The 57,671-nt window shown below is 37.2% G+C and carries 48 protein-coding genes, 2 tRNA genes, 1 other RNA gene and 1 riboswitch (1 of these 52 running past the window's edge); of the genes, 20 read left to right on the top strand and 31 right to left on the bottom strand.

From position 1 onward, the window contains the following. From M9949_06800 to M9949_06785, 4 genes are all read left to right on the top strand, one after another. Positions 1–396: the 3' portion of an ABC transporter permease gene (locus M9949_06800; protein ID MCO5251113.1), read on the top strand. The gene continues 858 nt to the left of window position 1, outside the view; 396 of the gene's 1,254 nt are visible here — the last part of the coding sequence; its start codon lies off the left edge, out of view; it ends in the stop codon at positions 394–396. Beyond that, entirely contained in the window at positions 396–1,628 is a 1,233-nt protein-coding gene (locus M9949_06795; protein ID MCO5251112.1) for an ABC transporter permease, read from the top strand. Before M9949_06800 ends, M9949_06795 begins: the two co-directional genes overlap by 1 nt. 65 nt (positions 1,629–1,693) lie before the next feature. Further along, the gene (locus tag M9949_06790; protein MCO5251111.1) at positions 1,694–3,025 is read left to right on the top strand and encodes an MFS transporter; all 1,332 of its coding nucleotides are present in this window, start codon (positions 1,694–1,696) and stop codon (positions 3,023–3,025) included. After that, positions 3,025–4,332, top strand: a complete 1,308-nt coding sequence (locus M9949_06785; GenBank protein ID MCO5251110.1) for an oligosaccharide flippase family protein — start codon at positions 3,025–3,027, stop codon at positions 4,330–4,332. Before M9949_06790 ends, M9949_06785 begins: the two co-directional genes overlap by 1 nt. 10 nt (positions 4,333–4,342) lie before the next feature. Here the strand turns inward: M9949_06785 and M9949_06780 are convergent, their stop codons facing one another. From M9949_06780 to ffs, 8 genes are all read right to left on the bottom strand, one after another. Continuing rightward, positions 4,343–6,106 carry a PAS domain-containing sensor histidine kinase gene (locus M9949_06780; GenBank protein ID MCO5251109.1) on the bottom strand — a complete coding sequence of 588 codons (1,764 nt, stop codon included), beginning with the start codon at positions 6,104–6,106 and terminating at the stop codon, positions 4,343–4,345. Continuing rightward, positions 6,103–6,975, bottom strand: a complete 873-nt coding sequence (locus tag M9949_06775; GenBank protein ID MCO5251108.1) for an HDOD domain-containing protein — start codon at positions 6,973–6,975, stop codon at positions 6,103–6,105. Before M9949_06775 ends, M9949_06780 begins: the two co-directional genes overlap by 4 nt. Before the next feature lie 2 nt (positions 6,976–6,977). After that, the gene (locus M9949_06770) at positions 6,978–7,298 is read right to left on the bottom strand and encodes a hypothetical protein (protein MCO5251107.1); all 321 of its coding nucleotides are present in this window, start codon (positions 7,296–7,298) and stop codon (positions 6,978–6,980) included. A 2-nt stretch (positions 7,299–7,300) separates the two neighbouring features. Next, a complete protein-coding gene (surE, locus tag M9949_06765) occupies positions 7,301–8,074 on the bottom strand; it encodes a 5'/3'-nucleotidase SurE (GenBank protein MCO5251106.1) in 774 nt (257 codons plus the stop codon). A gap of 7 nt (positions 8,075–8,081) precedes the next feature. Further along, positions 8,082–9,449 carry an RIP metalloprotease RseP gene (gene rseP / locus M9949_06760; GenBank protein ID MCO5251105.1) on the bottom strand — a complete coding sequence of 456 codons (1,368 nt, stop codon included), beginning with the start codon at positions 9,447–9,449 and terminating at the stop codon, positions 8,082–8,084. Position 9,450: 1 nt separating this feature from the next. After that, positions 9,451–10,617 (bottom strand): 1-deoxy-D-xylulose-5-phosphate reductoisomerase, encoded by a 1,167-nt coding sequence (locus M9949_06755; protein ID MCO5251104.1) that lies wholly within the window; start codon positions 10,615–10,617, stop codon positions 9,451–9,453. 2 nt (positions 10,618–10,619) lie between these two features. Next, on the bottom strand, positions 10,620–12,269 hold the full coding sequence (locus M9949_06750) for an Rne/Rng family ribonuclease (GenBank protein ID MCO5251103.1): 1,650 nt from the start codon (positions 12,267–12,269) through the stop codon (positions 10,620–10,622). A gap of 58 nt (positions 12,270–12,327) precedes the next feature. Continuing rightward, an RNA gene (gene ffs / locus M9949_06745) (signal recognition particle sRNA small type) lies at positions 12,328–12,424 on the bottom strand. Positions 12,425–12,511: 87 nt separating this feature from the next. Here ffs and M9949_06740 point away from each other — a divergent pair. From M9949_06740 to M9949_06715, 6 genes are all read left to right on the top strand, one after another. Next, positions 12,512–12,585 (top strand) — tRNA-Arg (locus M9949_06740). A gap of 189 nt (positions 12,586–12,774) precedes the next feature. Beyond that, positions 12,775–14,541 carry a HAMP domain-containing histidine kinase gene (locus M9949_06735; GenBank protein ID MCO5251102.1) on the top strand — a complete coding sequence of 589 codons (1,767 nt, stop codon included), beginning with the start codon at positions 12,775–12,777 and terminating at the stop codon, positions 14,539–14,541. Then, complete coding sequence (locus M9949_06730) at positions 14,531–15,682, top strand: HAMP domain-containing histidine kinase (GenBank protein MCO5251101.1); 1,152 nt, start codon at positions 14,531–14,533, stop codon at positions 15,680–15,682. The genes M9949_06735 and M9949_06730 overlap by 11 nt, the downstream gene beginning before the upstream one ends. Positions 15,683–16,079: 397 nt before the next feature. Continuing rightward, a complete protein-coding gene (locus tag M9949_06725; protein ID MCO5251100.1) occupies positions 16,080–16,844 on the top strand; it encodes an ion transporter in 765 nt (254 codons plus the stop codon). Positions 16,845–17,387: 543 nt separating this feature from the next. After that, complete coding sequence (locus tag M9949_06720) at positions 17,388–18,704, top strand: T9SS type A sorting domain-containing protein (GenBank protein MCO5251099.1); 1,317 nt, start codon at positions 17,388–17,390, stop codon at positions 18,702–18,704. Position 18,705: 1 nt separating this feature from the next. Then, positions 18,706–19,980: a hypothetical protein gene (locus M9949_06715; protein ID MCO5251098.1), complete on the top strand. Its 1,275-nt coding sequence runs from the start codon at positions 18,706–18,708 to the stop codon at positions 19,978–19,980. Between the two features lie 171 nt (positions 19,981–20,151). On the opposite strand, the gene M9949_06710 is transcribed toward M9949_06715, so the two are convergent. After that, positions 20,152–20,225 (bottom strand) — tRNA-Arg (locus tag M9949_06710). 12 nt (positions 20,226–20,237) lie between these two features. Next, a complete protein-coding gene (gene rpsT / locus M9949_06705; GenBank protein ID MCO5251097.1) occupies positions 20,238–20,504 on the bottom strand; it encodes a 30S ribosomal protein S20 in 267 nt (88 codons plus the stop codon). Positions 20,505–20,671: 167 nt separating this feature from the next. On the opposite strand from rpsT, the gene mgtE reads away from it, so the two are divergent. The 6 genes from mgtE to M9949_06675 all read left to right on the top strand — a co-directional run bounded on the left by mgtE (position 20,672) and on the right by M9949_06675 (position 29,375). After that, on the top strand, positions 20,672–22,027 hold the full coding sequence (gene mgtE / locus M9949_06700) for a magnesium transporter (protein MCO5251096.1): 1,356 nt from the start codon (positions 20,672–20,674) through the stop codon (positions 22,025–22,027). A gap of 38 nt (positions 22,028–22,065) precedes the next feature. Beyond that, on the top strand, positions 22,066–23,868 hold the full coding sequence (locus tag M9949_06695) for a long-chain fatty acid--CoA ligase (GenBank protein MCO5251095.1): 1,803 nt from the start codon (positions 22,066–22,068) through the stop codon (positions 23,866–23,868). A gap of 103 nt (positions 23,869–23,971) precedes the next feature. After that, positions 23,972–25,498: an aromatic amino acid ammonia-lyase gene (locus M9949_06690; GenBank protein MCO5251094.1), complete on the top strand. Its 1,527-nt coding sequence runs from the start codon at positions 23,972–23,974 to the stop codon at positions 25,496–25,498. A 224-nt stretch (positions 25,499–25,722) separates the two neighbouring features. Then, positions 25,723–26,790 (top strand): hypothetical protein, encoded by a 1,068-nt coding sequence (locus M9949_06685; GenBank protein ID MCO5251093.1) that lies wholly within the window; start codon positions 25,723–25,725, stop codon positions 26,788–26,790. 12 nt (positions 26,791–26,802) lie between these two features. Then, positions 26,803–28,563 carry a hypothetical protein gene (locus M9949_06680; protein ID MCO5251092.1) on the top strand — a complete coding sequence of 587 codons (1,761 nt, stop codon included), beginning with the start codon at positions 26,803–26,805 and terminating at the stop codon, positions 28,561–28,563. A gap of 98 nt (positions 28,564–28,661) precedes the next feature. Then, positions 28,662–29,375 (top strand): pirin family protein, encoded by a 714-nt coding sequence (locus M9949_06675; protein ID MCO5251091.1) that lies wholly within the window; start codon positions 28,662–28,664, stop codon positions 29,373–29,375. 66 nt (positions 29,376–29,441) lie between these two features. On the opposite strand, the gene M9949_06670 is transcribed toward M9949_06675, so the two are convergent. The 3 genes from M9949_06670 to M9949_06660 all read right to left on the bottom strand — a co-directional run bounded on the left by M9949_06670 (position 29,442) and on the right by M9949_06660 (position 33,592). Beyond that, positions 29,442–30,632 (bottom strand): homoserine dehydrogenase, encoded by a 1,191-nt coding sequence (locus tag M9949_06670; GenBank protein ID MCO5251090.1) that lies wholly within the window; start codon positions 30,630–30,632, stop codon positions 29,442–29,444. A gap of 22 nt (positions 30,633–30,654) precedes the next feature. Continuing rightward, positions 30,655–31,797, bottom strand: coding sequence for a PLP-dependent aspartate aminotransferase family protein (locus M9949_06665; protein ID MCO5251089.1), 1,143 nt, complete (start codon positions 31,795–31,797; stop codon positions 30,655–30,657). Between the two features lie 138 nt (positions 31,798–31,935). Further along, positions 31,936–32,046, bottom strand: a riboswitch (SAM riboswitch). 58 nt (positions 32,047–32,104) lie between these two features. Then, positions 32,105–33,592: an aldehyde dehydrogenase family protein gene (locus M9949_06660; GenBank protein MCO5251088.1), complete on the bottom strand. Its 1,488-nt coding sequence runs from the start codon at positions 33,590–33,592 to the stop codon at positions 32,105–32,107. 176 nt (positions 33,593–33,768) lie between these two features. Here M9949_06660 and M9949_06655 point away from each other — a divergent pair, with 176 nt between their 5' ends. Next, positions 33,769–35,838: a glycoside hydrolase family 57 protein gene (locus M9949_06655; GenBank protein MCO5251087.1), complete on the top strand. Its 2,070-nt coding sequence runs from the start codon at positions 33,769–33,771 to the stop codon at positions 35,836–35,838. A 6-nt stretch (positions 35,839–35,844) separates the two neighbouring features. On the opposite strand, the gene M9949_06650 is transcribed toward M9949_06655, so the two are convergent. The 17 genes from M9949_06650 to groES form a co-directional block, all read right to left on the bottom strand. Continuing rightward, positions 35,845–36,480, bottom strand: coding sequence for a RecX family transcriptional regulator (locus M9949_06650; protein ID MCO5251086.1), 636 nt, complete (start codon positions 36,478–36,480; stop codon positions 35,845–35,847). Between the two features lie 64 nt (positions 36,481–36,544). Then, the gene (locus M9949_06645) at positions 36,545–37,816 is read right to left on the bottom strand and encodes a hypothetical protein (protein MCO5251085.1); all 1,272 of its coding nucleotides are present in this window, start codon (positions 37,814–37,816) and stop codon (positions 36,545–36,547) included. 169 nt (positions 37,817–37,985) lie between these two features. After that, the gene (locus M9949_06640; GenBank protein MCO5251084.1) at positions 37,986–38,951 is read right to left on the bottom strand and encodes a class I SAM-dependent methyltransferase; all 966 of its coding nucleotides are present in this window, start codon (positions 38,949–38,951) and stop codon (positions 37,986–37,988) included. Positions 38,952–39,184: 233 nt separating this feature from the next. Continuing rightward, positions 39,185–41,530: an ATP-binding protein gene (locus tag M9949_06635; GenBank protein ID MCO5251083.1), complete on the bottom strand. Its 2,346-nt coding sequence runs from the start codon at positions 41,528–41,530 to the stop codon at positions 39,185–39,187. A gap of 367 nt (positions 41,531–41,897) precedes the next feature. Then, positions 41,898–42,716 carry a porin family protein gene (locus M9949_06630; GenBank protein ID MCO5251082.1) on the bottom strand — a complete coding sequence of 273 codons (819 nt, stop codon included), beginning with the start codon at positions 42,714–42,716 and terminating at the stop codon, positions 41,898–41,900. Between the two features lie 160 nt (positions 42,717–42,876). Then, positions 42,877–43,836, bottom strand: coding sequence for a hypothetical protein (locus tag M9949_06625; protein ID MCO5251081.1), 960 nt, complete (start codon positions 43,834–43,836; stop codon positions 42,877–42,879). A 176-nt stretch (positions 43,837–44,012) separates the two neighbouring features. Next, positions 44,013–45,431, bottom strand: coding sequence for an SDR family oxidoreductase (locus M9949_06620; protein ID MCO5251080.1), 1,419 nt, complete (start codon positions 45,429–45,431; stop codon positions 44,013–44,015). A 44-nt stretch (positions 45,432–45,475) separates the two neighbouring features. Further along, positions 45,476–45,670 (bottom strand): hypothetical protein, encoded by a 195-nt coding sequence (locus M9949_06615; protein MCO5251079.1) that lies wholly within the window; start codon positions 45,668–45,670, stop codon positions 45,476–45,478. A 54-nt stretch (positions 45,671–45,724) separates the two neighbouring features. Next, positions 45,725–46,018 carry a Bor family protein gene (locus tag M9949_06610; GenBank protein MCO5251078.1) on the bottom strand — a complete coding sequence of 98 codons (294 nt, stop codon included), beginning with the start codon at positions 46,016–46,018 and terminating at the stop codon, positions 45,725–45,727. Positions 46,019–46,373: 355 nt separating this feature from the next. Beyond that, positions 46,374–46,829, bottom strand: a complete 456-nt coding sequence (locus tag M9949_06605) for a hypothetical protein (protein MCO5251077.1) — start codon at positions 46,827–46,829, stop codon at positions 46,374–46,376. A gap of 170 nt (positions 46,830–46,999) precedes the next feature. Then, positions 47,000–49,426, bottom strand: a complete 2,427-nt coding sequence (locus tag M9949_06600) for a hypothetical protein (GenBank protein MCO5251076.1) — start codon at positions 49,424–49,426, stop codon at positions 47,000–47,002. A 13-nt stretch (positions 49,427–49,439) separates the two neighbouring features. Further along, positions 49,440–49,886, bottom strand: a complete 447-nt coding sequence (locus tag M9949_06595) for a DUF6367 family protein (GenBank protein ID MCO5251075.1) — start codon at positions 49,884–49,886, stop codon at positions 49,440–49,442. A 59-nt stretch (positions 49,887–49,945) separates the two neighbouring features. Next, positions 49,946–51,571, bottom strand: coding sequence for an ATP-binding protein (locus tag M9949_06590; protein MCO5251074.1), 1,626 nt, complete (start codon positions 51,569–51,571; stop codon positions 49,946–49,948). Between the two features lie 111 nt (positions 51,572–51,682). Next, complete coding sequence (locus tag M9949_06585) at positions 51,683–51,913, bottom strand: hypothetical protein (protein ID MCO5251073.1); 231 nt, start codon at positions 51,911–51,913, stop codon at positions 51,683–51,685. Positions 51,914–52,020: 107 nt separating this feature from the next. Next, entirely contained in the window at positions 52,021–52,317 is a 297-nt protein-coding gene (locus tag M9949_06580; protein ID MCO5251072.1) for a DUF2442 domain-containing protein, read from the bottom strand. 121 nt (positions 52,318–52,438) lie between these two features. Beyond that, positions 52,439–54,085: a chaperonin GroEL gene (groL, locus tag M9949_06575; GenBank protein MCO5251071.1), complete on the bottom strand. Its 1,647-nt coding sequence runs from the start codon at positions 54,083–54,085 to the stop codon at positions 52,439–52,441. Between the two features lie 34 nt (positions 54,086–54,119). Continuing rightward, positions 54,120–54,407: a co-chaperone GroES gene (groES, locus tag M9949_06570; protein MCO5251070.1), complete on the bottom strand. Its 288-nt coding sequence runs from the start codon at positions 54,405–54,407 to the stop codon at positions 54,120–54,122. Between the two features lie 241 nt (positions 54,408–54,648). On the opposite strand from groES, the gene M9949_06565 reads away from it, so the two are divergent. From M9949_06565 to M9949_06555, 3 genes are all read left to right on the top strand, one after another. Next, positions 54,649–55,215 carry a sigma-70 family RNA polymerase sigma factor gene (locus M9949_06565; protein MCO5251069.1) on the top strand — a complete coding sequence of 189 codons (567 nt, stop codon included), beginning with the start codon at positions 54,649–54,651 and terminating at the stop codon, positions 55,213–55,215. Further along, a complete protein-coding gene (locus M9949_06560) occupies positions 55,215–55,469 on the top strand; it encodes a hypothetical protein (GenBank protein ID MCO5251068.1) in 255 nt (84 codons plus the stop codon). The genes M9949_06565 and M9949_06560 overlap by 1 nt, the downstream gene beginning before the upstream one ends. An 80-nt stretch (positions 55,470–55,549) precedes the next feature. Beyond that, entirely contained in the window at positions 55,550–56,062 is a 513-nt protein-coding gene (locus M9949_06555) for a cytochrome P460 family protein (protein MCO5251067.1), read from the top strand. Between the two features lie 113 nt (positions 56,063–56,175). Here the strand turns inward: M9949_06555 and M9949_06550 are convergent. Further along, positions 56,176–57,671: glutamine synthetase family protein (locus tag M9949_06550; GenBank protein MCO5251066.1), on the bottom strand; the 1,496-nt coding region annotated here is incomplete at its 5' end.

Below are 57,671 nucleotides of genomic sequence, written 5' to 3'. Positions count from 1 at the left end.
GGTATCGGAATGACAATTTTATCATTCATCGTCGGAATAATAGGGATAATGAACATTATGTTTGTTTCAGTTACCGAACGAACGAAAGAAATAGGTATCCGAATGGCAATCGGAGCAAAACGTCGCTCAATTTTATTCCAATTTATTGTCGAATCTTCAACTTTATGTTTCATTGGGGCAATTATTTCACTAATACTTTGCTCGGGCATTACATTTGCAGTAGCCACAATTCTGCCTCAATTCGTTGAAGAAGCCGGATTTTTGACACCATATTTGCCATTTCAATTGCTAGTAATTGCATCAATTGTATCAATTTTCGTAGGAATACTTTCGGGCATTATTCCGGCAATTAGAGCTTCCAAACTGAATCCAATAGATGCTTTGAGGTTCGAATAATGATAGTTTTTGAAAGTATATCAATAGCAATTGATTCGATTAGATTGAATAAATTAAGAGCTTTCTTAACATTGTTAAGTATTTGTATTGGCGTTTTTGCTATTATAGTAGCAATTACACTTGTCAAATCAATTAATAATACCGTTACTACTCAAATGGCTGAACTTGGAGAAAATACTTTTTCTATATATAGAATGCCTAAAATCCAATTTGGCGCTCATACTTGGAGAAAGTATGCTGGGAGAAAGCGAATAATTTATTCACAAGTGCAAGATTTTAAGAAAAATATGATGCTTGCCTCTTCGGTAAGTGCCATGAGTACATCTTCAAATCACACTCTCAAAACATCAATATCTGAAACTAATCCCGATGTCTCTTTAATCGGTACTGATGCAAGCTATTTCGAGACAAATAATATAAGTATTGCCGATGGCAGAGCATTTATAGATGACGATATCACTTTCAACCGAAACGTTACTATAATCGGTAATGATGTAGTGCAGTTGGTCTTTCCAAATTCCGACCCAATTGGCAAAGATATTATTATCGGTAAACAAATTTACAGCGTTATTGGCATACTCGAGACAAAGGGGGCAGTTCTTGGACGGAGCCAGGATAATGTTGCTATCATACCCATAACTCAGTTTTTGAAATATTATTCTACAAGATGGGAAGAATCGCTGACAATCAATGTCAAAGCTACGTCTCGCGACATGTTGATGCCGACAATTGACGAAGCAATAGGGATTTTGCGTGGTCTTCGGGAGGACCAACCCTGGGAATTGAGTTCATTCGAACTTGAAACAAATGAAACAATAGCACTGCAATTTGCGGGTCTAACAGGCTATTTGTCCTTGTTTGGCTTCATTACAGGCTTTATCGCATTATTTGCTGCCGGTATTGGCATCATGAATATCATGCTCGTCACAATTAAAGAACGCACGAGAGAAATTGGCATCCGAAAAGCTGTTGGTGCAAAAAAAAGTTGGATTATGAGCCAATTCATTATCGAAACAATCACTCTTTGCCAGTTTGGTGGCGTTCTCGGCATTATTCTCGGTCTGTCATTGTCATATTTATTTGGCAATTTGCTCGGGCTTACTTTGGTAGTGCCTTTTGATTGGATTCTGTACAGTCTGATAATTTGCACTTTTCTGGGTTTGATTTTCGGTGCTTATCCGGCATGGAAAGCTGCGAATTTAGACCCGATTGAAGCACTTCGCTACGAATAAATCGCTTTTTTAAATATTTCACTCCAATTTACGTAACTATCAATTTATAATTTGAATAAAATTGAATGAACGATAAATCTAAATTGGCGGAGCGTCGCTCGTGGTATATGTACGATTTTGCAGTTTCGGCATTTACTACTACGGTGATAACGGTATTTTTGGGTCCCTATCTGACCACAATTGCGAAAAATGCAGCAAACGCTGATGGTTTTTTGGATATTTTCGGAATTCCAATTTATCATGGTTCATTTTTCACCTACTGCGTTTCACTTTCCGTAATCCTTCAAGTTTTCCTGCTTCCGGTTCTCGGCGCAATTGCCGATACAAGCAATTATAAAAAGAAACTCCTCATTATCTCTGCCTATTTGGGAAGTATTGCAGCAATGTTGCTTTATTTTCTGGATGATACTAATTATCTGTACGGTGGTGTTCTTCTAATAATTTCAAATGTTGCTTTCGGCGCTTCCATGATTTTTTACAATGCTTTTTTGAATGACATTGCCACCGAAGACGAACGCGACAAAGTCTCATCATTAGGCTTTGCGTGGGGATATATTGGTGGGGGAATTTTGCTTGCAATCAACTTGGTTTTGGTTATGCAAGCGGAAAATTTTGGTCTTACAATGGGTCATGCCGTCCGAATATCATTAGCATCAGCCGGACTTTGGTGGGCTATTTTCACAATTTTTCCGGCAATTCATCTTAAAGTTCGCGTCCGAAAAGCTCTGCCGAAAGATGCAAATATCGTTAGCTATGGCTTCAAAGCAATTATTCAAACTATCAAAGACGCCCGAAAATATCCAAAAACACTTCTGTTTTTGTTGGCATACTTGATTTACAATGACGGAGTCCAAGCTGTGATTGTAGTTTCGTCGCAATTTGGGCAAGAGGAATTGGGCTTAGATATTTCTACGCTGACTACTGTGATTTTGATGGTGCAATTTGTAGCATTCTTTGGAGCTGTATTTTTCAACAAGTTAGCTGAATGGTTTGATAGTAAAAAAGCATTATTATTGAGTTTGCTTATTTGGATTGGGATAGTCGTTTATGCTTATATGTTCTTAAATTCAACGCTCGGATTCTACATCTTAGGAGCTGTTATTGCAATCGTATTGGGTGGTACTCAAGCTTTGAGCCGTTCATTGTTCTCGCTGTTAATTCCGAAAGGCAAAGAAGCCGAATACTTCAGCTTATATGAAATCAGCGAGCGGGGCACAAGTTGGATTGGTCCTTTGGTCTTCGGTTTATCATTGCAATTTACGGGCTCGTACAGAATTGCCATTTTTTCATTGGGAATATTCTTTGTATTTGGGGCATTATTATTGCTTAGAATAAACATGAAAAAAGCAATCTTAGAGTCCGGAAATCAATTGCCGGCTAACTTAATGAGAAATTGATGCAAATTCAACATCATATTTGGAAGATATTCTGGACTGCAGCCGATAAAGCAATATTTATACTCTATGGTCTCGTATATCTTGTCCAAGCCTCAATCATGGACCCTTCTGAGTTGGGTTTGTTTGCGTTATTCATTGCTCTCAATATTTGGATTTTCGTCCTGAGCGATTCTTTTGCTTTGCAATTGTTGATTCAATTCGGTTTCGATGAATCCAATAAAAGGAAAGTAAATTCAGTTGTGATATTACTTCATGTGATTGTTGTAATTGGTTTATCTTTATCGGTTTACATTGTTACGCATCTTTTGTCCTTTGAGATGACAGAATCTCGAATCCTCGAAATTGGCTCTTATTTGCCATTACTTGGATTGCTAATGATTCCACGAACATTTGCCCAAAAGTTGATGCTAAAAGAGCATCAAACCTTCAAAATATTCATTAGTGATGTTGCTTTTTTCGCCGTGATGGCTTATTTCATACTTTACGCCAAAATCAATCAATTGCCATGGGATTTTTACGATGCAACAGATGCATATTTCTATGGCGCCGGAGCGAGTTCTTTGATTAGTGTGGCAATGGTATGGAGGGAATTAAAATTTGATTTTTCGGGTCAAGTGACAATAAGAGAAATGCTGAGATTTAGCTTCCCAATCACTTTAACCAACTTATTAAATACTATTCCTAAGCAATTGGATTTATTTATAGTTAAACTATTCTTCGATTTGCATTATGTCGGCTTATACCAAACTGCTAAAACGCTTTTTAGATTTTTCGAAGAAGGTATGAATGGAATTAATGGCTTGGTCTATCCGGCTGCAGTCAGGTTTATGAAGTCTCAAGATTTGGCATCATTCAAACAATTGTTAGTAAAATCTGTTTCTTTTACATTTCTTACCTTTGTAACACTTGCATTTTTATTTCTGACCGGGATTGCCGATGTTTTCATAGAGTGGTTCTTAACCGAAAAATATTCGCTGTCGCTCGGATTATTTAAAGTCATGCTATTTACAGCGCTGCTATTGCCCTTTTCAATATTCTATTTTTTGGTTGTTGCGACCGGCAAAATAAATATATTGCTCAAGAATACAAGCATATCTATTGTCATTAGCTTAGTAACTTATACTGTGATTGGATTATTGGGGATAGGAATGTTAATGCCACTTGGATATTTTGCTTATCTAGCATCTATGACAATACTAAATTACAAGCTGCTTAAAAACTCATCATATGTAGAATTCAAAAGTTCCGACTTATTTCAGGGAATCAAAGACATCAAAAGTTACTTGCAAAATCGCTCTAAAAGTTGAATTCAATAAATTAATCTGCTTTTAAGATTGGCAAATTAACTTTAAACGAAGTACCTTGACTTTGCGAACTTTTGACTGTAATTTGTCCGTTTAACTTTTTGACCGATTCATTGACAACGGATAAACCTAATCCTGTTCCGGGAGTAATGCCGACATTTTTTGCTCTAAAGAACATGTCGAAAATATGATTCAATTCTTCATGAGGTATCCCAATCCCAAAATCTCTGACTTCACAAAGAATTGCATTATCACTAATGGCAGCTTTGATAATAATTTCAGAATTTTGAGGAGAATATTTTATGGCATTTATGATTAGATTATTAAATATATGCCATAAAAGTTTTGAATCACTCAAAATAAAATCAATATCCTTGGAAATTGAGAGGTTAAATTTGTGTTTTGTCGTGAAGGTTTGCTTGATGTCTTTAATCAAATTATCGAAAAAGTTTTGCAAGTTTACTTCTTGCAAATTCAAATCCAATTTATCGGCTTCGCTTTTGCCTATAAATACTGTATTGTCGAGCAAGGCAGTAAGACTATCAACGGAATAAATGATTTTTTCGATTTGCTTTTTAATTTGTTCTACGGTAAATCTTTCATAATATGAATCAATCAATTGCGAAGAAGTTCTGATGACAGTCAGCGGAGTTCGAAATTCATGAGAAACCATATTGACAAATCTCATTTTCATCTCGCCTAATTCTTTTTCTTTCATGAACAATCTTCTAAGTTCCTGTTCAATTGTTTCTCGTTCTGAAATTTCGAGTTTTAATTTTGTAACAAGAATTTGTAAATCCTCAGTTCTCTCGCTAACTTTTAATTCAAGAATTTCATTTGCATTTTTAAGTGTTTCCTCAAGTTCTTTTCTGGTGCTAATGTCAACAAAACTTTCAATGATAATGTCTCTAAGTCCGGATTTTATTTGAGTAGCAGTTCTGAGAATCGGGATTTTATAATTATTTCTATTCAATAAAAATGACTCAAACATTCCTGATTGTTTCGAAATCTTATTCTCATCATGAATAAATTCAGGGTTTTCGGGCAAAAAATCGGCTACAAGTCTATTTGAAAGAAGCAATTCATCAAGCCCGATTAAATCTTGCGCAATTGGATTTGCTTGAATGATTTTTTTATTATGATTATCTACAATTAAAATACCGGTCAAAACTGAATCAATGACAGTGCGTAACTCTCGTTGGCTTTGTTTCAGGTCAATTGTACGAGCATGAACCTTTTGTTCCAATATTGCTTTGCTGACTTCCAAATCACGATAAGTTTGCAATGTCTGTATGTCCGAAGCAAACATACTGACAAATAAAATATTGAACCTGTACAAAATCTGGTTAATATCTGCAATTGGTTTGCTAGTTTGAATTAGAATTAATCCGTTAATTGTGCGTGAAGTTTTGAGTGGAATTAACAATAAATTGCCTGCAAAGCTGAAATTATCGCCCAAATCATGTTCCAAAAGTGTGCCTGTGCTTAAGACCTCTCCTACAACACCTGTTTCAATTACGTGGTCAGCAATCTTTCTGAAAAGATTCTCCGACGATGCAGGGTTTGAAATTTTAAAATTCAGCGAAAAATCAGATGATGAAACTAAAAATAAGGCGACAGATTGAGCGTAAGGTAGCTGTAGGAATACTTTAATACCTTCGTTTAGAATTTCATGTACAGTTGATGATTGTGATTTAAAATCTATATATTCCTCGATTGAAATAAAAAAATCCTTCCAATCTGAATTCAATTCATTGTCAATTTTTTTGTTTGTCATTCTTTATGCCTTAAGTTTAATAGAAGACTTAACGACTCATTAAATTCCATCGTAATATATTTGTAGTGATTAGTGAAAAAATGTTCCGGTAAATTCAATTTATTCCAAATTTCAATATTTGGTTGTGGAACTATACTTTCGCAAGAATATCCCATTCCGTACATATTTGCAACAATATTGGCAATATGAACAGTACCGACAAGGTGGTCAAAAGTATTATCAACCATACCTGAAGTGTGGTAGCGAATTGCATTTTTTATGGAGTTAGGTAGTCGCCATTTTTCAGTCAACATTTCTCCAATGACTGTATGCGTGATACCTAACAAATTTGTCTCAGCTTCTCTGATAGTAACTTTATTGTTGATTGAATACTCCATTACTTGAGCGTATTCAGCAGGAATCATCTTCAGGAAAACCAATTTTCCAAGGTCATGTAATATGCCCGACAAAAAGTAGTTTTCTAAATTTCTTATGCCTGTTGATTTCCCAATTTGTCGGGTTATGATACCTACACCAATCGAATGTTTCCACAAATCAACAGGGTTAATATCGCTTCGCGAATTAATTGAGTTGAAAAGCTTTATGATAGTCAATGCTGTTACGATGTTTTTTACTTCGTCAAAGCCAATATAAAGAATCGCTTGAGATACTGTATTAATTCTACCTTGCAATCCGTAAATTGCAGAGTTCGCAACTTTGAGCAATTTCGATGAAGATGCTTGGTCTTGAGTAAGGAGATGAGCAAGTTCGATGGATGTTGTGCGAGGGTTCTGCATCAAATCCATTAGAGTTGAATAAATTGTTGGTAACGTCGGGAATTCACGCACCCTGTTTATCAATTCATTGCTATTTATCAATCTTGGGGACATCCTTACTCGTAAAATTCGTTTGCTGAAACATAAATTGCAGACTGTAACAAGTCTAATTCAATATTATTTCTTGGTTTCCAAAGCATTCTCTTCTCTAATTTACCTTTGCAAACATCTAATATTTCGTCACTAAACTCTATTTCATTATCCGAATCTTCAGATTTGATTGAAATCAACTTAATGTTCCATGTTCGTAAAATTCTGAGTTTTTGCGGATTCAATGTTGCACCCACAGCCAATAAGGTCTGATTGAAATTATTCAAAATTGGTTCAGCAAGTACCATTCCATCTTGAGCTTCTTCCAATTTTACCATTTTCCGCATTTTTACCTCAAACTTTCTACGAATTTAATCTTTTTTCTCGTATCTACATCATCAAAAAGAAATTTTAATGGTGTGACTGAGACAAAATTGTCTTCAATTGCCGTATCATCGGTCTCTTTATCATGGTCTGATGTAATATAATCGCCGGCAAACCAAAAATATTCGTTCCCAAATGGGTCTTCTCTTCTTTCAAACCAATCATTCCAATAGGATTTTGCTAATTTGGTGACGCGGATTCCTTTTATAGAGCTAGCTTCGATTGCCGGAATATTCACATTGAGGAGTATTTTAGTATCCCAACTTCGTGAAATTACGCTTTCTATGATTTTGATTGCATATTCTTCCGCTGCAATCATATCAACATTTAAGCTGTGAGAAGAGACTGAGAAAGCTATGGAATTTATTCCTGCCATAACGCCTTCGACTGCAGCGGCAACTGTGCCCGAATACATCACATTGATAGAAGTGTTTTTGCCGTGGTTGATACCTGATAGTATCAAATCAGGCTTAATTTCGAGTAGGGTAGTGAGTGCTATTTTGACGCAATCTGCCGGGGTTCCGTCAACTGCATAACCGAAAAATTCCCGATTTTTATAATGCTTCTGCACTTTCAGAGGGCGATTGATAGTCAGAGCGCTACTTACTGCACTTTGTTGCCTGTCAGGTGCGAATACTGTAACTTTGCCGAATTTGCTTGCTGCACGTGCTAATACTTCTAAACCCGGTGAATTGATTCCGTCATCGTTTGTAACTAAAATATTGAGTTCTTTTTCCAATTTTCATCTATTTGATTAATCTAGTAATGTCATTAAATAAGACAAATGCCATAAATAGCAACAAAATAATAATGCCGCCTTGTTGGAATGCCATTTTTACTTTTGTTGAGACTTCGCGTCTTGTGATACCTTCTATCAGAACGAATATAATATGACCGCCGTCTAAAGCCGGGAATGGTAAAATATTCATGAATGCTAATGAAATCGAAAGCAGTGCCAAAAATCGTAAGAAGCTCTCAATTCCCCGATCGGCTTGCTCGCCTGCCATATCCATTATCATTACCGGTCCTGCGATAGATTCCTTGAACGAAAGATTGCCCATGATGATTTGTTTAATCGAATTAATCAACAATTCGACTGCGGCAATGCTTTCTTGCGTACCAATTTTGATTGATTCAAAAAATCCATATGAAACACTAGTGAATGGACCATAACCTAATTGGACGCCAATCATTCCATTTTCATCGCTGATTATTGAATCTGTGATTATTTCGTTTTGTCTTTTACGCACAAGTTCAATTTTTTTCTCTTTGTTTGCTTTTAATTCATCTTGTAAAACGCTGAAACCACTTATTTTGATACCATTGATACTAATTAATGTATCACCTTTCTGTATTCCGGCTTTTTCTGCGGGTTTGCCGGGTATTGTATTGTCAACGTACGCAAATATTCCACCCGGTGATAATCCAAGCGATTCTTTATTTGCCAATGCTTTCAGAATTTTTGTGCCGTCGGCTTTGACAATTTTGATTTCATTTTCACGCTTTAATTCAATATTCAGTTCGTTTCCGAATTCTTTTAGTGTAATTGTTTCTACAAAATCAGACCAAGAGCTTATCTCGGCTCCATTGACGCTTAAAATATCGTCGTCTTCCTTCAATCCAATTCGGTCAGCTACGCTAGCGGATTCGATTTTACCTAATTTTGTGGAAGCTATTACCGATTTGCCCTGTGTGAAAGTAATGAAACTAAACACTACAATTGCAAGCAACAAATTCATTATAACTCCGGCACTCAGTACAAACAATTTTGCCAAAGTACCCTTAGACCTGAATTCATATGGCTGCGGCTCGGAGGCTGCGAAATTCGTATCGAAACTTTCGTCAACCATGCCCGATATTTTAACATATCCGCCAATCGGGAAGGCTGCAATCCGATAATCAGTATTTTCGCCCAATTCAATGCTATCCGACAAATTGCCAAAAGTAAAGCCGTTTATTTTATTCCAACCGAATAGTCTTTTGCCCATTCCGATACAAAATACATTTGCACGCATTCCGGTCAGCCGAGCTGCTATAAAATGCCCGAATTCGTGTACTGCTACAAGTATCCCAATTACAATTATAAAGTAAAATATATTTGAAATAAGTTCCATATTATCTTTTTAAATTATTAATAAATTCTGAAGCCTTTCTTCTGGACATTTTGTCCGTAATTTCAATTTCATCAAGTGATGGATTCGTAAATATTTCTGTAGCTTCTAAGGTACTTTCAATTACCCGAGCAATGTCAGTAAATTTGATTTCATCGTTCAAAAACGAACTTACGCAAACTTCATTTGCAGCATTCAATGCAGCCGGCGAATTTTTGCCTATCCGTAGCGATTCATACGCTAAGTAGAGGCATGGATAACGTTCGCGAGTAGGTTGCCAAAAATCCAATCCTGATAAGGACTTGAAGTCCAATCGGGGGAATTCGTTTGCCACTCTATTCGGCAAATGAATTGCATATGATATCGGCACTCTCATATCGGGCAAACCCAATTGTGCCTTGATTGAGGCATCTTTGAATTGCACAAATGAATGAATGATTGATTGAGGATGAATAACGACTTCGATTTGTGCGGGCAAAATATCGAAAAGCCAATGTGCTTCAATCACTTCAAAACCCTTGTTCATCATCGTTGCAGAATCAATTGTGATTTTGCTGCCCATGCTCCAATTAGGATGATTGAGCGCCTCGCTGATTGTGATTGAATCAAATTCATCAAGATTACGTTTCCGAAATGGTCCGCCGGATGAAGTGAGTATGATTTTTTCAATATCAGCGTAATTTTCGCCTGCCAGGCACTGCAAAATTGCATTATGCTCGCTATCAATTGCGATTATTTTCGCACCTGTATCTTTCGCTAAATTTACCATGATTTCGCCGGCAGCTACTAAGGTTTCCTTATTTGCCAATGCTACATCAATTCCTGCTCGCAAAGCTGCAAGAGTCGGCATGACACCACTAAATCCCACAAGTGCCGAAACCACCAAATCATTTTCACTATTTGCGGCGATTTCCACTAAGGCTTCTTCACCGTAAGTAATTTCGCAATCGTAGCTGTAGTGGCGGACAAAATCATCATATGATGCTTTGTTGGCAATTACAACCTTACGTGGTTTGAATTCGGCAATTTGTTTGCTCAAAAGCGGCAAATTATTGTTCGCCGTCAAACACAAAATGTCGAACATTTCAGGGTTGTTTGAAATCACATTGAGGGTTTGGACGCCAATAGAGCCTGTCGAACCCAGAATTGCTATTTTTTTCTTTCTATTCATAACTAAAAGTCGTTTGTAATATCTTTTTGTTGACGTATAGAAAAGAATTTGAATTGGTCTATTGGAACAATTTCGTTTTGTTGGACTTTAATTTTTACGAAATACTTTATCATAAATTTAGAGATGATAGAAATTGTACCTTCGGTAATGTATTCGGCAATGCTTGGGTGCAATTGCAACATTATCCGAAATTCGGTGGAAGTTTTGCGGAAATTTTTCAACCAACGTTCGATATCATTGATTAGAACAGCCTTCGATGTTATTCGCCCCAAACCTTTGCAAGTAGGGCAAATTTCGGTGATTTTTTCCGCAACGTTCAGATTGACCCTATGTCGAGTAATTTGCAACAATCCCAATTGCGTTAGTGGATAAACAGTCGTTTTGGCACGGTCACGGGCTAATTCTTTCTTCATTTCGGCGAATAATTTTTTCCTATTGCTGTCTTCATTCATATCAATGAAATCAATGACAACCATACCGCCCAAATCACGCAAACGTATCTGACGGGCTATCGCTCTGCACGCTTCTATATTTGTTTTGTACGAATTTTTTTCTTGGTCTTTTTCATTAGCACGCCCGGAATTGACATCAACAACAGTCATCGCTTCGGTTTGCTCGATTACAATATCGCCGCCGCCATGCAGATTTACTCTTCGCTTGTAGCTTTTGAGCAATTCCTTTTCGATGTTGAATTCCTCAAAAATACTGCTGCTGCCTTCGTAATATTCGATTCTGTTTTCAAGATGTGGCGAAACCTTCTTTATATAGTCGTTAATTTCCTTATAAAGCTTTTTCGAATCCACCACAACTCTTTCGACGTTAGGTGTGAACAAATCCCTAACAATACTTGTAGCCATTTGCATATCTTGGTAAATCAAAGCAGGAGGGGTGCTCTCTTTCATTTTCTTGTCGATTTCAGTCCAAACTTCAATTAAATCGAGCCAATCTTTTCTCAATTCTTCTTCGCTCTTATCCATAGAAGCTGTTCGGATAATGCAACCAAATTCACCGCCAATAAAACTTTTCGCTGCCAGACGTAATCTGCGGCGCTCTTGGAATGAACCGATTTTTCGCGATACACCAATCATTTTCTCAAAGGGCATCAGCACTAAATAACGACCCGGAATTGCAATCTTGCTCGTTACTTTGACGCCTTTGTTTGCGTAAGCTTCACGAGTGATTTGCACAGCGATTTTTTTGCCTTCGACAAGGTTGATTTTTACATCGCCTGAACGCTTTGTCTTGAAAGTATGCGAAGCATCCACCGCTTTTGTTATTTCTTTCGGTGCTTCAGGTTCTTTTTTGCCTTTCTTTTTACTTTTGGGTTTTGTTTTTTTCCCGTCTTCTTCGACAGGTTCAGCCAAAGGGATTGGCTTTTCGAGTTCTTCGGAATCTTCTTCTTCGGTGATTATCGTTTTTTCGAGCGAATCATCGGCATCGGAAAAGTGGAGGAAAGCATCTTGTTTCAGCCCGATGTCTATGAATGCAGCATTGAGGGAGACTACTACTTTGTTGACTTTCCCATAATAGATGTTGCCAATGATGCGTTCTTTGTTGGGCATTTCGATGAAGAATTCAGCTAACTCACCCTCTTCTAAAATAGCAACGCGAACCTCATTGATAGCCGAATGTATTATAATCTCTTTTTTCATCAAAGCAACACTATGTTAAAATTCAAAAGTATGAAAAATTATCATATATAAAAAAAAAAGAGACCAAGCACTGATGCACCCTAAGAGCAAACTAACCGCTGCTTCCTTCCGGACCTGACGGAATTGGGCTTGTCTTAGCCACACAGGACTTGGTCCTGATTCAAAAATACGAAAAAAAACCATGCTGACCAAAATAAATTTGTTTTTTTGCCAAAAAACTCTTATTTTTGAAGTTCTGTTATGCGCCCGTAGCTCAGCAGGATAGAGCAACAGCCTTCTAAGCTGTGGGCCAGTGGTTCGAATCCACTCGGGCGTACAAAATCTCACTTCAAAATTCTCATACTATAACACATCGCAAACATATATTCATATCAATGTTTGCTTATATATTCATAATTACAAAAAATTAATTTTGCATGAAATATAGATATACTCTGACTATTAACCATTAATTAACATTGCAAGCTTAAATTTGTGGAATAAATGTTGAACGGACAGAGATTTTATGAAAATCAGATTATTTACGAAAATGATCTTCCTAACAGGTAGCATATTCGTATTGATGGCAGTAGTAATTGCATTTTCTTGGTATTCCTTCTACTTGAACAATAAGAACGAAAGCCATGCCAAACTTGATGTACTAATTCTCGAAAGCAGTCAACTCCGACTCGAAATGCTGATTCGGCGAGACTCAGCATTTGCAAATCTCTATTCTACAAATCGTGAAAAGTTGCGGTCAAACTTCCATACTATAGATTCTTTGATGGCAATTTTGCAAAAGGATGCTCGAATCCGCGACTTAGCCCAAATTAAGCTGACCTACGCTAATATGGTAAATGAGTACATTCAGCTGATTGCCGAAATGGGTCTCAACGAAAACGATGGGGTAGAAGGCAAACTCAGGAGAGCCGTTCATGATATTGAACGTAAGTTGGATGAAACTAATCTTGACCGAGCGCAGGTATATTTGCTGCAGGTACGGCGTCGAGAAAAGGACTATATAATGAGGCATAGATTTGAATATGTCCAAAAAGTCTCGGAGGAAATGACAAAAGTTATTGATGCCGTTAATCAGTCAAAAATAAATGATACTACGAGAGAAGAAATTGAACTATTAGCCGCTAACTATCTTGCAAGCTTTTCAAGTTTTGTTGATATCAGCATTGCTATGAATAGTCTCGAACAAGAAATGAATTTAGTTGAAATTCAATTTAAAAAGCTGATTAGAAAAATTGTTGTCGAAGAATCCGCAAACATAGCAGACTTGCAGTCACTTTTGATTTATTTGTTTGCTTTGACTTTGATTATTTCTATAGTTTTAGCGCTGATTGTATCTCGGAGCATTGCTAATCCGGTGGCTCACCTCCAGGAATCTGTTATGAAAGTTTCCGAAGGCGACCTTACGACAAGAGCCGCGATTGAATCAAGTGATGAAATTGGTGAACTCGCCAAATTTTTTAATGAAATGGTGAAAAATCTAAGCGAAAAGAATGAAACCATTCTCGAGCAACAGAAAAAACTCAACCGCCAATATGACGAATTGAAGGAAATGAACATTACGAAAGATAAATTCTTTTCAATAATTGCACACGATTTGAAGAATCCCATTAGCTCATTTTTAAGCGTTTCGGACTTTTTGGTAGGCAGATTTAATGATTTGACAAAAGATGAAATTCGTGAATTTTTGGATGAAGTGCATATTTCTGCCAAGAATGTTTATGAGCTACTCGAAAATCTACTCCTATGGTCTCGCTCACAGCGCGGATTGTTGCAATATAACCCAATGGTTTTAGATTTAAAGACATTAATCGTTAATAATATTGATTTGTTGAGAATAAATGCGGAAGCAAAAGAAATCCAGCTTACATGCAAAATTCACAATCAGTATCAGGTCTATTCTGACCCGAATATGCTCAATACTATATTGAGGAATCTTATAACAAATGCCACAAAATTTACTTCCGAGGGTGGAAAGATTAATGTTTTAGCTACAGATTACGATGATAACCCAGAATTTTGTTGTATAATGGTTGCCGATACCGGCATAGGGATTTCTGAACAAGATATGAAGAAACTGTTTAATCTTGAAAACAGTTTCTCCACTAATGGAACAAAAGACGAGAAAGGTACAGGATTAGGGCTTATTCTGTGCAGAGATTTTGTTTCTCTGCACAAGGGGAAAATTTGGGTCGAGAGTCAGTTAGGCAAAGGGAGCACTTTTTATTTTACAATCCCTTTGGCAAAGATTAATGAAGAATATAATGAATTCTAAAAGAAAGCAAATCAAAAATGGCGAATTAAATCAAGTGATTCTTAGTGAGAATTACTTTGAATTTATGATAGAGCATACCAAAGACGCTATTTGGATTTTGGACAAAGACTTAAAAACTATAAGATACAGTAAAAAAGTAGCAAAAATTACTGAGTACAATTACTACGAGTTCAATGAAAAAAGCTTCCGAAATATTGTGGACGAAAAGTCAATAAATGAAATATTAAACATAGTTTCCGACCACGGCTATTTAAATTTGAAAGAATATAAAATTGAAGGAATCAGACTGAGAACTTCGAAAGGTGATTGTATTTATACCGATGCAATAGTCAAAATTTTGCCGATTTCTGAGAGTGAGTGCAATTTGATTATTCATTTAGATACTTCGCCAAGCATTTATAATAATAGGGATGCTGTTTTAAAAGAATTGAACAGGAATCACGAAGCAAATAGATTCAAATCCATCATGCTGAGCCTTATTAGTCATGAATTCCGAACGCCCCTGACAAGTATTATTGGCTTTTCGGATATTTTGATGAAAAGCTGCCAAAGTCAAGAAGAACATGAAATGCTTTCGTATGTCTTAGAATCCTCACGAAGACTCAATGCCACACTAAATTCCATTTCTACACTCGCTGCTATTGAATCCGAACAATTAATCGTAAAGAAAGAATTGGTTGATTTGAGAGACTTAATGTTCAATCTCAAGCTCAATTTCGAATCTGTAGCTCAAAGCAAAGGGCTTGAATTGAATTTTGAATATGAGCGAAATCTCAAACCTGTATATTCGGACGAAGAGTGTATTCGTCAAATTTTATATTACTTGATAGACAATGCAATTAAGTTTACCAATAGTGGTGGAGTAAGTGTTGAAGCAAATACAATAAGCAACAAATTCGAAGATATCCTAGAACTAAAAATTACCGATACAGGCATCGGTATAAATAAGGAAAAGCTATTTACAATATTTGAACCATTCAGACAGGGTAGTGAAGGTATAAATCGGGATTTTGACGGATTAGGAATCGGGCTAACCATTACCGAAAAATTAGTCAAAAAGCTCGATAGCGTAATCACAGTTGACAGCAAATTGGGCGAAGGTTCCGTTTTTACAATTCACATTCCAAGCCGAACAGCATAGGGATTTATGTCCGGTCATACGGTACGTTTACAAACATAGCCCACAGTTTTAACCGTGTGAAGGAAAACGTTTGTTCGTGATAATCTCGGAGAGATTGAATGTTAATAACCCCGTATGAAATGCGGGGGAAGAAATCGCGACATATTCAACAATCCCGAAGGGATTGAATATCTATAACAAAAGCACACCGGATATTTGTTTGTCGCGAAATGATTGTATATAGATTTAACCCCTTCGGGGTAGAAGCTATTCGGACCGCAACAGCGTCTATCCAATATTTAATCCCTGAATTAATTTGCAACCATATATTCAGTATTTCAAATCCAACATTAATGAATTCGTTTATGTATTGAGACCTCATTATTTAAATTCATCGGTGTATTATTTATAAAAAATTATGTTAAGAGAAATTTTTAGAGAACGGATAAGGCTGCTTACTTCGGTAGAGCGAATACTTGAAGGACCGATGATTTTATTGGGTTTTGTTTGGCTAATCCTGCTTGTGATTGAGTTGGTCTGGGGAATAAACAAGACGCTTGAATACGTAAGTCTTGGCATCTGGGGAATATTTATTATAGATTTCCTGATTAAGATTACACTCGCCCCGGAAAAACTATCCTTCCTCAAAACAAATTGGCTCACAGCAATATCATTGTTTATTCCCGCATTGCGTATATTTCGGATTTTCCGCTTTGTTAAAATTTTACGTGGCGTTCGGGGAATTAGGCTTGTGCGGCTCGTATCGTCGTTCAACAGAAGCATGCGAAGTTTGGGCAAAACCATGAAGCGCCGTGCACTTGGCTATGTGATAATTATTACATTGATAGTAATATTTGCCGGTGCCGCAGGAATGTATGCCCTGGAAAATCCGACGCCGGGATTTACAAGTTATAGCCTTGCGCTTTGGTGGACAGCAATGCGGGTGATTACTGCAGGTAACGAATTTAATCCTATAACGACTGAGGGTCGCGCCTTAGCTTTTTTAATTGCCGTTTTCGGGTATAGCATTTTCGGTTATGTCACTGCCACTTTTGCCAGCTATTTCATCGGTCGCGATGCCGAGGAAAAAGACGCTCCGATTGCGGGCTCGCATGAAATCGATGAACTGAAATCCGAAATCATTGCACTTCGTAGGATAATCGAAGAACAAAAGAAAGATTAGGCGAAATAAGTCTTGTCCTAAAATAAGTTGACAAACATAAAAACCAATTCACCTCACCCCGACCCTCTCCGAAGGAGAGGGAGAAAAACAACCAAAAATACCCCAAAAGCTGCTCCCCCTCTATCAAGAGGTGGTTAGGGGGTGTGTGGTTTTTTTATAAGTCCTAAAATACATTGACAAACATAGCCCACGGTTTTAACCGTGGGATTTTTTTTATGGATAGGTTCATTTAGATATTTGTAAGTACTTTAATCCCAATGGGATTACATGTTTATAGCAATCAATCATGTAGGTTAGGGTGCGACCTCGAAGAGGTCGAATGTATAAAATTAACAAATTTTTCAATAAACATGTGACTCCTTCGGAGTCAAGAGGAATTCACTAACAATTTTTTCCTATAAACATATGACTCTTTCAGAGTCAAGAGGAATTCACTGAAATTTTTTTCCCATTTCCCAAATTTTTTCCCTAATTTTGAGATAATTTCGGCATTCATGTGTCATAGTATATATATACGGAACATGTATTTCAGGGAGAATTTTTATGAAACGAGCATTTTTATTATTCGTTGTTGCAATAATTTTCTATTGCAACCCATTATGGGGTGAAGAAACTGACCCATTGGTGTGGAAAAAGCACATTGGGGGTGAGATAAGTACAGTTAAGTTTAGCCCTGATGGACAATATATTTATGTGCTGTCCAAAGGGTTCAAACCAATGAAACTACTTACGGAAAATGGCGACATTCTGAGGGAATACGAAGGATTCAAACTGACATATAACACATATAGCGAAAATATGGATATTTCAAACGACGGACGAAGGCTTTTCGCGGCTGATACAGGAAATACTATTCATGTTTGGGATACTGAGACCGGGGAACTAATTAAAACCTTAGATGCAGGATATGAACCTTGGAATATACCAGATTGTATGGCGTTGACTGTATCCGAGCGTTACATTGCCGTTTATGTATGGTATAGAATTTATGATTCTCAAATAAGTGAATCTATCAGTGCGATTCATATTTGGGATGTAAATACTTACGAAAAAATAACGACATTCACACCACAAGCTCCAACAAAATTACATACAATTAAGTTTTCGGACGATGGTAGATTTTTAGCTATAACATATGTCCCATTTACTAATGATGTTGAAAGTGAAACTGGAACTATATTGTACAACTCCGGTACTTGGGATACTTACGGGGCTTTTTGGGGACATAAGGATATGTCTGTTACAAAATATGTGGCCTTCTCACCTGATGGTACTATGATGGCTACTTGTAGTGATAGCTATCAAGTAAAGATTTGGGATATTGCCGAAAGAAGACTAATTACTGACATTAGTACGCGTTGGTATCATGCAGAATCTGTAATTTTTACTGAAAATTCTCATGTATTTTCAGGTAATGGAATTTGGACTTATAACCGTTTAGATGGCTGGGAACTTCCTGCTAAAAAGGCGGTATTTCTATACGATGGAATACGTCCGACATCAATTGATTATAATCCGGTAATTGATAAAATTTGTGGTGCACGATTGAGGGATATGGTCTTACTCAAACCGATTAATACTACAAGCATATATGAACCATTCAAACAAAGCCTTACTGCATCCCCAAATCCGGGAACTAATTCAATAAAAATTAGTTTCAATTTGCCAAAATCCGGGCTAACTAATGTTGAAATAAGCGACGTTAACTCAAGGATAATCCGCAAACTGCATACAGGTTTTCTTGAATCGGGGCAGCACAGCTTTGATTGGGATACAAAGGCAATTCCAACTGGTGTTTACTTTTGTAAGATTTCTTCAAAAGAATTTAACGAATCAGTTAAAATTATTGTGGAGAAATAAGATGAAAACATTAATAATTTTATCAGCGTTACTTTTTGTAACTATTAGATTGTCTGCACAAGACAGCGAACCAAGCCCATTGAATTTTTCATATATTGCAAATGGTCAGAATTATACAAATCAAGCATTAAATAAAGCACATTTTCAACAAAGTAATTTTATAATCAGCACTCAATGGGAAGGTCATTCTCGGATGTTGCAAGCCTTGAAATTCAATATGAATCATGGACATAGACCAAGGAATGAGTGGGGTTCTACTTTAGGCAGAGTGTCGTCGTTCCCTAATATTGCCGATTCAGGTTATTCGATGAAATACATTTGGTTTGGTGGTAAGCACGAATGTCGTGGTTTTCAATATCGCCCTACTTTGTATATACCTGAAAACCGGCAAGGAGAATTTATTTATCAAGCCGCTGATACAACAAGGACTGTATTTGGATTCAGCTATATTCGAGATTCGGCACAAGTAATCAATAATCCGAACAGTACAATTTACAAACTATATAAGGATTCTACTAATCTCATTAATGCTGTTGTCCTCGGGAATACGTGGATTAATGATAAATTCTATTTCTTTAGTGGGAACTCAAGCCCTGCTCAAGATACAATGAATGGAAGAAGATGGATTTTTTCGATTAATATGCGTCGTTTGAATATAAACGAATCGGCTAACGACGATGATGTCGTCTTGTCAATTAAGTTACCATATGTTACGAGAATTGACTCTATCACAACTGAATATAACTATATCAAATTTAGCTACCCTCCTAAAACAACTTTAAATGATACAGTTAGGTTGAAATACATCGAAGATAGAGGATTTGCAATGAAAATGACAGATTTACCAATAATTGGCAATACAATATATATTACTAATAGAATGTTACCCGATAGTGCTTTTTTTGTAAATACTGGAAGGCAAGATATTACGATAAATGCTGAATTTATTTGTAATGGTGATGAAGAATTAAACCCTTTATTGAAAACTAAAGATGACGCACCTAATATCCAGAGCATTGATATAGAAGTGACTTATCACGGGAATAGAGATATAGGCATCAATTATTGCCGTATTGCAACTCCTGCGGGTTATAATTTTGTAACAGGAAAAAGCGATAGCTTGATTCGAGCATATTATCAAGCTCATATTGATTCACTCGAAAGTCATAATTATGAAATATTCGGTTTTTATGGTCGTGATGAATTTCCTGAACATTATTATATGGAGCAACGCTACAAAGCTCATGTCCCGTCAGTTGTTATAATTGACGAATAGGGATGAATCTGAATTACAGTCGTCTTTGTAATTATTGACGATACACTAAATTAGAACAAAGACGGAACGAGAAAACACGAATAATAAGACACGTTTAAGGCACGTTTTTTTTGACAAAAAAGAAAAACCCTGACATAGTCAGGGTTTTGAGATAAGAAATCTTGGAATGAGTACGCCCTAGAGGAGTCGAACCTCTAACCTTCTGATCCGTAGTCAGATACTCTATCCAATTGAGCTAAGGGCGCTTGTATGTCTATTTATTCAGCAGCCGGCTTGAGCTTGCTGACAAATTTCGCCAATTTCGATTTCTTGTTCGCAGCGTTATTTTTGTGCAAAATGCCCTTTGCTGCAACTCTATCCAAAATTTTGGTAGCTTCGCTCAATTTTACTACTGCTACGTCAAAATCCGTAGCTTCGCGTACTGCTCTAATCGCTAACTTAGTAGCTTTCTTGAACTGTCTGTTGTACAATCTCAATTTGCGAGATTGTCTCATTCTCTTTAATGCCGATTTATGGTGCGCCATTTCAACCCAATATCAATTTACAATTATTTTAGAACTACAAAAATAACTATACTCATCAAATAAACCAAATGAAAAGTAAAAATTTATTTTCTTTCGTTGATAAGACTATGATATGTTGCATATTATTGTTAAATTTGAGCTTTGGTAATTCACAATCAGGGAGCTAAATGCTAAAAGAGTTACTCAAACCCGAAATCAAAGAGTTGATTGGGACAAGAAATTGGACAGACCTCAAAGTGGTACTGTCTTCTTGGCCCGCTCCCGAAATTGTAGAGCTGTTTTTGGATGTCGAAAAGTCAGACCGTGTGCTGATTTTCCGTGCTTTGCCACGAGAATTGTCGGCGGAAGTCTTTTCGCATTTGGATAGCACACAAAAAGATGCTTTTCTTCATGAACTGACCGACCAAGAAACGCGTCAGCTCTTGGCGGATTTGCCTCCGGATGATAGAACTGACTTGCTCGAGGAGCTTCCGGCAAAGGTTACTACTCGTCTGATGAATTTGCTAAGCCCTGAGGATTTGCAAGAAGCACGGCAATTGTTGGGTTATCCCGATGATAGTATCGGTCGCCGAATGACGCCGGATTTCGTGGCGATTCGCTCTCATTGGACTATCAAAAAGGCTTTGCATCACCTTCGCAAATTCGGCAAAGACAGCGAAACGATTAATCGTGTCTATGTGACTGACCGTGCAGGGAAATTGCTCGATGACATCAAATTGCGCAGCATAATCTTAGCCGACGAGAACAAGCTCGTATCCGATTTGATGGACTACAACATGGTTTCGATTTCCGCTTTCGACGACCAGGAAATTGCCGTCAAAACTCTCGAAAGGTATGACTTGCCTGCCTTGCCTGTGGTTGATTCCCAGGGTGTAATCGTCGGGATTGTAACTTTTGACGACATCATGGACATATCCGAAGAAGAGGTAACGGAAGATTTTCAAAAAATCGGTGGTATCAATCCGGTCGAGCAAAGTTATATTTCTGCGAGTATTTTCAAATTATGGTCGAAACGCGTGCCGTGGCTCATTGCTTTGCTATTTGCAAATTTTTTAACTGCACAAGCAATCGCACATTATCAAGGCGTTTTGGAGCAACTTATCACATTGTCAATATTTTTGCCCTTGCTAATCGGGACTGCGGGTAATTCGGGCACTCAATCGGCTACTTTGATTATCCGAAGTATTGCCGTTGACGGGCTATCCTTTTCGCACGTTCTAAAAGTTTTGAACAAGGAAATAGTTGTGGGTTTGCTTTTGGGGCTTACACTTGGCGTGATAGCATTTATCAGGGGCTTATTTGTCGAAACTGATAGCTTTAATATTGCAATCGTTGTGGGATTTTCGATGTTGGTGATGGTGATTTGGGCAAATATCGTCGGTAGCTTATTGCCGCTCCTTATTGATAAGCTCAATCTCGACCCGGCGGTAATCTCGAGTCCTTTTATGGCAACTTTGATTGACTTTACCGGCATCATAATTTACTTTAGTGTTGCGATATACGTCTTAGGTCTAACAATATAGTTTGGTGTCAAATTTCCAACATTGATTGAGGTATTCTCATGAAATACAAAAATATTCCCGATATGTTTTTTCAGACCGTTCGCTATCATTCTTCTGAGAAGACTGCTTTCTTGTACAAATCAGAGGGAGAGTATCAAGCATTAACTTATGGTGAACTTCAAGACAGAGTTGAAAAACTTGCTCTCGGATTGCTGGAATTAGGTTTCCACAAAGGTGACCGCATTGGCTTGATTTCGGAAAATCGAATTGAATGGATAATCGTATCTTTTGCAATCAATTTGATTGGTGCTATAGATGTGCCGCTTTTCCCGATTCTTTCCGCAAAGCAAGAAGAGGAAATCTTTACTGATTGCGGAGTTTCGGCTGTGATTGTGTCAAATCAATTTCAACTTTCGAAAATTTTGCAATTCAAAGACAATGTAGCCTCTCTTCGACATGTCATTGTGATGAATGATGATTATGATTCTAACGAATTATATGTAAAATCTATGAAGGAGTTGGAGGAACGCGGAGGCAAAATCAAAAGTGACGAAGCCAGACATGAGCATTTGTTGCAGAAAGCGACAGCTATTCAGTCCGACGATTTGCTTACATTGATTTATACGAGTGGAACAACGGGCAAACCAAAGGGCGTCATGCTCACTCACAAAAATATTTTATCAAACATTGAAGCAGTTTTGGAATCTATTGGCGATTTATCTCAAGATATTCAACTTTCATATTTGCCACTTTGCCATACTTACGAGCGCACGGGTGGGTTTTTGGCATTGTTTTCGTGCGGTTCACTGATTGCATTGGCTGAATCTGTCGAAACAGTCGCTACGAATATACAGGAAATCAAGCCGACAATGATGACAACTGTGCCCAAATTATTAGAAACTGTGAAGAAAAAGATTTTTCTTTCGATGGAAAAGGAATCAGGTTCTAAACGTTTTATATTCAAAAAAGCTATTGACATCGGCTATCGCAAAGTTTTGACTGACCAAGAAGGTAAAATCAATCCAATGTTAAATTTGAAATATAAAATTGTTGATAGATTAGTTTTCTCGAAAATTCGAGCTAAATTGGGCGGTCGTATGAACAAATTTATCTCAGGCGGTGCACCGATTAGCGAAGATGTAGAAATATTTTTTCATGCTTGTGGCATTCGCGTCGTCCAAGGATATGGATTGACAGAAGCATCACCAATAGTCGCAAACAATACTACGAAAGACAATGAAATCGGTACCGTAGGCAAGCCTCTCGACAATCTCGAACTGCGAATTGCCGACGACGGAGAAATCCTTGTTCGCGGACCATCAATAATGAAAGGCTATTGGAATGACCCGGTTGGCACTTCTCTTGCGATTGACAAAGAAGGGTGGCTCTACACAGGTGATATTGGTGAATTTACAATGAAAGGTAATTTGAAAATTACTGACCGCAAAAAGGACATTTTCGTTTCCTCAGGTGGCAAAAACATTGCTCCTCAGGCTATAGAAAATTTACTCTGCAGAAGCCGATTTATTGACCATTGCGTTCTGATTGGTGATAATCGTGAATTCATTTCAGCGTTAATTACTCCCAATTTTGACCAATTAAAGGATTTAGCGGTCGAATTTGGCATTGAATACAACAATCTAACTGAATTAATCGCAAATGAAAAAATCATAGCTCACATTAAGAAGGATATAGACTTTTACCAATCGGATTTGTCGAAGTATGAAAGAGTACGCAAATTTCAACTTCTTTCCGAGGCATTTACCGTTGATAGCGGTGAGTTAAGCCCTAAGATGAGCATTAAAAGACATGTTGTAGAGAGCAAATATTCATATCTTATAGACATGATGTACGAAAAATAGTAAAATCGTAGCATAATACACGTTCAAAACGCAATAAATGCAATTTTTTTGTTAATTTTGTATTCATAAAATTGTATTTATTTGTTATTGTTTGGAGAATAAAATGGCTGTCGTGTTAAACGGGTCAGGACTAACCATAGAGAAAATGGTTCAAATAGGTCGTTTCGGCGAAAAAGTCGAACTAAGAGAGCATTCCCTTGAATTGATAAAAAAATGTCGTGTTATGCTCGAAGATAAGGTCAAAAAAGGCGAAATCATGTACGGTGTAAATACCGGAATCGGCGAGTTTTCTGAGATTGTACTAAATGACGAGCAAATTAAAGAATTTCAAAAGTATTTGATTTATAATCATGCCGCCGGAATTGGCGACCCCACTCCAATCGAATATGTACGTGGAGCAATTGCAGGACGCGTAAACGTTCATGCTCACGGCAATTCAGGATGTCGCCCCGAAATCACTCTTACTTTGATTGACATGCTGAATAAAGGCGTAACGCCTGTTGTTTGCCAAAAGGGTTCCGTAGGTGCATGTGGCGATTTGGCGCCAATGTCCCAAATGGCTTTGTCGCTCATGGGCGAAGGGGAATCTTTCTACCAAGGCGAAAGAATGCCGACGTCTGTTGCATTTGAAAAAGCCGGAATCCCCGTCCCGGGATTACAAGCTCGTGACGGATTGGCTACGATTAATGGTTCAAATTTGTTGACAGCAATGTCTGCAATTCAATTATATGACTATAACCGCCTTATCAAACATGCTGAAATAGCTGCTGCAATGTCGCTTGAAGCATTATTGGCAAATATGAAGCCCTATGACGTTCGTCTGCATCAATTGCGAGGCTTTGTCGGTGCAGTTCGCTCAGCAAATGCAATCCGCAAATGCCTTGATGGAAGTGATTTGATGACCGGCAAGATGAAAACTAAAGTGCAAGATGCATATTCGATGCGTTCTACACCGCAAGTTCTCGGTTCGGTTCATGATGCTTGTCATTATGCTCGCCAACAAGTTGAAGTCGAACTTAATGGAGTTGGAGATAATCCTATTTTCTTACCTGAAGATAATATTACACTTACAGGTGCTAATTTCCAAGGGACACCCGTTTCATTGCCGATGGATATGGCAGGAGCGGCATTGACAATCGTATGTGTACTTTCAGAGCGACGTTTAAATCGTTTGCTCAATCCGGCACTGTCAGTCGGGCTTCCGGCATTTTTGACTAAGGGAGCGGGAATGTTCTCAGGAATGATGCTAAGTCAATACACTGCTGATATGTTAATCGTCGAGCAAAGAATATTGTCAAATCCTGCATCAATTCAATCAATTCCTGCTGCTGCAGACCAAGAAGATTTCGTTTCGATGGGCATGAATACTGCTATCAAAAATGGTCAAATACTCGATAATGCTTATGGTATTATTGGTATTGAACTTATGGCAGCTGCTCAAGCCTTAGACTTCAGAGAATTTACCAATGGCAGAGGTGTTACTCGCGCCCATGAAGTAATTCGCGAGCATGTTGATTTCCTCGATATTGACAGACCTTTGTTTAACGACCATAATGCTATGAAGGAACTTGTCAAATCAGGTAAAATCCTTGATGAAGTTGAAAAATTAGTAGGTAGTCTCGAAAATTAATTAATATATGAGTTTGAATTTAGAATTTGGGAGCTTTAGGCTCCCTTTTTTATTTATTAGATGAACTTTCAATGAAAAATTGGTCATGTATGATTTATTAAATTTTATTAATTTGCAAATTTGAGATATTTTTTCTAATTTTGTTATATGTATTCTTTTAAAAGTAAGGATTATAACAAAATCCGTGAATTTGAAATATTTTTTAAAATTTATGGAGATATGTTATGCGTCTTTTAATACTTTTATTCTTGCTATTATTGGTAGTAACTGCCACTAAAGCAGCAATTCGTACTGTAAGTAACAACCCTAATGTTCCTGCTCAATACGATAATTTACAAACTGCCATTAACGATTCCGACGTTGGTGATACAGTTTATGTAAGTTGGTCACTTACATCATATGGTCACATTTCTTTGCCTAAACGATTAGTTATCATAGGTGACGGCTACAACCAAGGACTTGCAGGTCGATCGGCAACTTTAGACGACCTTACACTTTCTCAAGTGGATGATGATAACAATTGCTCCGAAAGTGTTATACAAGGTTTGAGTATTAATAGACTGCTTATTGGTATTCCTACAACAGGTAAATCAATTGAAGATTTGTATATATTAAGAATTAGAATTAGAAATGCTACATATTTCTACTCTTTAGGTGGAGCTATTCATAAATTACACACAGATTGGTATTTCAAAGACTGTATATTCGAATCAACTGTCTTCTTTGCGAGCAACGCAGCTAATAGATTTGTAGGAGCTGAAGATATGATTTTTTCGAATTGTGCATTTTTGAATCAACTTCAATATATGGGTAATCCGGCGGCATTTATAAATAGTTTATTTTCTGATTTTTGGAAAAGTACCGATATGTTTATTGGGGTTGAAAATGCTCTTTTCACAAGTTGCATTTTTCTATCGCCGCCACGGGGATTAGAGAATTCAACATTTAACAATTGTTTGACATATTCTTCGGGCAACAACACGATTCCCTATGGAACTAATACCGGTGAGAACAACATCATTGATGAAAATCCATTGTTTGTAAGTCTTCCGGTGAAAACAGCAGGCGCATTTAATTTTGCAACACATAATCTAAATTTGCAATCCGGTTCCCCCGCGATTGGTTCAGGGCTGGATGGAGTGGATATGGGCGTTTACGGCGGTGAGAATCCAATTCCGGATTTTTCGGGAGAACCCTCAATACCTTTAATCACATCTATGACAATTTTAAATTCCGTAGTTGGTCAAGATGGTAGTTTGAGATTTAAAATCAACGCCAAAAACAACAAATAACGGAGCAATAATATGAGATTAATATTATATTGTTGCATATTCGTGACTTTGTCACTTGCGGCTTTATCGCAAGATTTACTCCAATATGAGTATTATTTTAATACAGACCCGGGAGTTGGTAATGGCACTGTCCGTAACATTACAGGTGATGACTCGGTCTTAGTTATTGATTCGGTAGATTTGACGAATTTGGAAGTCGGTTTTCATAGACTTTGCTTCAGATTTAAAGATGAAGATGGCACTTGGAGTAATTCAGTTTGTCGTATCTTTAATGTTAAAAGCCTCTTTGTACCGGAATCACCTCTTTTGACCGACGCCGAATATTATATAAACGAAGATCCGGGCATTAGAAATGCAATTGCTTTTGATATTGGTAGCGCAGAGCAAATTTTGCTTATTGATTCCGTTCCTTTTGCAGACATGGACTATAGCTTTCATCGACTTTGCTTTAGATTTAAGAATGAAGATGGAGCTTGGAGTAATTCAGTTTGTCGTTTATTTTATGTTAATCAATTATCAGGACTTGTCTCACCAATGCTTACAGACGCAGAATACTACTTCAATAACGACCCGGGCATAGGAAACGCTACAGCATTTGGGTTTGATGAGGAATTTGATATTGTAATTATTGACTCAATAGATTTATCAAGTCTTGAACAAGGTTTTCATTCATTTTGTTTCCGTTTCAAAAACGCTAATGATGTATGGACATCAACAACTTGTAGAAATTTCCTAATTGATGAATTTATTGTTGAAGAAGCAGATGTTGTGGCAGGGGAATTTTGGCTTGGTAGTGACCCGGGTATGGGTAACGCCGAACCTATTCGTTTTGTTGAGCCCGGTGTCCAAGCAATAATGTTTGACCAAGCCATGCTCGACGGATTAGAAGCAGGTGTTCATACGATTTATGCTCGAACTCGCAATAGTCAGGGTGTTTGGGGTGCGATTTTCTCCCAAGAATTCACTATCGATGCCCAAGGAGTGCCTGTTTTGGTCTATCCAGCTGATATGGCAACAGATGTGGAAATCATCCCCACAACTGACTGGAATGCTGTTCCAACGGCAACAAGCTATACAGTTGAAATTTCAACTGACTTTGTAGAATTTGAAGATAATATCGTATTCAGCGAAAGTGTTGCTTTTCTGACCGAATTGATTATCTCTGAAGGAGTTTTAGACACTAACAAAACATACTATTGGCGTGTCAATGCAACTGTCGGTGGGAATGCAACTGATTGGTCAGCTTATTATACATTTAAGACTAAAGACGACCTCGTGAAATTTGTAATACAACTCTCGCAAGGCTGGAATATGATTTCCTCCAATGTCGAATCCGATGTTTCATCATTGCCTTCGATAACGTCAGCAATTTCGGATAAACTTGTAATCATGAAGGACAATGTCGGAAATATTTACTTCCCACAATTTGAAATTGATTTAATTGAAAATTGGGATGTAACTCAAGGCTACCAAATCTTTATGAACGAAGCCGCAAATCTAAACATTTGGGGCAATGTAATTAATCCGACTCAAGAAGTGATTAGTTTAAATGCAGGTTGGAATATGGTAAGTTATTTGCGATATAGCAACATGGCACCACCAACAGCACTGAATTCCATGGTACAAGCCGGAGTTTTGGTCATCGTAAAAGATAATCTCGGCAACATCTATTACCCGGATTTCGAGATAGATACAATCGAGTTGATGAAACCCGGACAGGGCTATCAAATGTTTTTGCTCAATTCGTTCGATTTGACATACCCCGCAAATTAAATTTTTGATAAACCGGCTTTCGAGGCGGTTTTTTTATAATAAAATATATGTCTATACATACGTCTTAGAATATAAGTTTATTAATTTAGGATTTTGTTATGGAAAAAATTATTCATAGAGCCGAAGATAGAGGAATTGCGAATCATGGATGGCTCGAAGCTGCACACTCATTCAGTTTTGCAAGCTATCATGACCCAAGTAAAGTTAGATTTGGTTTACTCAGAGTTTTGAACGATGACATTGTTCATCCTGCGAAAGGTTTCGGCAGCCACCCGCACGATAATATGGAAATCATTACAATTCCATTGAAAGGTGCGTTAGCCCACAAAGATAGTATGGGCAATGCCTCAGTCATTCGCGAGAATGAGGTGCAAGTCATGAGTGCCGGAAGTGGAATTATGCACTCTGAATACAATCATAGCGAGGATGAAAAAATCAATTTGCTCCAGATTTGGATTTTCCCAAATCAGCGAGATGTAGAGCCACGTTATCAGCAAAAAGTATTTTCACCGGATGACAGAATAAATAAATTTCAAGAAATGGTGTCGCCAAATCCTGAAGGACCCGGTGTTTGGATATATCAAAACGCTTGGTTGAATCGTGTGACATTAACTCATAATAGTGAATTAACTTACAAAATGAACGATAATGCAAACGGTTTGTATATTTTCAATATCGAAGGCATAACTGTGATTGCTGATGAAACGCTGAAAAAACGCGATGCGATTGGGATTACGAACTTAGAAGAAGTTAAATTATTCTCTGAAAGCGGTTCAGAACTTTTACTCTTAGAAGTCCCAATGAGGCAATAGCAAAGCTAAATATATTACTAAAAATGGGGTTGGAGCAATCTTTGCATTGAACCAACCCCAAATTGTTTATGGATTGATATTCTTCAAAATTACACTATATTCACTTTTGTGATTATTTATGAGTTGTTTCAGTGCTTTAATGCTGATTTTCCCGATAACATAATTATTATGTCTTGATTTATATTCTTCAATAATCTCATCAAACAAGCTATTATTAAAATTGATTTGATTATATCTGAGATAAATTTCAATCAAATGGTCATCGGTATATTGAAAATCGGGTGCTTGGAAACGCTTTTTATACTCGTACTTATAATTGTAACTCAATGCAGATAAATCAGATAGCACTGCCGAAGCGGTAGGGAAGGAGCCGGCACCTTTGCCAACAAAAAAGTTCTTGTTCACGAAAGTATTTTCGGTCACAATTCCATTGAACACACCATCAACTTGGTACAATTCATTGCTCGAGTCCACAAATTCCGGAATAACCAAGGCTATGATTTTGTTACCTTTTAGTTTAATTGCATGTGCAACGAGTTTAATTTTCAAGCCTTTTTCGGTAGCATATTTTATATCGAATTCGTTTATTTGCGTAATCCCGATATTTATGATATTCGCCGGGTCAACAACAAGCCCAAAAGCATGAGCCATGATAATATGCAATTTATATTTTGCATCGAATCCCTCTACATCCATTGTCGGGTCAGATTCAGCATAACCTTGTGTTTGTGCAGCCGCAAGCGCTGTATTAAATGATATTTTATTCGAAATCATTTCAGTCAGAATGTAATTGGTTGTACCGTTTACAATTCCTTGAATTGATTTGAGCAAATCATTGTCATAATATTCTTCCAAATTCCTGAGAATAGGAATACTTCCGCAAACTGCAGCTTCATACAAAAGTGGAGTCTGTAGTTTGTTTTGCAGATTTATCAGCTCCTCGAAATTTTCCGAAATCATTTTTTTATTCGCACTTACAACAGCTTTTCCATTTTTAAGCGCTCCGACTACGATTTCCTTTGCAGCATCGGCATCGTCAATCAATTCGACTATCACGTTGATGTCAGGATTATTCAGCAAATCATTTTTATCAAAAGTGAAATACTCATTTCCCAAAGGTCTTGATTTTTCGGAATTTCTGCAACAAATCTTCACGATTTCAGCTTTGAAACCGGGCGTCTGTTGTAAAATGTCGTACAAGCCCTGCCCGACACAGCCGAATCCAAAAAGACCAATTTTTATTTCATTTCTTTCCATTTCTTCCTCTTTCCGATTTCATTTATAATTTGTTGAAAGCTTGTTCTAAGTCGTCAATCAAATCTTGACTATCTTCCAAACCAATTGACAATCGAAGCAAGCTATCCACCACACCTGATGCACGGCGACTCTCAACCGGAATTGATTTATGCGTCATAGTAGAAGGGCTGCAAACCAAGCTTTTCGTTCCGCCCAAACTTTCAGCGAGCTTGAATAATTTTGTCGAAGTAGCCAATTTCACAGCATTATCTTCAGTATCATTTTTCAACGAAAATGAAACCATTCCGCCAAAGTATTTTTGCTGTTCCTTTGCTATACCATGGTTTACGTGGCTCTCTAAGCCGGGGAAATAGACTTTATCAACTTCGGGTCTGCTTACTAAGAAATTAGCCACAGCAGCAGCACTATTTGAGTGTTCTTTCATACGTAGAGCTAATGTGGATATTCCGCGAATTACTAACCAACTGTCAAATGGCGATAAGATTCCACCGGTTGAATTTTGGATAAATTTGATTCTTTCGCCCAATTCATCGCTATTTGTGACGACCAATCCGGCAATCAAATCGCTGTGCCCGCCCAAATATTTTGTAGCGCTATGGATAATTATGTCCGCACCCAAGTCAATCGGCTTTTGGATTATCGGTGTCGCAAAAGTATTGTCAACACAAACCAAGCAACCGCGTGATTTTGCTAATTTTGTAATCGTAGCAATATCCGAAATTTTGAGCAAAGGATTGGTTGGGCTTTCGAGCCAAATTAGCTTAGTTTTATCGCTAATTTCGCGTTCAATGTTGCTTACATCGGTCGTATCAACAAATTTGATAGTAATTCCAAAATTGTTGTAAACTTGAGTGAACAATCTAAAGGCACCACCGTAAATATCATCAACAGCAAGCACTTCATCACCCGGTTTGAGTAACTTGGCTACAGCGTCAATAGCAGCTAAGCCGCTTGCGAAAGCGAAACCGTTTTTGCCGTTTTCGAGTTCGGATATCAACCTTTCCAAAATCGCCCGAGTTGGGTTATTGGTTCTGCTGTAATCAAAGCCCTTGTTTACACCCGGTTGCTCTTGGACGTAAGTCGAAGTTTGGTATATCGGCACGGAAATAGCTCCTGTGAGTGGGTCCACAGGGATTGAGTGAATTATTTTTGTTGATTCGTTCATAAAAAGTCTCCTATTATAAAAAGATAAAATTTATTTGCTGTTTTGCTTATCAATCAAGATTTTTAGCCAAAAGAGCAAAAAAATAAGCTCTTTTGACAAGTCAAAAGAGCTATAATAGGATTTTCTTATGTCTCTTTTCACTCATCTTTCCTTCTGACATGCAGAAGGCAGGAATTGGCACCTTGCTAAATGGATAGCAGGTTGCCAAGGTTTCATAGGGCCCTTTCCCTCAACCTTTCTTGATAAGTTATTTCCAAAGAACATTACAATGCAAAAGTAAAAAATAATTTTGATATGACAAAAAAAATTATTCGTCGTAGTTATCAATTTGTGCTCTTTGCAATCTATCGGAGAAGTCAACATAAACAGTTTTCCATTCCGTAAAGATGTCAAATACAGTCCAGCCGCCTTCGCGATGACCGTTGCCCGTGAATTTCACTCCGCCAAAGGGCATATGAGCTTCGGCGCCAATTGTTGGAGCATTGATATATGTGATTCCGGCTTCAATCTCTCTCATCGCCCTGAATGCTAAGTTTACATTCTTGGTATAAATCGAAGAAGATAGCCCGTAATCGCAATCGTTTTGCAATTCGACAGCGTGTTCGTAATTATCCGCTTTGCTGATAGATAGGATAGGACCGAAAATTTCTTCTTGGAATAGTCTCATTTTGCGGGTAACATCGGCAAATATCGTTGGTTTGAAGAATGAGCCTTTTGCCAAATCGCCGTCTGTAGCAGGTTCGCCGCCACAAACAAGTCTGCAGCCCTCTTCCAAACCAATCTTAGAGTAATTGACACAATTCTCGAGTGATTTGTTATGTATAACCGGACCGACATCAGTTTTAGGGTCTAAACCATCACCAAGTCTAAGTTTCTTGGCTCTATCTGCAATCATTTCAATAAACTTTTCATAAACACCTTGTTCGACGATTACACGCGATGTAGCTGTGCAACGTTGTCCCGTTGTACCGAATGCTCCCCAGAGCGCTCCGTCAACAGCAAGTTCGAGATTGGCGTCATCAAGCACGATTTGAGCATTTTTTCCGCCCATTTCGAGCGATACTTTTTTATTCATCCGACCGCAAATTTCGCCTATTTTAGTACCAATATCAGTAGAGCCGGTGAATCCGATTAAGTTCACATCGGGATGTTCTACAATCATATTGCCCATTGAGCCTTTGCCAAGCACAAGGTTGAACACGCCTTTGGGTAATCCGGCTTCTTCAAGGATTTCGGCAAAAACTACACCGGAATGTGGTGATTCTTTAGATGGTTTATATACTATAGTATTTCCGGCTGCAAGTCCGGGCAAAATTTTCCAAGATGGCACAGCCACAGGGAAATTCCAAGCAGTGATTATACCGCATACTCCGATTGGAGTTCTGAATGTCATATTTGTTTTGGCATCCATTTCCGAAGGTGCAGTGAAACCGAACATTCTCCGTGTTTCGGATGCTGCATAATAAGCAGTATCAATAGCTTCTTGGACGTCGCCTTCAGTTTCAAAAGTTGGCTTGCCCATTTCGCGAGTCATAATCCGACCCAATTCTTTCTTACGTGCGGTGAAAATGTCGCCAGCTTTTTTGATGATGTCGCCGCGTTTGGGAGCGGGCATATTTTTCCATAGCTTAAATGCTGCCTTTGCTGCTGCTACAGCATCATTGACGTCTTCTTGATTGCTGTCGGGGAAGTCACCGATGATATCTTCATGGTTTGCAGGGGAAATATTCGGGAAGTATTTGCCTGATTTAGGCTCTACCCATTCGCCATTAATGTAATTTTTAAATTTTTCCATAATTTTAACCTCTTATTAATATTAAATGCGAAATTTTTAATTTCACAACGATTTACTTTACAAATTTAAGGGAATTTCAGCGATTTAACATATAATTGTTGATTTTTTGGTAAATTTACAAGCAAAAAATTTTGTAAATTGAATTTTGTTTTGAATTGAAAAATAAGTGAAAGACTATGAATAAATCTCTAAAAGTTGCATTCCTTTGGCATCAACATCAGCCGTACTATAAGATTAACAATGAATTTATATTACCATGGGTCTTGTTACACGGTACAAAAGACTATTATGATTTGCCGGAAGTGCTGTATGAATTTCCAAATATAAAGCAAACCTTTAACTTTGCTCCATCGCTCAATTTGCAAATTGATGATTACGTCCGCTCCAAAGGGACTGACAAAATTCGCGTTTTGACTGCAAAAAATGCGAAAGAGTTGACTGAAGCTGATAAATCGGAAATTCTGAAGTACTTTTTCCATTCAAATTTCGAGAATATGATTAAACCAAATCCTCGATTTCACGAATTATATAATCATGTGAAATATGATTCAAATGCTGTTAATAATTTTCAAGAGAAGGATTGGCGCGATTTGCAGATGTGGTACAATCTTTCGTGGTTTGGGTACTATTCATCTCAGCATGGTATCATAAACAGACTTAGAATCAAAGGTCGAGATTTTACCGAAGATGAAAAGATTATGATGATTCAGGAGCAAAATTTCTTGTTAGCAAAAATCGTGAACCAATATAAGCGATTGCGAGATTTGAAGCAAATTGAAATTAGCTGTTCGCCAATGTTTCACCCGATTTTGCCATTGATTTGCGACAGCCGCTCAGCACTTGAGGCAAATCCTGACAATATGATGCCTGAACCAATTTATAATTTTCCGGAAGATGCTGATTTGCAGCTCGGTTCGGGGTTCGATTATTTCACATCAATTTTCGGCGAAAAACCACGTGGGATTTGGCCCTCCGAAGGCTCCGTTTCAAATGAAGTACTCAATCTTATGATTGACCACAACATTAGCTGGTTCGCAAGTGATGAACTCGTACTATTGCATTCAGTCGGAGAAACTTATAATCCGCTCGAAAAATATTTCCCACGCAAATTTAAAGGTGAAAATGGGGACATAACCGGTTTTTATCGTGATAATCATCTTTCCGATAAAATTGGTTTCCTCTATTCAACGTGGAATGCATCCGATGCAGCGAAAGATTTTGTAAATTCTTTGCTCAAGATTCGCGATAAAATCATCAGACAATATGGCGAATCGGCACTCGATAATGCCGTCGTTTCGGTGATTCTCGATGGTGAGAACTGTTGGGAATTTTACAAGGACAACGGAATTCCTTTTTTGCGAGAACTTTTCTTGCGATTGGACAAATCTGATAAATTGCAAACGGTTACTTTTAGCGAAGTAGTAAACCAAAGCAATGCAAAAGATTTTTTCCCACCACTTACATCAATTAGAGCCGGTTCGTGGATTAATGCCAATTTCAATATTTGGATTGGGCACGAAGATGACATCAAAGCTTGGAATGTACTGTCTAATGCAAGGGCAACTTTTGAAAATTTACGCCACACCTTGGATAGTGAACTTGAGAGAGAAATTTTGAATGAAATTATGATTGCTGAAGGCTCGGATTGGTTCTGGTGGTATGGTCCGGAGCACCACACTGAAAATAAGGCAGAGTTTGATTTGCTCTTTAGGCATCATGTTTCGCGAATTTACGAATTGCTCAAATTGGAAATTCCGGATGAGCTAAATGTGCCGATTGCAAACCATTTCTTAGAGTCGGGCGTTAAGAAGCCAAAGGAGGAAATTACGCCGGATTTGAATCTTTCGCCGATTTCCGAATCTTGGCGCTCGGGCGGTAATATTGATTTAAATACCGACAACTCTTCGATGCACAAGTCGGGAAGCGTAATTGAATCTTTCAAATATGCTTATGATGAAAATCAATTATATTTGGGAATAAAATTATCCGAAAATGTCACCGATTTTGCATTAAAAATTATTTTTGAAAATCATGTAGAAATTAAATATACGAGATTAAATAAATTATCAAAAATTGAATTAGAAAATATTAGCGAAGTAAATATTTATAACAATAATAATTTTGTTAATTTTGCTCTGCAAATTGATAAAATAATTCAAAATAATAAATTATCCTACTTAAAATTAATTATCGAATCAGCGGGGGAGACTATTCAAATTCCGACGGACGGATTTATGGAAATATAATGAATATTATTTAAAATATTTTTTGACAACTTTGAAAACAATACTTGTATCAAATCCTAAATAAATAAGGTGATTTGCAAGTGACGATTTTTGTTTTTCGGGGATTTTATTCCTGATTGATTTCATTTTCTTTTCGGCTGCTTTTTCGGCAAATTCGATAATATTTTCCTGTGGATAAAATTTATTTATTGCCTCGTCTGCCATTTGTGCATTAACGCCTTTTACCATCAATTCAGATTTCATTCGCCTAATTCCGATCGATTTCCGTGCTAAAGTACTGTTGATAAAAGTGATAGCAAATTTCATATCATCAATCAAGCCAAATTCGTCCAAAAAAGCCAACAAGCTTTCATGAAAGGCTGCATCATGTTGTTTTGTGCGCATGTACTGCCGCATTTGCTTTCGTGTGCGGGGCTTCATTGCAGCATAGCGGTAACATTGTTGTTTGGCGGTAAGAAGTTTTTGAGCATTGATTAATTGCTCGATTTCTGCAGCTTCCAGCTCCAAATCTTTCCTCAATCCGCTGTTGACCACAATATCCAAATGCACTTCGATTTTGTCACGATTTTCGTAAAATTCGATTACACAGAGATTACTTCTCTGATTTTTCTGCTTAACGCTCCTTATTTTTGCTCTTTCCATAAAGTCTAAAATAACAAAAAATGCCGAAAACTAAACAGTTCTCGGCATTTAATTCATAATAAAATTATTTTACAATAGGAATCTTGCTCAGCAAAATCAAATTTTTCGGGTCGGTGTAATCATATTGAAATAAGCCGTCTTCGCCAATCATCAGCAATGAAGAGCCGAGCGGAATCACATCGAATGTTTTGATGTCGCTTTGCCAATCCAACAATTTGATTTCTGCAGGATTTGCCACATCGTAAACTTTCAAACCCGCGGGTCCATCACACAAGAAGAGTATATTATTGTCCAAGCCCAATCCGGCAGGCTCTTGCATAGGATAAGTCTTAATCAATTTTGGGTTGGTCAAATCGCTAATGTCGAGCACGTCTAATTGATTCAGATTGCCGACGCAACGCGTGCCTGTGCGAAGAGTTACATAAGCGTATTTGTCATTGGCAACCACAGGGTCGCAACCGCGTGCATGACTAAATTGACCCAATTGCTTTGGATGAGCAGCATCTGACACGTCATAGATGAACATTCCGGTTGTAGAGCCGATGAAAAGCTTGTCCCTGAATGGAAATATTGTCTCGATTTCCCACCCAATACTCACTTTTGACCAAACTTTTGGGTCGCGTGGAGTCGAAATATCGAATAATTGCAAGGAAGTCATATCGACCGAGTACAAATATTTATCATAAATGGTAAATCTTGCCATCGAGCCACCCTTGCCTGTTTGGCTCGGGTTTCCTTTGCTGTTGTCCATGCTTATATCGCCGTTTCCAAATTCTCTATTACCCACCGGATAGTCGTGATTTAAAGGTCCCTTGCCGCAATCTTCATAATAATATTTGTAAACAGTGTCCTTCAGAACATACTCGACCACCATGCCTTCCTTAGTTTCAGCACCACCCCAGAGCCCATCGGTGAGCATAGGGAAGATGCCCTCAATTCTCTTGACTACGGTAGGCGAGGAAGGGTTGCTGATGTCGAGAGCCACCAAATCTATGTAGCTATTCGCAAATAAGATATTGTTGCGAACAGCCATATCGCCATTGCCGGGAATCTCGATGAATGAAAGGTTTTTGGGCATACGTGGGTTAGTGTTGTCAATCACATGAATCCCTTCGTTACGTTCGTTGACAAGTATATACTTACCGTAAAAGTAGATTTTGCCCGGATTTTTCAATGCACGAGCGGTTCCTGCTTTTACACCGTTGCGGATTTCATCTAAGTTCTTGTAAACAGGAACCCAGATTTGCGTTGGATATTCCACTACTTCCGTAGTGCAACAACTGCCAATGAAGGCGATTGTCAAAATCGAGAATACTACTGATGCTAAGGCTCTCATGTTCATCACCCTGTATATTTACTGAAACATCGTCAAATTTCTTATTTAGAATCCAACATTTTCATTACTCAAACTTATCGAAAATCACGAAGCAAAGCAACAAAAATTTCAGGAAATTTCCATCTCCTAAACATATGACACATGAAAGTCCAAAAAGGAACAAAAAAAATTAAAAATTTTTTGATTTTAAAATAAAACATGCCGAATCTCCTTGATGCTGGCGATTCAACTCTGAGGCTTGATGTCGGAAATTGCGGATTTCTTCGCGTGTAAAGATAGATTTGGAACGATTTACAGCATAAGATTTTTCGTCCTTTAAGGGGATGCCTTGCAGGTATTGCTCACTACCCCAAAATTGAATATCGGTGGAATCGTAGGTGACATCGGTGATTGTCAGATTTGCACTTTCAGCCATAATTTGCATACTTCGCACCGAGTGCAGATATAAGTGGCGGGGAGCGTCCAACTGAACCCAATCAGTGCCGTATTTTGTCCATGCGTAAGATGGCATGACCGGAATTCGGATAAGGGCATGAGCGCCTGGTTTGAGCAGCCGCTGAATATCTTTGAGCGTTTCGAGTGGTTCCGGAACATGCTCGAAGGAGTGGTGCATCATAATCAAATCAAATTGCTTATCCAACTCGATTGTGTACTTTTTGTGAATTGCCAAGCCCTTACCGTAGTGTATGTCCGCCGCGATAAAGGGGTCTGCACCGGTTAAATGCCTGAATCCTGCATTTTGCATATTCAAGAGCAACTGCCCCGAGCCACAGCCGACCTCAAGAATCTCCGATTCATAGTCAACGCCGGTTTTATTGAACCACCAAGCTTCGAAAGGTTCGCCGTATATCATTTTGAGCAAAGCACCAAGCAAATTCGGGCGTTTGAGTAGATGGTCGGCAAGTCTCCTCTTGAAAAACAGCTTGAACTTGCTCTGATTTTGGATGTTTGAATATGCGTAATAATCATTTGCGGGATAGTATTTGTTTAGGTTTTCGGGAATCGTCGCTATCTGGAGGCATCCGCAGTTACCACATTCGATATACTCAAATTCGTCACGCATCCCGAACATCATCTCCTTAGCGACATGAATCCGATTATTTTCCACATTGCCACAAATTCTACATTCACTCATTTTTTCTCCTTATTCATAGCTACAAAAATAGGACTATTTCCGCTAAGTACAAAAAATGGTGGGATTGATGTATGTAGTCTAAAACTAAATAGCCCGTGAATTCATTCATGGTGCTTTTTGTCGCATATCTTTTACATGTCCCAAAAATACAATATTTTGGACACATAGCAAAAAAAAATCCTGTCAGTTGTAACAACTGACAGGACAGAAATAAATTATCAATATTTATTTATCTAATGTGTAAAATGCTTTTGAATTAATTCAAGTAATACAGATTTGTTAATAGGTTTTCCAATATAATCGTTGCATCCGGCTGCGATAGTCTTTTCTCGGTCGCCTGAAAGCCCAAAAGCTGTTTGAGCAATTATGATAACATCGTTGTTGAATTGGCGAATTTGACGGGTAGCATCATATCCATTCATATCAGGCATTTGAATATCCATCAGAATTAAATCAATGTCAGGGTTATTGTGGCAGATTTCAACTGCTGCAGTGCCGGTTCTTGCTCTTAATATTTCTTTGCTAATTTTTTTGACAGTTATTGAAATCAATTGCCCGGATGTTTCATCGTCTTCGGCAATTAAAATTTTCAATCCCTCAACTTCCGGTTTAATTGGGCTGACCACACCATCAGTCTGTTTATTAATTGTTTCCTTCGGTTCGGTGATATAAGGCAAAGAGAAATAAAATGTTGAGCCTATTCCTTCTTCGCTATTAACCCACATGTCTCCACCGAGTAGCTCCACAAATGCTTTAGAAATAGATAAACCCAAACCTGCACCTTGTCGAGCCATTTTGTCATTTATATCGGCTTGAATAAAGCGTTCAAAAATCGCTTCCTGTCTATTCTTCGGAATTCCTATTCCGGTGTCTTTAATATAAAATTCCAATACCGAAGTTTCGTTTTCAGTTCTGACGTTATACCCAAATTCTATTGACCCTTCATCTGTATATTTAATTGCATTTTTGACAAGATTGGTAAGAATTGCATATATTTTTTCACGGTCGGAATTAATAACAGCATCTTTTCCTGCTAATGACTTTTTAGAGGAAAATTTGATTTTCTTTTTATCCATCTCAGGTTTGAAGAATGTAAAAATATAATCAATTTGTTCGTTAATATTGGTTTCCTTCGAATGCAATTCCATTAGCCCGGATTCGATTTTCGAAATATCAACAATATCGTTGATGATATTGAGCATACGGATACCACTTTGCTCCATGAGTTCGAGATATTCACTTCGCTCCTCACCGGTAAGGTCAGCTTCTTTCAAAATGCTGGCAAAACCTAAAATACCGTTCATCGGAGTCCGGATTTCATGTGACATATTGGCTAAAAATGCAGATTTAAGTCTGTCGCTTTGTTCGGCGTGTTCTTTGGATTTAATTAACTCTAGATTACTTTCGTATTTCTCAGTTATATCTGAAGCAATTCCAACTCTTTTTAATATCTGTCCCGTATCATCAATTATTGGAAATGTTTTGGCATTTATCCATCGTATTTGATTTGCTGTTCGTAATATTCGATACTCATAGTTGAATAATCCTAAATCATTGAATTCGCTTGATATAACTATTTCCTCTACATTAGATTTATCATCAGGGTGAATTCTATCGGTAAACATCTTGGGGTCTTCATAAATATCTTGACAAGGAATACCCCAAATCTTTTCAAATGAAGGGCTTATATAAATCATTTCACTTTTTGTTCGCAACCAAAAAACTTCGTCTATATTTTCAGCTATTTGTCTGAATTTATTTTCAAATTCTTCAGCTTTTTCCTTTGCTAGTATTAATTCCGCAGCTCTCTTTTCTTTTAAATCATTTTGAAAAGCAAGTTCATTGTTAGCAATGATTAATTCTGCCGCCCTCTTTTCTTTTTCATCATTTTGAAAAGCAAGTTCTTTGTTGGCAATGATTAATTCCGCAGCCCTCTTTTCTTTTAATTCATTTTGAAAAGCAAGTTCATTGTTAGCAATGATTAATTCTGCCGCCCTCTTTTCTTTTTCATCATTTTGAAAAGCAAGTTCTTTGTTAGCAATGATTAATTCCGCAGCCCTCTTTTCTTTTAAATCATTTTGAAAAGCGAGTTCTTTGTTGGCAATGACTAATTCTGCCGCTCTTTTTTCCTTCTCATCGTTTTGAAAAGCGAGTTCTTTGTTAGCAATGATTAATTCCGCCGCTCTTTTTTCCTTCTCATCGTTTTGAAAAGCGAGTTCTTTGTTAGCAATGATTAATTCTGCCGCTCTTTTTTCCTTTTCATCGTTCTGAAAAGCGAGCTCTTTGTTAGCAATGACTAATTCAGCAGCACGTTTCTCCTTCTCATCGTTTTGCAAGATAAGTTCTTTGTTGGCAATGACTAATTTAGCAGCCCTTCTTTCCTTCTCATCATTTTGAAAAGCGAGTTCTTTGTTGGCAATGATTAGCTCTGCAGCTCTTTTTTCCTTCTCATCATTTTGAAAGGCAAGCTCTTTATTGGCAATAACAAATTCTGCTTCTTCCTTTGCTATTAAAGATTTCAAAGTATTATTCTCTTGAATAAATGCTTGTAGCTCTTTTAGGAGCTCTTCTTTGGTCATGTCCTGAATGTCCATATCAAATTTGTTTTAAATGATGAACTGTCTATTACTTTGGATTTTTTGAATTTTCCAATTGGTTTATCTACATCTTTTCGATTAACTTATTACAAAGATAACAAATTATCTTGATTTTCCAACCAAAAATTCCAAACAAAATTCTTACAGAGTTGGGAATGACTGTCAGGGCTATAAATGTAGCATCATTGCTTCAAAATCGCTATCAAATCTGAGTGGAGGACTTTCTTGAGTTGATAATATGGTGCTTTTTGTCGCTTATCTTTTTAGTATGTCCCCAAATACAAAATATGGTACACATAGCAAAAAAAAATGTTCTGTCTTTGTTACAACTGACAGGACGAGTAAATTATCAAAATCTAAATTTCACTCCCAAATTAAATCCAAAATTATCAAATGGAAATGACATCCATTTGACTTCTCGCGCTTTATTGGGGTCAGGACTTGTTTCTTCATAGGATGAAATGTTATTTGTTAATCTTAAGTTTTTATCTCTATAAGTTAGCTTAGGTAAAATATTACTTCCATATTCATAATATTCTGTAATTTCGCCATTTGCGGGTAAATAACTCATACTAATCGAATTAGCTTGAATGAAAAAGGATAAATTTTCCTGAAATTTGATTTCCATCCCAAATGCACCGGTAATACCGATGGGTGTGCCACCGGATGCTTCCAAAGTATTTCGATTGCCGGATGATTTATGAGTGAATTCCATATTACCTATTCCAAATGCTACTCCCAATTTTAAGAAAGGAATGAATAAATTATCTCCTGCGGAAAGAACAAGTGAGGGGTTGATTATAAACATTTGACCGGAACTTACTACTTCAAATTTATTCGTTTCGCTATATTGTTTTTTGGTCAAGAATGTTTTTTCAGGGAGATAAGAAAGTCCAATTTCAACAGCAAAATATTCGACAATATTGTAGCCAAAGTCCATTCCAAAGTTAACACCTTCGCCAAATGAAAATTCCTCAGTATTTAAATAAGAGCCGCCATGATTTTTATAACTGCTCAGAAACATTGTAGTAGTATTGTCAACACCGCTTAAGCTAAAGCCATAACCTGCTTTTAATGAGGTATAAAATGATTGAGAGAATGCCAAAATTGGCATAGCAATCAACAACACAACAGATAAAATCCAAATATTTAATAAGGATGATTTCATTTCAAACTCAGTATGTCAATTAAAAAAGCAAATATATGAAAATTTCGATAAGGTAACAAAAAATTATTTTGGTTCTTTCTTTGATACAACTGACAGAATGGGCAGTAAAAAATTCAAGGGCTATGATAATTTTAAATTTTGTATTCAAAACTTATTAATCTTATTTTTTTACATCTTCAGGTTCATTTGTCACGGTTATATTCATCCCTCTAACATATCGATTTAAAAAATTAATAAGGCGGGAATTTATGGATTGTAGCTGAACTTGGCTGCCATATGAACCGGGAGCAACGGCTTGAGAATTATATGTGAAATGATTTCCTTCTTTTACTAACAAACCATAACTCGGACTTGGCGAATAGGTGAAACAATATGCTGCATATACATTACCCAAACCGGCTGCCACTGCCTGACCATATTCAGCACCACCATAAAAATAGGCTGTGGGGAAATTAAAATCTTGGAAAAAGTCCGCTTCAAAATATCTTTTTTGACTGTAAAGCCAGTTTAATTCTCCCATCGAAAATAAAAACATTGCGTTCGGAGAAAATCTATTTTCCAAAACTTTCATTACTGTCCAAGCACCCATTGAATGACCGCCAAGAGATATATTTTGTTTATCAATATTGAAAACGGAAGAATTAACGAATTCTATGGTAGATTTCAATTCTGAAATTCTATATTCATAGTTCTCTCCATTTTCAAAAGGATTATTTGATAAATATTCAAGAGCTTCTTGTAAAGTACCATTTGATTGTCCCTGTATTCTGACAGACATAACAGCATCATTATGGTCAGGAACAAAAACATAATAGCCTGCTCGAGCAAGCGATTCACAAATTTCGATAGACCCAATTCCTCCACCTGAGAACCCGTGTGAAAAAATAATTACCGGATGATTTTTATTTATCTCCGATGCATTATATGAAACCTTTCCCTTGACTAGCAACCCAGTTGAAGCAGTGTTGTAATTATATTCTAATTCCTTGTCATAAGTAGGATACCACAAAGCAAGCATTATACTGTCCTTTTCATTATTTGCAATTTTGAAAAACTTATAACCTGCATTAATAGTTTCAGTCGGATCAGGTTTAATTACATCGCTACTACTACACGACATCAACATTAGCCCAATGAATAGGAAAATGATAATTGATGGTGATGTAAAAGCATTGGGTTTCCTAAAATTTAGTTTATATTTTTGATTTGCATTCATTATTTTAATATATTTATTTAATCAATCTAATTATTATTCTAAGTTATCCAATTTGTTACTATCTTTGTCTCAAACACATTTTATTTTTTAGTTATTTCTCGAATCATTCCTTTGAAAATGAAACCATGAAGAGGAAGTACACTATACCAATACAATCTTCCAATCAAACCCCAAGGTCTGAATGTAGCTGTTTGTATTAACTTGTTATCGACGACTCTGAATTCAAGCCAAGCTTCACCCGGTAATTTCATTTCGGCAAATAGAAGTAAGCGTCCCTCTTTTTTATTAGCATACAATACTCTCCAAAAATCTAAGGCATCACCTGCATTTAAGCTATTCGCTGAAGTTCGCCCTCTTCTTAAGCCAACTCCTCCTGCCATTTTATCAAGAAAGCCTCTAAATTGCCAAAGCCGGTTTGCATAATACCAACCATTTTCGCCTCCAATGCTCCAAATTTTATTTATACAAGCCTCTCTATCGGCGAATACTTCTTCTCTTATATCTTTGTAACATCCATAAATTGGTACTTGGATAAACTCTGACAAAGCAAGGTTGAAACTACTGCTTATGAAGGCATCCTTCCAACTTGAAACCACTTCGTTATTTTCAATTTGACTAAATGCTCTTTCTAAAGATGAGCGGTAACTAATTGGCTCAATTTCTAATATTTTGTTTATATCATCATTTCGACATATAACCTCAACTTTCATACTACTAACTAATGCAATTGCAAGCTTGTAGGATATTGATGTTACAAAATATAACCAGTATGAAGAAAGCTTTGGCGTCATAACAGGTACAATAAATATATGGCGTTTAAGATTTCTAATATCCGCGAATTCTAAAAGCATTTCTTTATATGATAAAATATCGGGACCACCTATATCAAAATTTTGATTGTAAGTTGTGGAGTTAAAGATGGTTTTTGAGAGAATTTTAATTACATCTGATATTGCTATTGGCTGACATCTGGTATTTAGCCATTTGGGAGTAATCATAATAGGAAGCTTTTCCACCAAATCCCGCATTATCTCGAAAGATGCACTTCCTGAGCCAATGATAATTCCGGCTCTCAAGGTAGTTAAATTGTAAGCACCTTTGCTAAGTTCAGTTTCAACATTTTTCCTAGATGCTAAATGTTTAGACAAAGCTGATTCATTCACAATTCCACTTAAATATACAACATGTTGCACATTAGTATTAGAAATTGCAAATCGGAAATTTTCTGCCGATTGTTGTTCTTGCTGATGATAGTCAGAGGAGGACGACATTGAATGCACTAAATAAAAAGCTCCATCAATATCTTGCGGAATACGCTCCAGCGTTACTTTGTCCAGCAAATCAATCTGAATTATTTCAATTTTAGATTTTAGCGATTCAGGTGGAGAAAATCTTTTAATGTCCCGAACGCAACAAATCACCTCATGCCCATTTTCGACCAAAATAGGAAGAAGTCGTTTGCCAATGTATCCTGAAGCTCCTGTTAGTAGTATTTTCATTTTTTTTAATTAAACCCAACGTTTCTACTTTTGAGCAGAAGCTACTATGTGCTGATTTTCTTTTTTTTCAGTCCAATAATAATGAGCGCTACACCTAATAGCAATATTATAACTGAACCCCAAACATATCCTTTGCCGTAATGCGATAATACATTGTAGTCAAAAAAATACCGCCCACCTTGGAACAAACCAATGAGAAATAGAATTATACCAATTGCAAGGATTACTTTTTTCATCATTATTGAATTAATAGCCAGGGTTATATTAATTATAACCCTGACATTGAATTTACTTTATTTTTTAACAGTCGTTGTAGTTGGCGTATAAATACCAAATGTTATAGCATTCAATAAACCATCAACAAAAGTATGTTGAATAGTCACAGTATAATTTGCTGCGCCACCTGCCATTTTTGTGGGGTCTGAAGTTTTAATAGGTGCTAAACCATAAATTAAGTAATGGTTTTTCTCTACAACTTCAACTCCGGTTTTGGCACCTTCGCCTACATTATAGGTCAAAGTGTAACAAGATGCCATTAAAAAAGAAATCGCTACTATCAGAAACAAACTCACTAATGTTCTTCTCATCGTATATACCCCTAATGTTTACTTCCTACTCATAAGGCTTTTCGGAATACGCCCCGTTTTTTAGTGTGGGTTCTGGTCTCCACATTCTCGGTTAAATAACACTAAATATTCTGTCATAACGGGTGGTCAGCCCTTTTTGACCCAACAATTCATATATTTAACTTTCAAAAATTCGTTTATTACTTAATAAAATTTTTTCTAATACAAACATACAAAAAAGCTTTAAAAAAAGCAAACAAAAATTTTCGTATTTGAAAATGTCTGCAAGAGTTCATTTCGTCTTGTCTTTGTTACAAAGACGGCAGGGGAAAGAGCGGCTATAAATGCTGTCTTTGTAACAACTGACAGAACAGCCTCACTCCTCCAACCACCCGAACCACACCCGCTGGTCAATGATTGGGATATTATTTTGTTGGCAAATCTTCATCGTATGCCCGGTGCCGCCCGAGAGTGCTTTGTCCAAATCGTCGTAGAAAATGCCAAAGGATGCGGCTTTGATGTCGTCGGTGCCAATCGCCTTAATCGTATCGCGGAGGATGTAAGCCGCTTTGATAGAGTTGCGATTTTTGTCGCCGGACACAAATTGGTCAATCAGCTTACCCATTTTTTTATTGCTTTTGGACTGATAAACCACCTCCGATTCCGAGACTATGTCAATGTCGTCCAGCGAAATGGTGTCGTAGGCTTGGTTTTCCACTTGTCTATGCCCGAAATAGGGGGTAATGACTTGCAAACGCTTATTATCCACCGAGTTGACGCCATCGGAAAAGAACTTGTCGGCACCGCTTGCATTCCCGCTCCTGAAGGTCATCTTCACCGTCCTGGCAGCCAATAATTTCCCCAGAGCAAACAATTTTTCCTTGTCCTCTTCCTTCACATTCCGCTTGCCCTCCAGCAGGACAACCGAATCCTCAAAATCATACCGCTCTATAAATTGTGTTAATGTCATTATTTTTACTTTGTTTGAGAATGTAAGGTACTTCACCCTTTCAAGAAGCCGTACTCATACACCTTTGGTTCGATTTTCTTTGCTAATAATTTCAATCTGTCGCGTAAATTGCCTATCAAACGCATATACTCGGCGTCATCGCTTTTGTTGTTCATCTTTCCGGTGGCGTTGCGACCTTGGAAATGCTCGCGAATGTCGTAGAGCGAAGCGTTAACGTTGCAATTGGGTTGTGCGTGGTAATATTTCCAGAGCTCTCTGCCGGCATCAAAGACGGCGGTTGCGACCGGCGAAAACTTGAGCGGAGCCCGACCATAATCTTCTACAGGCTCAAATATCATCGAAAATGTAGTAATAGATTTCTTATGTGGTTTAGATTTCCCTTTTATAAAATCGGTCATAAAGTTGTTGTCGAATTTCTCTCTTGCGTTTACTTCTTGCTCTGTGAAAGGTATCCAGAAGTTTGTGCCATGGTTTGACTGAATATTATTGTTAAATAGAGTATATGTGAGACAATCGTTTTGAAATTCTTTATCTTTTTTCCATCCGTCATTTGGATATAAAAATTGGTCCCGGTCGTTCAACCAAGAGGCTTTGATTATAGTCCTCATTGTTAGGTATATACAAGGTATATAAATATTCGATTCTGTTATTTGAAACTGAGTCATACTAGAATCAGTAGAGTTGTTAACATACACCATTGATTGATGTTGAAAATCGTTACCCCTGTAGTGCAAAATCCCAATATTAACTTTGTTAGAACTCTTGAACATTCTTATCCAATCGTTAATATATTTATAATTGTCATATGCTATTAATCTTTTAGTACCTATTTTATTGCCATTTTTATCGAAAATATCAGCCTTTATATTATTCATATATTCTTGAAATTTCAAATTCCATATTTTAAATCCAATAGGGAACTTACCTTTTACATTATCAAATGTATCAGCTTCGACAATAAAAGCTTTTTCAATTTTTGCTCTAAAAATATTTCTAAAATCGTTGAAATTAGGTGATTGAATTGCTTTTAATTTCGAGAATTCACCTATATATGCAGAAGGTATTTCAAAATATATTCTTGTTAAAAATTGAATGAATAGTTCCAAATTTCCTTTTTTTAAAATATCTGCATATTTATAGTATATTTTATTTTGAGCTAAATTTTCTTTGAATGAATTATTGCTTAAATTTTCCTTATTTGTATGCTCCGCATACGGCGGATTAATATAAATCACTAACTTTTTTCTTTTTTCGGGGTCGTTGATTATTTCCAAAAGCGGTTTGGGCAGCTTTGTAAATTCGTCATTCAGGAAATCGAATTGGAAAACGTGGTCTTCGAGCAAGTTTGCACCGTTTTTGATACGGTCTCTCATCACTTCTACGTCTTGAGTATCGAGTGTCGAAGCCCAAATATTGTACTTGTTCGTAAGCCCTGTGAGCAGATTTCCCGTTCCTGCGGCACAATCCCAGATATAGTATTCGTCCTGCCAATCCTCGCCCAACACATCGGTCAAATATTTTTGCGATAGTTCCACCCAAATTTGCGGAGTAAAGAATGAACCTTTCCGCTCCCGAACGTCTTGCGGAACGAGCAAATCACGCCGCTCAACGATATAATCCCAATATTCCTCTTTGGGCGGGCGCTCGTATTTGTTCCAAAACTGATTGTGAGCGGTTTGCTCGTCATTGAAAGAAGTCGTCAGCGAGCTGAACATACCCGATTTGTCAATTTTTCGGTCAAGCTCGTAGTAAGTTTTCTTGAGCAGCACAAATAGCTTTTCTTTAATCGTATTATTTTCTTCCGACAACAAATCGGCAAGGTAGAAATCGCCGTCAATAATTCCGGTCTTTTGGGCGATTTGCCAATTGACGGCAATCGTGGGCTTAACGGCAGTCAGCCATTTGTTGTAAATCACCATGAAATTGTTCTTGTCAATCCGGATTTTTGTCACTCCAAACTTACTGACAATAAAATTTTCCTTGATGAATTTTTGGAGTTCCTTCGCATCCTTATCAAAATAGAATATGAAAGCATTTTGGTTGATACTGCTCCGCACCATATTCAAAATAATTTGGAATTCTTTGGAATCGTGATTGGACGGTGCGACGTTCCAATTGAAATCATTGATATAGAAAATTTCGCTAATATCATTATACGGAATGAACGCAATTTTCTCCAAATCCAAAGCCCCAAGCATCACCGGAGGCAAATACTTGTCGAATGTCCGAGCCTTGCCAATCGTCAGCACCAATTGTGCAATCGATTTGTACGGGTCGGCGATGCCCGCTTTAGCCTCCGCCCACAGCAAAGACTCCTGCTCGTGCGGCTCCTTCTTCTTGTCGTACATCGCAACGCAAAAATCAACATTGCCGATAATTTTCGTCCAATCATACTGCCAAAAAAAATCTCTGGCAATCCTATTTTTTAGTTCTTCTTCTTTCATGTTATTGTATGGCATAGTTTGGGGGGATTTAGGTAACAGTTTTTAAGTAAATGAATTCACCAGATTTTATAGATAAATTTTCAATATTACTATTTTCCAATATCATACATCCTTCATGAATTGATAATACTTCAAGTAGGACATCATCACATAGTCCAAGTACATTTCTAGCTATTTTTTTAGCTTTTTCTAAACCAACGAAAGAATTATTAAATGACTTTTTGTCGTGCCTAGTACCATCATCATTCCATGATACTTGCCTTGTTTTAGTATTAATGTGTTTTTTTTTGGCAATATGAACATGCAATTTTCCAGAATCAGAATGTGGATTATCGAGTCTAACGAAATAACCATTTTCCGCGGATTGTTCCCAATATCCTTCTATCAAAGGTTTCTCTGATTTATTAATTTCAATAATAATGTAATCAAGATTATATATATTATCTTGTTTTATAAACTCTTTAAAAGTTTTCATAATCAATTTCCTTATGTAAAATCATCATTAATTTCTATCAAAAGTTTCAAGTATTTTTACTAATTGTTTGAATTCCTTAATTCTTCGACAATCTGTCTAAGTTCAATTATAGGTATCAACTTACTAGGACCATATTTTAAAAACCATTTATTATCAGTTTTTATAAGTTTCAATGTATTACCTTCAGGAGTTCTTTTAGCTTGATTTATTTCTAAATCAACATTCCAACATACGACATAATCAAAAGTTTCAAAAGCATGTCCATGCCTAAATAAATTTGACAATACATATTCTAATTCAACAAGCAAAGAAGAATTATCATCTTTTTCACAAATTAAATCAGTTGTTGATTTATCAGAATGATGACCAATTTTTAAACCGTCGAATTTTTCAGGATATTTAGTTAAAAGTGCTGTAAATAATATAGCTACCTGAGCTTCATTATTTGGTATTTTAAGAACTGGAATATCAAGGCCACTTATTGAAGGTAAACTTGAATAATTACTTATTCTATTTTTAAGTGATACTATTCTTTTCTTTTGGTCAGCTTGAGCTATTTCTTCAACTCTCAACTTAATATATGATTCTTCAGCTACTGATTTGATTTGTGTTCTCCATAATATGTCAAATTCATTTAGAATCCATTTTATTTTTGGGTCATCTTCATTTGATATATTATTTCTATCAGCAGTCAAATCGAAATTTTGAGAATTCAATAATAAATGGTAATGTTGATAATTTGAGTCTTTCAACAAATCACGTCTATTTACTACCGGAATAAAGTCTTTGCATAAATATAAACCAAATCTTGATTTTTGTGTTTCTCCTTGATGAAAATGAGAAATCTCTCTTCGTTTTGATTTGCCAGAGACTGTACCATATAATTGAAATGAAACAAATTCTTGCTCAATAGTAGTTTCACGATAAAATGGACCAAAATGCCTACAGTAGTTATCAGAACGAGGGTTTTGATCATTATTAAAATCATATATTGGATTTTCATTTGGTTCAGCAAACTGATGACTTCCTGCAAATTCAATATCTTTTTTATTCAATTCATCTCTTAAAAATATTTTTGGTGAAATATGAATATTTTGTACATATTTTTGGAGTTGAATTTTATCAGCAAACTTTGTTTTAAATGATCCAGCTGCTGTGTACCACAAAATATAATCTTGCAAAGTGTCAATGTTAAAGTATCTTTCAGGATGGTCAATTCTGTAGTCTTGAATTGATATAATAGTTCCATCTTTTCCAGGTTGATATTCTATCTCATCAAATTCATACTTAGGTAACACATTTTGATTTAACTTATCCCATGGTTCATTTAGAGTAGCTTTGTATCGTTTCTTTGAATCTTTATTTTGAGATTCAACTAAAAGTTCATGACTTCTAAAGTAAGTTTTAGTACCTAATCCTTTTTGTCCAATATTATTTTTTAGTTTTTGAGAATCACCTAGATTAAAGAACCTTTCAAACTCTTCAACTCCCATTCCATTACCATCATCTGAAATTTCTATACAAAAAATATTGTCGGAATTGCGAAATATTTTTATCATAATCTCACTTGATTTTGCATCATGTGAATTACTAATTGCTTCTCGAATAACTTCAAGGGGATTAACCAGGTTTTTGGCAATTTCGCGGTACAAACTAATCTGGTTTACTTTTAATTCTTTTTCCATTCTATTTCCATTCTATTTCAATTTATCATACTCATCACCTATCTACGCACACTCAATAAATGACTTTACAAACATACAAATTTCATTCGTAAAAAACAAAACATCAGTCTCCTATATTGCCGGGTGGTGTCTCTTGTGTGGGCTTTTGGAGCAGGTGCCTCCGCAGAGACTTATGAGACTGGAATACGTGTTGCCACAATATTTGCACACATATTTTGACTTTTCGCTCCCTTCGTATAGACCGTGCAGTGGTCCATCGGGGTTCTTTGAGCAAGTGCCTGCCGTCAAACTGAATACGGTAGCATACTTTTGTCCGCACCATTTGCAATTGAAATACGCCATAAATTCACCACTTTTGTTTATGCCTACTCTTTTCGGTTTTCGGCTTCCCCAATCTCTCTACAAATATAAGAAATTATCCGTCAAATTGTGTCGTTCATCTTTTATCATCACGATTTTGAGTCAATATTTCCGTTGTATAAGTCCCAAATAGGGAAGATTAGGTCGTAATCATTCCAATTGAGATTTCCATCAATCAGACTAAATTTTGCAAATTTTTTCTCATCAAGATACTTTTTAATGGAAGGATGCAACGATTTAGATAAAAATGGCTTGAAATCAACCAATTTTTCCGTACCGTCACTAAAGATTATCCGAATCGCATAATCTGACAGATATTTCGCTGAATCAATTTTCAATTGTTCAACATCTGTTTCTTGGTCATTATATTCAACTAATATTCTCATGATAATCGCTTTGTTATTTTTTCCCTACATACAAACTTACAAAAAAGTTTCAATATTTACACAAAAAAAAATCCCCACTCTTTCGAGCAGGGATTCTTGAATTTTGAAGTGCAGTGGCGGATTAATACATTCCGTCCATGCCGCCCATTCCACCCATGCCGCCCGGCATTTGTGGCATAGCGTCTTCTTTCTTTGGTTTTTCGACGATTGTTGCTTCCGTAGTCAGGAGCAATCCCGATACTGATGCAGCATTTTCTAATGCAACGCGGCTAACCTTAGTTGGGTCAATTACGCCTGCATCATACAAATCGCCGTATTCGTTTGTCGAAGCGTTGTAGCCGTATGCTCCGCTTCCTGCTTTGACATTGTTCACCACTACTGATGCTTCTTCGCCGGCGTTAGAAACGATTTGGCGAATTGGCTCTTCGACTGCACGACGAATGATTTGAATACCTGTGCGTTGGTCTTCGTTGATTGGTGACAATGTATCCAAATGGTGCAATGTTCTGAGGTAAGCTACACCGCCGCCGGGTACGATACCTTCTTCTACTGCTGCGCGAGTTGCATGCAATGCATCTTCTACGCGAGCTTTCTTTTCTTTCATTTCAATTTCAGTTGATGCGCCGATTTTCAAAACGGCAACGCCACCACTCAATTTTGCTAAGCGTTCTTGCAATTTTTCGCGGTCGTAATCGCTAGTAGTTTTTTCGATTTGAACTTTGATTTCGTTGATGCGTTTTTTGATTTCATCAGGATTTCCGGCACCTTCTACTACTGTAGTGTTGTCTTTGTCAATGATGATTTTCTTAGCTGAACCGAGGTAAGCTAAAGTTGTTTGGTCTAATTTGTAGCCTTTTTCTTCGCTGATTACGGTTCCGCCTGTCAATACTGCGATATCTTCGAGCATTGCTTTGCGTCTGTCGCCGAATCCCGGAGCTTTAACTGCTGCAATACGCAATGTACCACGCAATTTGTTTACTACCAATGTTGCTAATGCTTCGCCTTCTACATCTTCTGACAAAATCAAAAGTGAGCGACCTGATTGTGAAGTTTTTTCTAAGATTGGCAAAATATCTTTGATTGCGGAGACTTTTTTGTCGTGAATCAAGATATATGGGTCTTCGAGGATTGCTTCCATCGAATCTGCATCAGTGATGAAGTAAGGGGAGAGATAACCGCGGTCGAATTGCATACCTTCTACGGTATCGAGCGAAGTTTCAGTGCCTTTTGCTTCTTCAACTGTGATAACGCCGTCTTTGCCAACTTTTTCCATTGCTTCTGCAATTAATTCGCCGATTGTGGAATCGTTATTAGCTGAAATTGTACCAACTTGAGTGATTTCTTTCTTGCCTTCAACGTCGCGGCTCAATTCTTTCAAACCTTTGGTGATAGCGATTACCGCCATGTCAATACCACGTTTCAAATCCATTGGATTTGCACCTGCAGTAACGTTTTTCAAACCTTCGCGGTAGATAGCTTGAGCCAAAACTGTTGCAGTTGTAGTACCGTCACCGGCTACGTCAGATGTTTTGGAAGCAACTTCACGAACCATGTTAGCACCCATGTTTTCGATTGGGTGTTCGAGTTCGATTTCTTTGGCAACTGTAACACCGTCTTTTGTGACAGTAGGAGCGCCGAATTTTTTGTCAATTATTACGTTACGTCCTTTTGGACCGAGAGTAACTTTTACGGCATCAGCCAATTGGTCAACGCCGCTTTTGAGTGAAGCACGTGCTTCAGTATTGAATACTATTAATTTAGCAGACATATTTTATATCCTTTGATTGTTTATTTAATGTTTATTAGCTGATTATTGCAAAAACGTCGCTTTCGCGCATGATTAAAAGGTCTTCTCCGTCCACACTGACTTCTGTGCCGGCATATTTGCCATATAGCACTTTGTCGCCATCTTTAAGTTGCATCGGCAACACTTTGCCGTCTTCAGTTTGTTTGCCATTTCCGACAGCTACAACAATGCCTTGCATTGGTTTTTCTTTTGCTGTATCGGGGATGATGATTCCGCCACGAGTAGTTTCTTCTGCGGCAGCAGCTCTGACAATGATTCTGTCATGTAATGGTTTTAAAGCCATAATTCACTCCTATTAAAATTTTTATAAAATCTGATTAACATTTTCAAATTATTAGCACTCAATTGTAACGAGTGCTAATGCTAAAACGTAAACTGATTTTTCTTATTGCATAAAATTTTTCAGAAAATGAATTTATCTTGTATAGTATGATTAAATCGTGTTCATAATCAACTTTCGATGTAACTTTCTACCCTCTCTATGTGTTTATATTATATTGATTGTCCAAAAAATAAGTTTGTATATGGATTTGAAACAAATAGATGAAACAAAATGGGTAGATAGCTATTCCGACATGCTCTTGCGTTTTGCTTATAGCAGGATACGTGACAGAGAAACAGCAATGGATTTAGTCCAAGATACTTTTCTTTCGGCTTTGAAAAGTGTTGAAAGTTTCAAGGGTGAAATTTCCGAAAAAAATTGGCTATTTTTGATACTCCGAAACAAGATAGTAGATTACTACCGCAAGCAAGCCAGAAGTATGGTCACAAATGTTGATTTTTCTGAGAATAATGATGATGATGGTCATTTTGATGAAAATGGTTTATGGAAAAAATCTTCTGTTCCGAATGATTGGGGCACGGATGCACTTACACAAATTGAAAATCAGGAATTTCAATCAATCTTGCAAAAATGTTTGTCCAAACTTAAAGAAGCTCAGCGGATTGTATTTACAATGAAATACATTAGTGACGAAGAATCGGAAATCATTTGTAAGGAACTGGAAATCAATTCGAATAACTATTGGGTGATTATTCATCGGGCAAAGTTAAATTTACGTAAGTGTATCGAACATAATTGGTTCTCATAATGTTAAAAAAAATAATGATTACGTGCAGAGAGGCTACTTTGTTGTCCTCTAAGTCAGAAGATATGAAGATTTCTTTTGGTGATATATTGAAATTAAAAATGCACTTGACAATGTGCAAGGTCTGTGCAAATTTTGATACTCAAGTTAAATTTTTGATGGAAGCGATAAAAAAGATAGATTCTGATGTGAATTTGACAAAGGAAGAGAAGGAAGAATTAAAAAGAATGTTAAACGATAATATGAAGAATAATTAATTTATCGAATTGTAAGGTTGATATTTTAAGGCGTCTAAAATGTATAATATAGTTTTTTCATTAACATTTTGGAGTTTTAAATGTCTAAATTTCTTAAACTTTCTATGGCAATTATATTTGCCTCCTTCGTACTAATAAGTTGTAGCGACGATGATAATTCGCCGACTGATTTCAACGCTACCGACAGCGATTTTCAAAATTTCCGTACTTGGACATTAGTTGCCGAGAAAAAGGGAGCTGACCCTGCTCTCGGTGGAATGGCACACGGTGGTAACGACGAAAATGTTACTCGTAAGATTTATATTAAGCAAAACGTCAGTGTTGGCTCTAATGGCGAATACCCGATTGGGACAATTGTAGTAAAAGAATCACTCCAAGGTGATGGGTCTATTCTTGCGATTACTGCTATGACTAAAAGAGATAAAAGTTTTAACTCAAGCCATAAAGGCTGGGAATGGTTCATGCTTGCCGAAAATGGTGCTATTGGTAAAGATGCAAACGGGGATTTAATGCGTGGTGCAAACTTAATGGATGGTATGTGTAGCGGATGCCATGCCGGGGCTTCCGCTAAAGACTATGTATTTACAAAATAATAGGTTTTGAATATATTAAAAGAGGCTTTCCAAAAATGGTTAGCCTCTTTTTTTGTAGAATTCGTATGTAAATAAATCAATTATTCAAATATTTTTGTCGAGAATACCAATTATTAATGGCGATTGAGATGTTTGTGCATGATTCTGCGCGATTCGACGAGTTTTTCGTCTTCTGGCAATGCCATAAGTCGCTTATTCAAATTCAAGTCGTTTTCTTGTTGTAAAAATTCGCTAACATAATCAACCACTCTCATTGGGAAAATTCCGTCACGTTCGAATAGCATTCTATGTTGGAGCAACAATTCAGACGATTCGACACAACTTGTAGCAAGTTCAGCTAATTCCTGAAGATTTGGATTTGTGTGAATATTGTGCGAAACGTAGCTGCTATTTGTCAGTATCATCGAATCTTTCGGGTTAGTCAGTCCCCATTCTGTAGCCATAGCAACACCTGCTAATAGCAAATGCACATTTGCACTGCCGTCGGGACTTCTAAGTTCAACTGTTTGGCGGCTGCCGTAATGATGGTGCTTTTCAGTTTGTTGCGGATTGACTTTCATCGCTAAATTATTGAATTTTGTCCAAGCTAAGGGAACTCTAATCAAAGCACTACGATTACTTTCGCTCCAACAGACTTTTGTAGGTGCTTCGTGATGCGGAACAAGTCGTAAATAGCTTGATGAAACCATGTTGCCAAATGCTGTCAAACTCGGTGCATAATGGCAAAGTCCACCAATCAATTGCTTTGCTTCTTCGGATAATTCGCCTTTGCCATTAGTCATAATGTTTTCGCCGTTTTTCATCAATAAATTATGAAAATGTAATCCATTTCCTGCATGTTCGAAGTCCAATTTTGGGAAGAATGTGGCAATGTATCCGTGTTTATAAGCAACATTTCTGATAATCCAACCCGCCAAAACTACCATATCTGCAGCTTCATCTACGGGGGTTTCGAGTAATTCAATTTCAACTTGCTCGGCAGACTTGTTTTTCAATTCTTCATATTCTGTGGTCAATTGGCGAATTGCACCAACTTCGCTATGAGCATATTTCACGTTGCCCGTGATTTGCGTTACATAGCGGAGCATTTCATTCAATATCTGACCCGTTTTGGTGAATGGAGCAGTCGCATGATAGCCCTTTTGCTTTTCGAGAGGGTAAATATCTATATCCGATTTGCCGATTAGGTAAAACTCTAATTCGCCGAATGAATGGAGTTCAATTCCGGTATTTTTGGTCAAGGAATCGCTTGCTTTCTTTAAAATATTATCCGGTGCAAATTCAGCGAGATTGCCGTCTCTATCCATGAATCTACAAATAATATTCAAACTTTTTTCGTCGAATGGATTCAAAAACGCAGTTTTATAAACCGGAACGACGTACAAATCCGACTTGCCCGGGTCAACCATACCTTTGAACAATGATGAGCCGTCGCAACGTTCGCCTTCGCTCAAGATTAGCTCTGCATGTTTCCTGTCCGCAATCGGAATTTTTAGCTCTTTTAGTTTGCCGTCAATTCCTGTATAATTGAATGTAACTATTTCAATTTGCTTCTCAAGGATAACCTTTATCAAATCGTCTCTTGTCCAATCGTTCTTGGATTTCCCTG

It is taken from the genome of Candidatus Kapaibacterium sp. (genome assembly GCA_023957315.1).
Classification (GTDB): domain Bacteria; phylum Bacteroidota; class Ignavibacteria; order Kapaibacteriales; family UBA2268; genus PGYU01.
The sequence above is the reverse complement of the archived record's forward strand: the minus strand, read 5'-3'. Positions and strand labels throughout refer to the sequence as shown.

Excerpts from the sequence above, each read along its gene's own strand:
- M9949_06755 (MCO5251104.1), bottom strand. The coding sequence starts at position 10,617 with ATGAATAGAAAGAAAAAAATAGCAATTCTGGGTTCGACAGGCTCTATT.
- rpsT (MCO5251097.1), bottom strand. The coding sequence starts at position 20,504 with ATGGCGCACCATAAATCGGCATTAAAGAGAATGAGACAATCTCGCAAA.
- M9949_06560 (MCO5251068.1), top strand. The coding sequence starts at position 55,215 with ATGTTAAAAAAAATAATGATTACGTGCAGAGAGGCTACTTTGTTGTCC.
- M9949_06580 (MCO5251072.1), bottom strand. The coding sequence starts at position 52,317 with ATGAGAATATTAGTTGAATATAATGACCAAGAAACAGATGTTGAACAA.
- M9949_06750 (MCO5251103.1), bottom strand. The coding sequence starts at position 12,269 with ATGAAAAAAGAGATTATAATACATTCGGCTATCAATGAGGTTCGCGTT.
- M9949_06605 (MCO5251077.1), bottom strand. The coding sequence starts at position 46,829 with ATGACCTTCAGGAGCGGGAATGCAAGCGGTGCCGACAAGTTCTTTTCC.
- M9949_06795 (MCO5251112.1), top strand. The coding sequence starts at position 396 with ATGATAGTTTTTGAAAGTATATCAATAGCAATTGATTCGATTAGATTG.
- M9949_06640 (MCO5251084.1), bottom strand. The coding sequence starts at position 38,951 with ATGAGTGAATGTAGAATTTGTGGCAATGTGGAAAATAATCGGATTCAT.
- M9949_06670 (MCO5251090.1), bottom strand. The coding sequence starts at position 30,632 with ATGGAAAGAAATGAAATAAAAATTGGTCTTTTTGGATTCGGCTGTGTC.
- M9949_06650 (MCO5251086.1), bottom strand. The coding sequence starts at position 36,480 with ATGGAAAGAGCAAAAATAAGGAGCGTTAAGCAGAAAAATCAGAGAAGT.
- M9949_06690 (MCO5251094.1), top strand. The coding sequence starts at position 23,972 with ATGGCTGTCGTGTTAAACGGGTCAGGACTAACCATAGAGAAAATGGTT.
- groL (MCO5251071.1), bottom strand. The coding sequence starts at position 54,085 with ATGTCTGCTAAATTAATAGTATTCAATACTGAAGCACGTGCTTCACTC.
- M9949_06615 (MCO5251079.1), bottom strand. The coding sequence starts at position 45,670 with ATGATGAAAAAAGTAATCCTTGCAATTGGTATAATTCTATTTCTCATT.
- M9949_06770 (MCO5251107.1), bottom strand. The coding sequence starts at position 7,298 with ATGCGGAAAATGGTAAAATTGGAAGAAGCTCAAGATGGAATGGTACTT.
- M9949_06785 (MCO5251110.1), top strand. The coding sequence starts at position 3,025 with ATGCAAATTCAACATCATATTTGGAAGATATTCTGGACTGCAGCCGAT.
- rseP (MCO5251105.1), bottom strand. The coding sequence starts at position 9,449 with ATGGAACTTATTTCAAATATATTTTACTTTATAATTGTAATTGGGATA.
- M9949_06730 (MCO5251101.1), top strand. The coding sequence starts at position 14,531 with ATGAATTCTAAAAGAAAGCAAATCAAAAATGGCGAATTAAATCAAGTG.
- M9949_06680 (MCO5251092.1), top strand. The coding sequence starts at position 26,803 with ATGAGATTAATATTATATTGTTGCATATTCGTGACTTTGTCACTTGCG.
- M9949_06600 (MCO5251076.1), bottom strand. The coding sequence starts at position 49,426 with ATGCCATACAATAACATGAAAGAAGAAGAACTAAAAAATAGGATTGCC.
- M9949_06555 (MCO5251067.1), top strand. The coding sequence starts at position 55,550 with ATGTCTAAATTTCTTAAACTTTCTATGGCAATTATATTTGCCTCCTTC.
- M9949_06665 (MCO5251089.1), bottom strand. The coding sequence starts at position 31,797 with ATGAACGAATCAACAAAAATAATTCACTCAATCCCTGTGGACCCACTC.
- M9949_06685 (MCO5251093.1), top strand. The coding sequence starts at position 25,723 with ATGCGTCTTTTAATACTTTTATTCTTGCTATTATTGGTAGTAACTGCC.
- M9949_06790 (MCO5251111.1), top strand. The coding sequence starts at position 1,694 with ATGAACGATAAATCTAAATTGGCGGAGCGTCGCTCGTGGTATATGTAC.
- mgtE (MCO5251096.1), top strand. The coding sequence starts at position 20,672 with ATGCTAAAAGAGTTACTCAAACCCGAAATCAAAGAGTTGATTGGGACA.
- M9949_06695 (MCO5251095.1), top strand. The coding sequence starts at position 22,066 with ATGAAATACAAAAATATTCCCGATATGTTTTTTCAGACCGTTCGCTAT.
- M9949_06780 (MCO5251109.1), bottom strand. The coding sequence starts at position 6,106 with ATGACAAACAAAAAAATTGACAATGAATTGAATTCAGATTGGAAGGAT.
- M9949_06625 (MCO5251081.1), bottom strand. The coding sequence starts at position 43,836 with ATGTCGTGTAGTAGTAGCGATGTAATTAAACCTGATCCGACTGAAACT.
- M9949_06590 (MCO5251074.1), bottom strand. The coding sequence starts at position 51,571 with ATGGAAAAAGAATTAAAAGTAAACCAGATTAGTTTGTACCGCGAAATT.
- M9949_06645 (MCO5251085.1), bottom strand. The coding sequence starts at position 37,816 with ATGAGAGCCTTAGCATCAGTAGTATTCTCGATTTTGACAATCGCCTTC.
- M9949_06655 (MCO5251087.1), top strand. The coding sequence starts at position 33,769 with ATGAATAAATCTCTAAAAGTTGCATTCCTTTGGCATCAACATCAGCCG.
- M9949_06635 (MCO5251083.1), bottom strand. The coding sequence starts at position 41,530 with ATGACCAAAGAAGAGCTCCTAAAAGAGCTACAAGCATTTATTCAAGAG.
- M9949_06735 (MCO5251102.1), top strand. The coding sequence starts at position 12,775 with ATGAAAATCAGATTATTTACGAAAATGATCTTCCTAACAGGTAGCATA.
- M9949_06660 (MCO5251088.1), bottom strand. The coding sequence starts at position 33,592 with ATGGAAAAATTTAAAAATTACATTAATGGCGAATGGGTAGAGCCTAAA.
- M9949_06720 (MCO5251099.1), top strand. The coding sequence starts at position 17,388 with ATGAAACGAGCATTTTTATTATTCGTTGTTGCAATAATTTTCTATTGC.
- M9949_06715 (MCO5251098.1), top strand. The coding sequence starts at position 18,706 with ATGAAAACATTAATAATTTTATCAGCGTTACTTTTTGTAACTATTAGA.
- M9949_06565 (MCO5251069.1), top strand. The coding sequence starts at position 54,649 with ATGGATTTGAAACAAATAGATGAAACAAAATGGGTAGATAGCTATTCC.
- M9949_06620 (MCO5251080.1), bottom strand. The coding sequence starts at position 45,431 with ATGAAAATACTACTAACAGGAGCTTCAGGATACATTGGCAAACGACTT.
- groES (MCO5251070.1), bottom strand. The coding sequence starts at position 54,407 with ATGGCTTTAAAACCATTACATGACAGAATCATTGTCAGAGCTGCTGCC.
- M9949_06675 (MCO5251091.1), top strand. The coding sequence starts at position 28,662 with ATGGAAAAAATTATTCATAGAGCCGAAGATAGAGGAATTGCGAATCAT.
- M9949_06725 (MCO5251100.1), top strand. The coding sequence starts at position 16,080 with ATGTTAAGAGAAATTTTTAGAGAACGGATAAGGCTGCTTACTTCGGTA.
- M9949_06585 (MCO5251073.1), bottom strand. The coding sequence starts at position 51,913 with ATGGCGTATTTCAATTGCAAATGGTGCGGACAAAAGTATGCTACCGTA.
- M9949_06595 (MCO5251075.1), bottom strand. The coding sequence starts at position 49,886 with ATGAAAACTTTTAAAGAGTTTATAAAACAAGATAATATATATAATCTT.
- M9949_06610 (MCO5251078.1), bottom strand. The coding sequence starts at position 46,018 with ATGAGAAGAACATTAGTGAGTTTGTTTCTGATAGTAGCGATTTCTTTT.
- M9949_06775 (MCO5251108.1), bottom strand. The coding sequence starts at position 6,975 with ATGTCCCCAAGATTGATAAATAGCAATGAATTGATAAACAGGGTGCGT.
- M9949_06630 (MCO5251082.1), bottom strand. The coding sequence starts at position 42,716 with ATGAAATCATCCTTATTAAATATTTGGATTTTATCTGTTGTGTTGTTG.